We start from the raw sequence: 57,671 nt of genomic DNA, 5'->3' as shown, positions 1-57,671 counted from the left end.
GCTGTTGCTGACACAACTGGCCTGCCACCACTACAGCACGTTCATCTTGTTTACGTTGCATCCAAAACAGATAACAAATGCTGCTGATCACCAACAGCAATAACACTGAGCCCATGTACTTCTCCTGCTTGTCTGGGCAGATAATGCTGATTCTAACTCGTTTTTACAAGGGCTGGTTGCGGCTTTTGCTTGTGTTAAACTACGCTGCTTAATCTGAGGTGCTTATGTCAAAAGCGGTTGAATGCCTGTTAAATGAGCTGGAAGCTGAGTTACGCCAACAACAATTATGGCGCACATCGCCACCTGATAAGGCTGCTATGGCCAGCACACTGCCTTTTTGTTACGACACGCTGGCGTTGGAGCAGTGGCTGCAATTTATTTTTATACCGCGCATGCAGGCGTTGCTAGATACCAATACGCCGTTGCCGCAAGCCGTTAATATTTTGCCCATGGCAGAGCTTGCTTTTCAGCATAACGCTAGCGCAATGGCAGCCATACTGGACATTATTCGCCGCATTGATAATACCTTGTCGGGGGTGCAATGACCGCTGCGCTGCCATTTGTGCTGACTACGCCCCTGAGTATTATTTATCAGGATCAGTATATCGTGGCGGTTGATAAACCCAGTGGCATGCTGGTGCATCGCTCGTTTTTGGATAAACACGAAACGGTGTTTGTAATGCAAACCCTAAGAGATCAGCTTGGGCAGCATGTGTTCCCGGTGCATCGGTTAGACCGGCCTACATCTGGGGTGTTGTTATTCGCATTATCCAGCGAGGTGGCTCACCTGTTATGCAAACAGCAAGAGCAACAGCTGTGGCGTAAACATTATCTGGCAGTAGTGCGCGGCTTCATGCTTAGCGGTGGTGAGCTTGACTATCCACTAAAAGAACAGCTGGACGATATTGCCGATAAGTTCAGTAGAGATGACAAAGCGCCGCAGCAAGCAGTAACCCGTTATCAGCCCTTGCAACAGGTAGAACTACCTATACCGGTAAGTAAATATCCGGCAGCACGGTATGCTTTAGTCGCGCTGCAGCCGCTGACCGGCCGCAAACATCAGCTACGCCGCCATTTGGCGCATTTACGCCATCCAATTGTAGGCGATACCAGCCATGGTGATGGTAAACACAATGCATTGTTTAAACAGCATTTTAATTGCAAGCGTTTGTTATTAATTGCCAAACAGTTGCAGTTGCCGCATCCGGTGAGCGGCGAACTTTTAACGCTTAGCGCCGGTCTGAATGAGCTTGAACTGTTGTTCAGCCAATTTGGCTGGCCGATAGATGAAGCATATTATCAGCAACAATTTGCTGAGCTTTTTATGGAGGAAAAATGGCAAAAATCGCCCTGATTGTCGGCAGTGTATATGGCGCGGCCCAATATGTCGCTGAAGAGGCTCAGCCGCTGTTAACCGGCCTGGGACATGAGGTTAAGTTATTTGAAGAAGCTAAATTGGATGATGTGCTTAGCTTTAATGCTGATATCTGGTTGGTGCTAAGCTCTACCACGGGGCAGGGCGATATTCCGGATAATCTGCTGCCATTTTATCTTGATGTACAAAACCGCTTTCCGTTACTTACCGGCAAACACTTTGCCGTGATCGCCTTGGGTGACAGCAGTTACGACACTTTCTGCGGTGCCGCCGAGCAGCTACGCGAGTTACTGCTGGAAATTCAGGGCACAGAACTTGCGCCTATGCTGCGCATTGATGCCGGCGAAACACTGGAGCCGGAAACTATTGCTTTACCCTGGCTTAAACAGCAGTTTGCAACATAGCGCTGCAGCCTGTTTGCAGCATGTATGCTGACGCTTAAAGTTGCTCGCGTAGCTTTAGCAACTGCTTTCTACGCGCAGCGCTGACTTTGGGGTAATGCATTTTCAGGTTCTGTAGCGTCTCGACGACAATTTGCGAGATGATTAGCCTGGCGTTTTTCTTGTCATCAGCCGGCACAATAAACCAGGGCGATAGCGCTGTACTTGTAGTGCTGAGGCAGGCTTCATAAGCGCGCATATAGTCATTCCAGTGGCCGCGCTCTTTTACATCGGCAATGCTGAACTTCCAGTTTTTCTCCGGCTCGTCTATGCGCGCCAAAAACCGTTCGCGCTGCTCATCTTTTGACAGATGCAAAAAAAATTTAAGCACCTGGGTTCTGTTGCTGCTTAAATGCGCCTCAAGATCGATTATTGATTTAAAACGCTCGTCCCAGATAGCATGGCCAGCTATGGCATCATCAGAAAAGCCTTGCGATTTGAGTAACTCAGGGTGTACCCGCACTATCAGTACTTCTTCGTAGTAAGAGCGGTTAAAGATACCAATCTGTCCCCGCTGTGGCAGGCGTTTGCCGGTACGCCAGAGGAAGTCGTGCTGTAGCTCTTCAGTGCTGGGTTGTTTAAAGCTAAACACCTGACAGCCTTGTGGATTGACACCCGACATCACATGACGGATGGCGCTGTCTTTACCTGCGGTATCCATGCCCTGAAAAATTAATAATAAAGCGTGTTTATTCGACGCGTAGTGAAGTCGCTGCAGCTCACTTAGCTCGTCAACCTGCTGCTGTAACATCTTCTTGTAGGTTTTCTTAGAATCATAAGCCGGCTCAACCTTAGTTGGGCGCTGCGACAGGTCGACACTCTGGGCCGGTAGCACACGGTAATCATCCGGCTTAATTTTCATGATATTTCCTTTTTGGTGCGCACAGCGCGCCCGGGGATGTCAGTATTGACTGTGGTACCAAGCATAGACGCTGTTAGCGACAAGGCCAGTTATAGCTTGGTGCTCCCTACTGAAAAGCTAACAGTATTTGTCCAACTTGTTGTAAGCCTGTGCGCCCGCGGCTTTTAATGCCGGATCGTTTTGTGCTGCCAGTTTGTCTACCCACATGGCGGTGGCGCCGCATACCGCTATTGGCATTACAAATAAGTTAAACAGCGGGATCATGCAGGCAATATTTACTGTAACGCCAAAGGCAAAGCTGTTGGCAGGCTGGGCGCGCAGTTGGGCCCGCATAGTGCGAAAGTCAATTTTATTGTTGTCGTACGGGTAATCAACATACTGAATAGCCAGCAGCCAGCTGGTAAATAAAAACCACAGTATCGGTCCGATAACCGGCAGAAATAAAAACAGCACAAATAAAATAATGGCGCGAGGCAAGGCATACAGCAGTTTTTGCCACTCGCGACCGAGCATGCGCGGTATATCTTTAACAAAGGCCGCCATTGTGGTGTTGGCAATAACCCGGCCTGATAAATGCGCTTCTACTTTTTCACTGAGTAAGCCGTTAAAAGGCGCAGCGATGAAGTTCGCGACCATGGTAAAACTGTACGCTAAGCCGATAACCAACGTCATTACGCCCAATGGGATAAGTAAATACTCCAGCCAGTGTAGCCAGGCGGGTAAATACTGTTGTACTGCGCTGACCATAGCGTTGACCTGTTGCAGCAAAACATAGAATGCGAAGGAAAACAGCAGCAGATTGATTAATAACGGCACCAGCACAAAACGCTTTAAACCTTTGGTCTGGATCAAATTTAAGCCACGAAAAAAATAGTACATTAGCGCTCAGAGAGGTTAAGGTTGAACTTGAACGCAGTATAAAGGCTTTTATCCTGCGTTTAAGCCAACAAGCTGGCTTTTTTCGTAACAGAATATAATGTTGTAACACGGCTGGTTTCAATTGCCGTTTGATTTTGTGCTAGAATGCGCGCACTTTTTGGCGGCTGCCTTGCTGCAGTAAGCCCCGTTTTTAACATGTCAGGTAAGGGTAAGTTATGGCGATATTAGGTTCTGCGCTGGTGTTTGGGTTAACTACGCTGTGTTTGCTGGCAGGGTTAACTTGTCTGATTTCAGCGCTATTGGTGCCAGCAGCAGAGGGCGCTGAGAAACAATTTGAAAAACGTCTGGAATACGGCATGTTTGCTGCTGTGGGTTTAGTTAGCTTTGCAGTGATGCTGTATATCGGCTAGTTGCAACATAGCATGATACAGTTACAACATTAAAAAACGGCAGCCTGAGCTGCCGTTTTGCTATCTGCTAAAGATTACTCTACGCTGCGCAGCAGGGCATTAATGCCCACTTTTGCGCGGGTTTGCGCATCCACTTTCTTCACAATAATGGCCGCGTATAAACTGTGGCTGCCATCTTTTGACGGGATAGAGCCCGGCACCACAACCGCACCTGCCGGAACGCGGCCGTAGCTGATTTCACCGGTTTCACGATCGTAAATGCGCGTGCTCTGGCTGATATAAACGCCCATTGACAGTACTGCACCTTCTTCAACAATAACGCCTTCAACCACTTCAGAGCGGGCACCGATAAAGCAGTTGTCTTCAATAATGGTTGGGTTAGCCTGCAATGGCTCTAATACGCCGCCAATACCAACACCACCGGACAAATGCACGTTCTTACCAATTTGTGCACAGCTGCCCACCGTGGCCCAGGTGTCTACCATAGTACCTTCACCGACATAAGCACCAATGTTAACGTAAGATGGCATTAGCACCACGTTTTTGGCGATGTAGCTGCCACGGCGTACCGCAGCCGGTGGCACCACGCGCACACCATCGGCACGGAATTGCGCGTCGTCGTAACTGGCATATTTCATGGGTACTTTATCGAAAAAGCGGTTTTCAGCACCGTCCATAACAATGTTGTCGTTAATGCGAAATGACAGTAACACGGCTTTTTTCAGCCATTGATGCACAACCCATTCACCGGCAATTTTTTCGGCTACCCTGGCGCTGCCGTTATCCAGCATGCTGATGGCGGTGCTGACGGCGTGCTTCACTTCTGCCGTTACCGTGCTTGGGGTTATGTCGGTACGTTGTTCAAATGCTTGTTCTATAATGCTTTTTAACTCTGACATTGTCGTTGTTAGCCTTCTGTTTGCTGTGATAGTTGCTCAATCAGGGCACGCTTTAGTGCGCTTTGCTGCTCACTGGACAGCGCCTGATCATCGCTATTGGAAATCATAAAAAAATCTTCTGCCCGCTCGCCAATGGTGGTGATTTTCGCCGCGTGTATGTTGACATCACAGCGCTGAAATACCTCACCTATATTGGCCAATAAACCGGGGGTGTCTAGTGCGGCCAGCTCTATCATGGTGCGTTTAGCGGTATTGCCGGGTAAAAATACCACCTTGGGCGGCACATTAAACTGGCGCATCTGCCGTGACAACCTGGTTTTTTGCCGCGACAAATCCGGCTTGCCAGCAATAAATAACTCTAGCGCCCGTTTAATACTTTGTTGGCGTGAGGGTGAGTTAACGGCTTCACCGTTTTGCTCCAGCACCACAAAGGTATCCATGGCATAACCGTCTTTATTGGTCATGATCTGGGCATCAAAAATTGTTACTTTTTTGCTGTCCAGCGCCGCGACTAAGCGGGCAAATAATTTCGGCTGGTCTTTGGTATAAATAAATACCTGGGTACCGCCGCGGATCGGCGCTTTACTGATTAACACCAATGGTTCGTCCGGGTTTTTATGCCGCAAAATATGCTCGCAGTGCCAGGCAATTTGCCGCGCGCTATAACGGGCAAAGTAATCGGCTTTTATCCTGCTCCATAAATGCAGTATTTCGCTTTCGCTAAAAGTTTGCTTTAGCAGTAGCGGCATGGCTTCGCTTTGGTTTTCGCGGATTAGATCGCGCAGGTCCATCGGTTTTTCCAGCCCGCGGCGAAACGCTTTTTGCGTCGCTAAAAACAGCTCGCGCAACAATGAGCCTTTCCAGTCGTTCCATAAGTTGTCGTTGGTGGCACGGATATCAGCCAGCGTTAAACAATACAGGTAGTTAAGTCGGGTTTCGTCACGTACTTTTTCGGCAAACTCAGCGACTATTGCCGGGTCATGGATATCACGGCGCTGCGCAGTAACAGACATCAATAAATGATGCTCTACCAGCCAGGCAATCAGTTTGCTGTCAAAATCACTGAGCTTATGCAACTTGGCAAATTCGCGCACATCCATGGCACCAAGCTCGGAGTGATCGCCGCCGCGGCCTTTGGCAATATCGTGAAAAATGCCGGCCAAATATAGCAGCTCTGGTTTTTCCATTTTCTTGACGATATCACTACACAGCGGAAATTCGCTTTCGTGCTCGCTTAGCGTGTACTTATACAGGTTTTTTAATAAGCGGTGGGTATGCTCATCGACGGTGTAGGCATGAAATAAATCGAACTGCATTTGGCCGACAATATTACGCCACTGCGGCAGGTAAGCCGCCAGCACACCATAGCGGTGCATTAGTGTAATGGCTTTATCCATACCGCGTGGATGGCGGATAATGGCTAAAAACAGCTGGCGGCAGGCTTCATAGTCCTGTAAATCACCCATTAAACGCCGGCGTACCTGGCGGACAAGCCGCATAGTAGAAGAGTGCACGCCGGTAATGTTCGAGTTGTTAGCAATATGCCAAAACAGCCGTAGCAGGTTGTCGCGCCTGGCAAACACCGCATTATCGCGGGCAACAATTAAATGGCCTTGTAGCTCAAAATAATCATCTAAGATCAGCGTCTTAACTTTATCTTTATGGTTTAGTATGCTGCCGTCAAAGTGCTGCAGCAGCATTTCGTTTAATTCAGCAACGCGCTGTACGGTGCGGAAAAACCGTTTCATCATCCGCTCTACCGAGGCTTTGCCATCGGCGCCAAATCCCAGCCGCTCTGCTACTGCGGGCTGGTAGTCAAACAGAATGCGGTTTTCGTTACGGCCGGCTTCTAAATGTAGCGCAAAGCGCATTTGCCAAAGGTATGCCTCACACTCCATCAGTTCCTGATATTCATCTTCAGTCAGGTATTGATAAGCCACTAGCTCGCGCATGGTGCGGGTTTGGAAATGCCGCTTCGCTACCCAGCCGATGGTTTGAATGTCGCGCAGGCCACCCGGATTGGCTTTTAAGTTCGGCTCCAGGTTGTAAGCGGTACCGTGATACTGGGCATGCCGCTGCTGTTGTTCGTGACGCTTGGCCTGAAAAAACGCCTGGCTGGTCCAGAAGCTGTCTTTGCTAACGTCGAGTTGTAATTGTTCAAACAGCGGTTTATTGCCGGTAAGCAGACGCATCTCCAACAGGTTGGTGGCGATGGTGATGTCTTCTTTGCCCAGCTTAATAGATTCTTTAAGTGTGCGCACGCTGTGGCCAACTTCAAGGCGCAGATCCCACAGCACGGTAATAAACTGGCCAACGGCGTCTTGCTGAGCTGCAGAGAGTCGGCCATCTGTCAGCAGCAGCAAATCAATGTCAGAGCAGGGGTGCAGCTCGCCCCGGCCATAGCCACCTACCGCTATCAGGCTGACATCTTTACTTTTGTGCAAATCAAACTTGTGCCACAGCTGTACCAGCACATCGTCGATAAAATGCGCCCGGGCCTTAACCAGACTATTCACCGGATGCTGCGAAAAGCTGCGGCCAAGCCAGTCATGAAATTCAGCAAAATGCTTTTTATAACTGTCCAGGCTGTAATTGTCCGGAAGCGCTTTGCTATACATTACCGCCTGGCTCATTAAGGTACTCCTGTAAGGCGTTTATTCTGCTGTTAATATTCGATCTATTGTATCGTCGCTGCGCAGGGTTAAAATTTCACAGCCGGTGTCAGTTACTAAAATAGTGTGTTCGAACTGGGCCGATAAACTACGATCTTTAGTGACAACCGTCCAGCCGTCTGCCAATAATTTGCTGTGGCGTGCGCCTGCGTTAATCATCGGCTCGATAGTTAAACACATACCTGTGGTTAAAGTTTCGCCGGTGCCGGGCTTGCCGTAATGCAGCACCTGCGGGTCTTCATGAAACACCGCACCGATACCATGGCCACAATATTCGCGCACTACCGAGTAACTATGTGCTTCGGCATGTTGTTGAATAACATGACCAATATCACCTAAGCGCACGCCATTTTTTACTTTTTTCAGCGCCAGATACATGCACTCTTGCGTCACCCGAATAAGCCGCTCAGCCAGGATGCTGGGCTTGCCAACGACAAACATTCTTGAGGTATCGCCGTGGTAACCGTCTTTAATTACCGTGATATCAATATTAATGATATCGCCGTCTTTCAGCTTTTTATCGGCAGGTATGCCATGGCAAATTACCTGATTAACTGAGGTGCAGATCGACTTAGGGAAACCGTGGTAATTCAAGGGTGCTGGTATCGCTTGTTGTTCATTAACAATGAAGTTGTGACAGATGGTGTTAAGCTCGTCGGTGGTGACACCGGCTTTTACATAAGGCTCAATCATCTCCAGCACCTGTGCAGCCAAGCGGCCTGCCACACGCATTTTTTCAATTTCGGCCGGGGTTTTGATAGTCGCTGTCATGCTGTCTCTCTGTTTTTTTGGGTAACACCAGGCTATGGCATTACTGCTGTAAAAATACACATTAGATTGTGTTTGTAAGGTGTCTATGGTATAAAGCGCGCCGCAAATTAGCAAATTGCTTTAGTGCATATTGCAGAACCTTTTGTTCTTTAATATGGCTAATAGCATCGCAGTTTGCCTAACGTAAACAAAACACACATGTATCGACACATATTCCGGGGTGCTTTTTGTGCTACTGAACCACAGTAGGCTTAAGGTCGGCATATGGGATACATGGAGGCTTAACCCCTTATACAGGAAAATAAATCATGGCAAAAGTTTCTATGCGCGACATGCTCCAGGCGGGCGTGCACTTCGGTCACCAAACCCGTTACTGGAACCCAAAAATGAAGCCATTCATTTTTGGTGCGCGTAACAAGGTACATATCATCAACCTGGAACAAACTGTTCCTATGATGAACGATGCACTGGCATTCATTCAGCAAGTAGCAGCGAAAAAGGGCAAAATCCTGTTCGTTGGTACTAAGCGTGCGGCTTCTGAAGCAATTAAAGAAGCGGCAAGCAAAGTGGACCAGTTCTACGTAAACCACCGCTGGTTAGGCGGCATGCTGACTAACTGGAAAACAGTGCGTCAGTCAATCAAGCGTTTAAAAGATCTGGAAGCACAGAGCCAGGACGGTACTTTCGACAAGCTGACTAAGAAAGAAGCTTTAGACCGTACCCGTGAAATGGACAAGCTGGAAAAGAGCTTAGGCGGTATTAAAGATATGGGCGGCTTGCCAGACGTGCTGTTCGTAATCGACGCTGACCATGAGCATATTGCTATCAAAGAAGCCAACAACTTGGGTATTCCGGTTGTATCTATCGTTGATACTAACTCTGATCCAAAAGGCGTTGACTATGTAATTCCAGGTAACGATGACGCGATCCGCGCCATTCAGTTATACCTGGCTGCTGTTGGTCAGGCTATCCTGGAAGGTCGTGACAAAAACATCGAAGTACAGGCAGAAGCCGAAGCCTTCGTTGTTGAAGCAGAGTAATTTCTCTGTCATTAGCGCAGGTTAAACTTGCGTTAAACAGTGCAAAATTGCGACAGGGGCCAAGGCCCCTGTTTGTCTAACCAGAATTAATACGAGGAAGCTCTCATGGCTGTAACTGCCGCTTTAGTAAAAGAACTTCGCGAGCGCACTGGCGCTGGCATGATGGATTGTAAAAAAGCATTGGAAGAGACTGCAGGTGATATCGAAGCTGCAATCGACGCCATGCGTAAAAGTGGTCTGGCCAAAGCTGCCAAGAAAGCAGGCCGTATTGCCGCTGAAGGTACTATTTTAACTCGCGTAGCTAACGGTTTAGGTTTAGCTATTGAGTTTAACTGTGAAACAGACTTCGTAGCACGTGATGCCAGCTTCCTGGCTTTTGCTAACGCAGTTGCTGACTTAGCTCATGCTAACAAGCTGTTCACTGCAGAAGCTATTTTAGCTGCTGACTTAAACGGCACTTCAGTTGAAGACACCCGGGCAACTTTAGTTGCTAAAATCGGTGAAAACATCAACGTACGTCGTGCAGCAGTGGTTGAAGGCGCCGTAATCGGTTCTTACGTGCACTCAGGCCGTATCGGTGTATTAGCGGTGCTGGAAGGCGGTAACGAAGATATCGCTAAAGATGTTGCTATGCACGTTGCTGCTAATAACCCAGGCTTCTTAACGCCAGACGACGTGCCTGCTGATGTCGTAGAGCGTGAGCGCGTTATTCAAATTGATATCGCGGTTAACTCTGGTAAGCCACAAGAAATCGCTGAAAAAATGGTTGCTGGCCGTATGAGCAAGTTTACCGGCGAAGTAAGCTTAACGGGTCAGCCATTTGTGAAAGATCCATCAGTATCTGTTGGTGATTTCCTGAAGCAACACAGCGCTAAAGCCGTATCTTTCATCCGTTTAGAAGTAGGTGAAGGTATCGAGAAGAAAGAAGAAGACTTCGCTGCTGAAGTTGCCGCGCAAATCGCCGCAGCTAAAAAGTAATTTATTCTTCTGCCTTTGGGCAAAACCCGCTAAAATAACCGCGACTTTGAGTCTGAAAAGGCTTAAATCGCGGTTTTTTTTACCCGCAATTATCTAAATTCACCCCGGCACGATGAGGAAGTCATGAGCATAAATCCAAAACCCACCTACCGCAGGATCTTATTAAAACTCAGTGGCGAAGCGCTAATGGGCGACGAAGGCTTTGGCATCGACCCCAAAGTGCTGGACCGGATGGCACAGGAAATTAAAGAGCTGGTAGAGCTAGGTGTACAGGTTGGCATTGTGATTGGCGGCGGTAATATCTTCCGTGGTGAAGGTTTGGCCAAAGCCGGTATGAACCGGGTAGTGGGCGACCATATGGGTATGCTGGCTACGGTAATGAATGGCCTGGCAATGCGTGATGCGCTGCACCGCGCCTATGTTAACGCCCGTATGATGAGTGCTATTCCACTAAATGGCGTGTGTGACAACTACAGCTGGGCTGAAGCCATCAGCTTGTTAAAATCGGGTCGGGTAGTGATTTTCTCTGCCGGTACCGGCAACCCGTTTTTTACTACCGACTCTGCTGCCTGTCTGCGCGGCATTGAAATCGAAGCTGATGCGGTATTAAAAGCCACTAAGGTTGATGGTGTGTTTTCTGCCGATCCGGTAAAAGACCCAACCGCCACTTTATACAGCCAGCTTACCTATAATGAAGTGCTGGATAAAGAGCTTAAAGTGATGGATCTTGCCGCCTTTACCCTGGCAAGAGACCATAACTTGCAAATTCGGGTGTTTAATATGAATACACCTGGTGCGTTGAAGCGGGTGATCATGGGCGAGCAGGAAGGCACAGTCATCGACCACGCAGAAAATTTACAGTAAACTAGCCGACCTTGGTGCGGCTGTATTGCAGCCAGGCAATGAACAAAAAGGATATCGATCGTGATTAACGACATTATTACAGACAGCAAAGTGCGGATGGAAAAAAGCGTCGACGCACTTAAAGTACAATTAACTAAGGTGCGCACCGGTCGTGCCCACCCAAGCCTGTTAGATGGCATTTCTGTCTCTTACTACGGCACTGATACGCCACTGCGTCAGGTTGCTAACGTGTCTATCGACGATGCTCGTACTTTAGCTATTACCGTATTTGACAAAAGCATGGCTGCGGCGGTAGAAAAAGCCATTATGGCATCAGATTTAGGTTTAAACCCAATGTCTGCCGGTACCGTTATTCGTGTGCCTTTGCCAGCGTTAACCGAAGAGCGACGTAAAAGCCTGGTAAAGCTGGTGCGTGGCGAAGCAGAAAATGGCCGCGTTGCCGTGCGTAATATACGCCGTGATGCCAATGCGGATTTAAAAGCATTGCAAAAAGATAAAGCTATCAGTGAAGATGATGAGCGCCGTGCGGTGGAAGAAATTCAAAAAATTACTGACAGTTTCGTGAAAAAAATTGACGAAGTGCTGGCAGACAAAGAAAAGGAACTGATGGAAGTTTAATACAAACTTCTGTTAGGTTAGTAGCGTCGTGACGCTTTGGCTTTACGGCGCTTTTTTCTATTTTGCAGTAATGTTTTAGTAGTACAGAAATCAGCTTCAGACTGATGCAAAGGGTTAAGGACAGGTCACACCTATGACTGCACAGACGCAGCTCAAACCGCAAAGTTTGCCACAACACGTGGCAATAATAATGGATGGCAATGGCCGTTGGGCGCAGCGGCAGGGTAAGCCGCGGGTTTGGGGGCACAAAAAAGGCGTTGAAGCCGTGCGCCGCAGCGTTAGTCTTTGCCGCGAGCTGGGTATACCCTCGTTAACATTGTTTGCCTTTAGCAGTGAAAACTGGCGTCGGCCAGAAGATGAAGTTTCTACACTAATGCAGTTATTTTTAATGGTACTGCAAACGGAAGTGAAAACCTTACACAAACATAATGTACGCTTAAGGGTAGTCGGTGATCTGTCTGCGTTTAGCGATAAACTAAAAGCTAATATTGCTAAAGCAGAGCAACTTACCGCCAATAACACGGCGTTAACGTTGAATATTGCCGCCAATTATGGCGGCCGTTGGGATATTGCCAACGCTGCCCAAATGCTGGCCAGGCAAGTACAGGCTGGTGAGTTGTCACCTGAGCAGATAACCGAAACCCTGTTGGCACAGCATATTCAGATGCACGACCAACCTGAGCTGGATTTGTTGATCCGCACCGGTGGCGATTTACGCATCAGTAATTTTTTGCTGTGGCAGGCGGCATATGCAGAATTTTGGTTTACCGACACGCTATGGCCGGATTTTGATCAGCAAGTGTTTTCGGATGCTATAGCCGCTTTTGTCAACCGTGAGCGTCGTTTTGGTTGTACTGGCGAACAAGTACGACAATTGGCGGCGCTTGCTAAAGGATAATGAGATTGTTTAAACAACGGGTAATTACCGCGCTGCTCTTGGCGCCATTGGCTTTGGCTGCTGTATTTTACTTACCGCTGCCGGGTTTCGCTATGTTTATATCGGCGGCTTTTTTGCTCGGAGCCTGGGAGTGGAGTGGCTTTTGTGGTTTAGCCAGCAAGTCTATGCGTTGGGTCTATGTGGCACTGACAGCAGTGTTATTTGCATTACTTTATTGGCAACTGCCGGTTACACCCCAGTTTCCGATAGAGAGTAATATTTTACTTAGCAGCTTGTTGCTACTTGGTATTGTTTGGTGGTTATGTGCTGTCGCGCTGGTGCTTAGTTTTCCGCGTAGCCAACGTTTATGGGCAAAGCGTGACTGGCTAAAAGCATTGATGGGTTGGCTAACATTAATACCGGCCTGGGTAGCGGTATTGTTTATTCGTAACACCGACTATGCTGCTTCAAACTATACCGGTGCCTGGCTGATTTTTTGTTTGTTGGCATTGGTGTGGGCTGCTGACATTGGTGGTTATATTGTCGGCAAGCCGTTTGGCAAACATAAACTGCTGCCTAAAGTTAGCCCCGGCAAAACAGTCGAAGGTATGCTGGGCGGGCTGACACTGGTAGCCATAGTGGTTACTCTGGTCGCGGCACTAAAAGGCTGGCCGGCGCAAACCGGTATTTGGTATATCGCTGCATTGATCTTGACCGTGTTGTCGGTATTTGGCGATCTGACCGAAAGTATGTTTAAACGCGTAGCGGGTAAAAAAGACAGTGGTGCTTTTTTGCCCGGCCATGGCGGTATTTTAGATCGCATTGACAGCCTGACAGCAACAGCACCGCTGTACGCCGTACTTATCGCCATTTTCGGTGGTTTTTATTGATGCGTCAGGTTGTTATTCTTGGTTCAACCGGTTCTATTGGTGTAAGCACTTTGTCAGTGCTGGCCCAACATCGCCTGCAGTTTGGCGTGTTGGCTCTGACTGCTGCCAGTCAGGTGGATAAACTGCTGGCACAATGTCTGGAGTTTAAACCGCGTTATGCTGCGATGTTCGATGTCAAAGCTGCGGCTGAACTTAGCTTTCAGTTAAAACAAGCGGGTAGTTGTACCCAAGTGCTTAGCGGCCATGATGCGTTGTGTCAGCTGGCGGCACACCCTGATGCTGATATTGTGATGGCAGCTATAGTAGGTGCAGCTGGCTTGCTGCCAACACTGGCTGCGGTAGAACAGGGCAAAACTGTACTGCTGGCTAACAAAGAAGCGCTGGTGATGACCGGTGAGCTTTTTATCAATAAGGTAAAGCAACATGGTGCGACCTTATTGCCGATTGATAGCGAGCACAATGCTATTTTTCAATGCTTACCTGCTGCCTTGCAACAACACACTCATGACCAGGATCTTGCCGATTTTGGCATTAGTAAATTATTGCTGACCGGAAGTGGTGGGCCGTTTCTCGCTACGCCGTTAAGTGAATTTGCTAATATTACCCCAGCGCAAGCCGTGGCCCATCCAAACTGGAGTATGGGACAAAAAATCTCAGTCGACAGCGCCACTATGATGAACAAGGGCCTGGAATTTATAGAAGCGCGTTGGTTATTCAATTGTGCTGCTAACGATATTGAGGTGGTGATCCACCCGCAAAGTATTATTCACTCTATGGTGCAGTATACTGATGGCTCGATACTGGCGCAGTTAGGGCAACCTGATATGCGCACCCCTATTGCTTATGCGCTGGCGTTTCCCAAGCGTATTTCAAGCCCGGTAGCGCCGCTAAGTTTTAAACAACTGCGTGATTTTACCTTTACTGAACCCAGTCCAGAGCGCTATCCCAATTTATATCTGGCAATAGAAGCATGCCGGGCCGGGCAAGGCGCTACTACAGCACTTAACGCGGCGAATGAAGAAGCTGTTTCGGCTTTTCTGGCTGGACGGATCCGCTTTACTGACATTGCCCGGGTAAATAGCGATTGCCTGGCGCAATTTGTTGGTTTTCGAGCCAGTGTTCTGGATGATATAGTGGCGCTGGACCAACAAGCGCGACTAAGCGCTCAAGTTACCTTAAGGAAGTTATCCTGATGTCGGGTGTGATCTGGAATTTACTGTCATTTATCGTTGCCCTGGGTGTGCTGATAACAGTGCATGAGTTCGGTCATTTCTGGGTTGCCCGCAAAAACGGTGTCTTGGTAAAACGTTTTTCTATTGGCTTTGGTACAGCATTACTACGCTGGCGTGATAAACAAGGTACTGAATTTGTTATTGCTGCCATTCCGCTTGGCGGTTATGTGCGGATGTTAGATGAGCGGGTAGATCCGGTGCTGCCGCAGTTTAAAGATCTGGCGTTTAATCATAAAACCGTATGGCAACGGATGGCGATTATTGCCGCCGGTCCGGCAGCAAATTTTATTTTTGCCGTGTTTGCATTGTGGTTGATGTACATGCTTGGCGTGCAAACTATGCGCCCTGTTGTGGCCAATGTGGCACCACAATCTATCGCTGGGCAGGCTGGTTTTAAGCCAAATCAACAGATTATGGCGGTAAACCAGCATACCGCTACTGACATCAGTAGTGTGAATTTATTGCTGGTTGAACAGATTGGCCGCAGTAGTATTGCACTGCAGTTACGGGATATGCAAAGCAGTGAATTAACTACGCTAACACTTGATACCACAGACTGGCAGTTTGACCCCGAGAAACAAAGTGTATTTGAAAGCTTGGGCCTGCAACTTGCCAGGCCTCAGCTGTACACTAAAATAGCGCAGGTGGCACCAGGGTCAGCCGCAGAGCGCGATGGCCTGCAAGGCGGTGATACCTTGCTGCGTATCAATGATGAAGACATTAACGACTGGAGCCAGCTGCAACGTCTGGTGTCTAACGCGCCAGACCAGCCTCTGCAATTTACCCTGCAACGTGACGACAAAACATTACAACTAACCGTAACACCGTCGCGCCAGGTTGCTGATGACGGTTTCAGCCAGGGAGTGTTGGGTGTCACACCGACAGTCGGTGAATGGCCGGAAGGTGTGTTATACACGCGTCAGTATGGTGTGTTCGACGCTGTAGGCGCCGGGTTATCGCATACCTGGCAGTTGACCCGCTTAAGTATCGCCATGATTGGAAAGTTGCTTAGCGGTGATGTGTCGGTGAAGCATCTAAGCGGGCCAATTTCCATTGCACAGGGTGCAGGAACCACAGCCAGTATAGGTTTGGTGGCTTTTCTGTCGTTTTTGGCGCTGATAAGTGTTAACTTAGCCGTGATAAATTTGCTGCCCTTACCCGTGCTTGATGGCGGCCACCTAATGTATATGTTGGTGGAACTAATACGCGGTAAACCTGTCTCTGAAAAGACGCAGGAAACAGGTTTTCGCTTTGGAGCGTTAATCCTGCTGATGTTGATGGGAATTGCGCTGCTCAACGATATTTCTCGTTTGTAAATAACTAATCATAAGTAGTTCAAATAATGACAATTAAACGATTAGTAGCTGCGATGTTGCTTGCTACAAGCAGTAACTCGGTGCTCGCTGAAGAATCATTTACGGTTCAGGATATTCAGGTGGAAGGCCTGCAACGTGTCGCTTTGGGCGCTGCGCTGAACAATTTACCTTTTACCGTTGGCGATACGGTAACCGACTACAGTTTGTCGCGCAGTATCCGCGCGCTTTATTCTGCCGGTCATTTTGACGATATTAAAGTGTTTCGTGACGGTAACACGGTAGTTTTCCGCGTACGTGAGCGGCCGACTATTAATGCCATTGAATTTGATGGCAATAAAGACATAAAAGAAGAGCAGTTACTGGAAAGTTTGTCCGGAAATAAGGTTGAAGTAGGTGAGCCGCTGGACAAAACGGTATTAAAAAGTATTGAAAACGGCCTGACAGAGTTTTACCACGGTGTTGGTAAATATCAGGCAGAGGTTGACGTAGAGGTGACTTACCTGCCGCGCAACAGAGTAAACCTGAAGGTTAAGTTTGAAGAAGGCGATGCTGCTTCGGTACGGCAAATTAATATTGTCGGCAATAAGCTGTTTTCTGATGAGGAGTTGCTAAACAATATTGAGTCAATGCAAGACTTACCGTGGTGGCGTTTTATGTCATCTGATCGTTACCAAAAGCAGACATTGCAAGGCGACATTGAAAAAATAAACAGTTATTACCTGGACCGCGGTTATTTGCGTTTTAACATTGACTCGTCACAGGTGTCGGTAAGCCCGGATAAAGAGTCTGTGTATGTTACGCTTAATGTCACCGAAGGCGAGAAATACACGATTAAAGGCGTAAAGTTTGTTGGTGACCTGATTGGTCAGGACGACTTTATTAATCAGGTATTGCCGCTTAAAGATGGCCAGCTATATAACGGCGCGCTGGTGACCTACACCGAAGAGAGCATCTCTAAATTATTGGCGCGCTTTGGTTATGCCAACTCTAAAGTGCGTACCATCCCGAAAATTAATGACGATACTAAAGACGTTGAATTAACCATTAGTGTTGAACCTGGTAAGCGCGTTTATGTACGTCGTATTGCCGTATCTGGCAATGCCAACACCAAAGATGAAGTTGTGCGCCGTGAATTACGGCAAATGGAAGGTGCCTGGCTGTCAAATGATGCGCTTGAGTTATCTAAGCAACGTATACAGCGTTTACCTTATATAGAGTCAGTAGACTTTGAAACACTGCCTGTTGCAGGTATTGATGATCTGGTTGATGTGGGCTTTAAGGTTAAAGAGCAGCCATCAGGTAGCTTCAATGCCGGTATTTCTTACGGCAATTACATGGGCTTGCAATTTCAGGTTGGTGTACAGCAAGAGAACTTTTTTGGCTCAGGTAACAGCGCTGGTATCAATCTCAGTACCAACAAGTACCAAAAATCAATAAGTTTAAGCTATACCGACCCTTACTTTACCTTAGACGGTGTGAGTTTAGGCGGCCAGATATTCTACTCTGATCTGGATTACAGCAGTGCGTCATCTAACCTTGAAGCTTACAACTACACCCGTTATGGTGCAGGGGCCAGTATTGGCTATCCGGTTAACGAGTATAACCGGTTAAACTTTGGCGCAAACTACGTAGTTAACAAGATCAATTCTATTCAGGAATATGACCAGTTACGCCATTTCCGTGCCGTATTGCTAGACGCGCAGAACCCGGATGGTGGGTATAAGTTTACTAACTACGAGCTGTCGGCAGGCTGGGTGCGTAGCACATTAAACCGTGGTTTGTTTCCAACGGCAGGGCATTACCTTGGTGCGACACTTAAGGCGACTACACCTAACTCTGATTTAAAATACTACAAGGTGATGTTTGAAGCCCGCAACTATATCCCGCTAAGCAACGATCACAGCTGGTCGTTCCTGAGTAAGGTTGAACTGGGCTATGGCAACGGCTATGGCAGTGATGATGGCTATGACTTTACTTTGCCATTTACCGAAAACTTCAACGCCGGTGGTAGTAACCTGCGTGGCTTTGAAAGCCGTATTATCGGTCCACGTGCGATATTTCGCAGTGCCGATTCCGTTCCGGGTTTACCAGGCAGTGGGCAACCTGGTTTTCCAACCGGGCCAGAAGACGATCGCTATCAGGTATCACAACGCTCTATCGGCGGAAATGCGATGGCGGTCGCGACGTTAGAGCTTATTACACCCACGCCGTTTTTAAGCGATGATTACCGCAATTCAGTACGTACCAGTATTTTCGTCGATGCCGGTAATGTCTGGGATACAGAATTTGATCTAAACCGTTACGCAACCTTGACACAAATTGAAAATGGTCAAAGACAACCAGGCCTGATTGATTACGCTGACCCGGGCTTGATTCGGGCTACAGCTGGTGTATCTTTGCAGTGGATTTCGCCGATGGGCCCGCTTACCTTCAGCTTGGCGAAAATTATCAAAAAGCAAGAAGGTGATTTGCAGGAAAACTTCAGTTTTAATATTGGTACAACTTTCTAGATTAGAAAAATAGGGAACATAAGATGTTAAATACAAAAGTAGTAAAATGTGCACTGTTGTTTGTCGCTGGTTTTATGTTAGCGGGTAATGCTGCAGCGAAGGAAATGAAAATTGCGTATGTTGATGTGCAAGCTGTAGCGGCGAAGATCCCTCAGTCAGCTGCACTACAGGAAACTATTCGTAGTGAATTTGCTCAGCGCGTAGAAACGGTAAATAAGCTGGAAAAAGATATTAACTTTAACATTGAAAAATTACGCCGCGATGGCCCTACAATGAGTACAGAGCAGCAAGATAGCTTAAAAAACACCTTAAATACACAGCGCCAGCAGTATGAGCAGCTTGCCCGGCCGCTGGATGAGGAAATTCGTAACCGTCAGGCTGAAGAGCGTAATAAAATTTTGGCACTGATTAAAACCGCGATTGATGTTGTGGCAGAGCGTGAAAAGTTCGATATGGTGCTAAATTCTGGCGCGGCGGTATATGCAAAACCAGAATATGACATTTCTGAAGCTGTTGCCGCTCAGGTCAGCAAAGCAAAATAATGGTGTCGTATACCTTAGGTGAGCTGGCTGAGCAACTTGATGCTCAGCTACAAGGCGATGCTGCTTGCAGCATCGTTGCTATTGCAACGTTAGAGCATGCTGTCGCAGGTCAGATTAGCTTTTTATCTAACAGCAAATATCGTCGATTTTTAAGTCAAACCTCAGCTTCTGCAGTATTAATAACCGCACAAGATGTGCCTTTTCTGGCGCCTGGCGTTAGCGGTTTAATTGTTAAAGACCCTTATGTAGCTTTTGCCCGTGTAGCGCAGTGGTTAGATACAACACCGGCTGCAGCCGTAGATATTCATCCGACAGCTGTCATCGATGCATCAGCAATAGTAGGCCAGGGCGTGGCTGTGGCTGCTAATGCGGTTATTGCCGCCGGCGCTGTGCTGGGTGATAACGTGCAGATAGGCGCGGGTAGTTTTGTCGGTGAGCATGCCCGTATTGGTAATAACAGTAAGCTGTGGGCCAATACTACGGTATATCATAAAGTGCAGTTGGGTGAGCGCTGTATTGTGCACAGTGGTGCGGTAATTGGTGCTGATGGCTTCGGTTTTGCCAATGAGGGCGGACACTGGATTAAAATTCCACAAACCGGCAGTGTTGTTATTGGTGATGAGTGTGAAATTGGTGCCGGCACTACCATAGACCGCGGTGCCATTGCCGATACCATTGTGGGCAATAATGTCATTCTTGATAACCAATGTCAGATTGCTCATAACGTGCACATTGGCAACCATACTGCTATTGCTGGCTGTACTGTTATTGCCGGTAGTACTAAAATTGGGAGTTATTGCATCATTGGCGGCGCCGTTTGTATTAATGGCCACATCGAAATTTGTGACGGGGTCAATATCACTGGTATGGCCATGATAACCAAGTCAATTACAGAAAAAGGCGTATACTCGTCGGGGATCCCTGCGACAACTAATGCCGATTGGCGTAAGAACACAGCTAAGTTGCGCCAAATAGATCAATTATATCAGCGGGTAAAGCAGCTGGAGCAGCGGCTTGCTACTGTGCAGGGTGCACCGCATGTTGAACATCAGACAGAGGACTAGCTTTGGCTAATCAATTAAACAGCCTGCAAATTCAGGAAATTATGGCGTTATTGCCACATCGTTACCCGTTTCTTCTTATTGATAAAGTACTGGATTTTACGCCGGGTGAAAGCCTCACAGCACTAAAAAACGTGACTATAAATGAGCCCATTTTTACCGGCCACTTTCCTGGCATGCCTATTTTTCCGGGTGTTTTGATCCTTGAGGCCTTAGCACAGGCGACTGGCATCCTGGGTTTTAAAACCGTGGCAGAGCGCTCAGAAAACGAGTTGTATTTATTTGCCGCTATCGACGACGCCCGCTTTAAAAAGCCCGTGGTACCGGGCGACACCATGATATTAGACGTAAAGTTTTTAAAAGAGCGCCGCAACATGTGGAAGTTTTACGGCGAAGCAAAAGTTGAAGGCCAGATTGTCTGCTCGGCGGAGCTGATGTGTGCCAGAAGAGAGCTATAACGTGATCCATGCTACTGCAGTAATTGAAGCAAGCGCCAAGCTTGGTAACAATGTGAAAATAGGCCCGTTCTGTTATGTCGGCCACAATGTGGTGTTGGGCGATGACTGTGTACTGGAGTCGCATGTTGCTATCAAAGGCCCCAGCACTATTGGTAAAGGCAATCATTTTTTCCAGTTCGCCAGCATAGGTGAAGCCTGCCAGGATAAGAAGTATCAAGGCGAAGCAACCGAGTTAATCGTCGGTGATTACAACGTGTTTCGCGAAGGTTGCTCAGTGCATCGCGGAACAGTGCAAGATCAGGGTAAAACCATCATTGGCAGCCACAACCTGTTTATGAACAGCACCCATGTTGCGCATGACTGCGTCATTGGCAGCCACACCATTTTTGCCAGTGGCGCTCAAGCCGCGGGGCATGTGCATATTGGCGATTGGGCCATTTTAGGTGGTATGACCGGCGTGCACCAATTTGTGCACATCGGCGCGCATAGCTTTTGCGGTGGTGGGTCTATTGTTTTAAAAGATGTGCCGCCGTATTTGATGGTGCACGGAGCGCCTTGTATACCAGCGGGTATTAACACCGAAGGCTTAAAACGTCGAGGTTACAGCAGTGAAGCGCTGTTAGAAATCCGCCGTGCTTATAAAGAAGTATACCGCAAAGGCCAGACGGTGGCTGAAGCCTTAGCTGCGCTGGCAGATAAAGCCGCAGAAGTGCCCGAGCTTAAGCTGTTTACCGACTTTATCGCCAACGCCAGCAGAGGCATAGTGCGCTGATGCCTGTGAAGCAACCGCTTAAAATTGCCATTATCGCCGGGGAACACTCCGGCGATATTTTAGGTGCTGACCTGATCACCGCGCTTAAAGCAGTACATCCCGATGCTGTATTTTATGGCATCGGCGGCCCGCGCATGCAGGCGCTGGGTTTTACCGCCTTGTTTGACATGGAAGAACTGGCGGTAATGGGTATAGTCGAGGTACTGGGCCGCTTGCCGCGCTTACTTCAGGTAAAACGCCAGATACTTGCTGCCTTGCTAGCCGATAAGCCTGATGTATTTGTTGGTATAGATGCGCCGGATTTTAACCTGCCGGTAGAGTTAAAGTTAAAGCAGGCGGGCATTAAGACAGTACACTACGTTAGCCCGTCAGTTTGGGCCTGGCGCCATAAGCGCATCTTTAAAATCGCTGCAGCCACTAACATGGTGCTGTCGCTATTGCCGTTTGAAAAAGCCTTTTATGATAAATATCAGGTGCCCTGCACCTTTGTTGGCCACACCATGGCAGATACTATGCCACTGGATGTCGACAAAGCCACAGCTAAAACAGCGTTGGGGCTAGACTCTGCCAGACCGGTGCTGGCGCTGATGCCCGGCAGCCGCACTAACGAAATTAAACTGTTGGCTGGTGACTTTTTGCAGGCCGCTTTGTTGCTGCAGCAACAATTGCCCGAGCTGCAATTTGTAACCAATATGGTTACGGAGCAAAAAGCTTTACAGTTTAATGCCATTAAACAACAGATAGCGCCAGATCTTAACATCACGCAGTTTACCGGCCAGGCCCGGCAGGTATTGTTAGCCGCTGACGCCACCTTTATTACTTCTGGTACCGCAACATTAGAAGCCATGCTGGCTAAGTGCTTAATGGTGGTGGCCTACCGGGCGAACTGGCTCACCTATCAGATAGGTAAGCGGTTGGTTAAACTGGCACATTTTAGCCTGCCAAACTTACTTGCCGGCCGTGGCATGGTGCCAGAATTATTGCAGCATGATGTCACGCCTCTGGCGTTGGTTAACGCTATGCTGCCGCAATTAACGGCCTCGCGTGATACCTTATTGGCTGAGTACCGTAGCTTGCACCAGAGCATTAAATGCGACGCCAGCGCCAGGGCAGCCCAGGCTATATTAAAGGTAGTAAAAGATGATGTTGTATCCGCGTCCTGATGTAAAACTTATTTGTGGCGTTGATGAGGTAGGCCGAGGCCCGCTAATTGGTGCTGTGGTTACTGCAGCGGTGATCCTCGACCCGACAAAGCCAATTTCCGGCCTGACCGATTCAAAGAAACTTAGTGAAAAACGCCGTGCAGAGCTTTCAGAGCTAATCAAACAGCAGGCGCTATGTTGGGCGCTTGGCCGTGCTGAGCCGCACGAGATTGACCAGTTAAATATCTTGCAGGCCACCATGCTGGCAATGCGCCGTGCGGTCGCTGCGCTGACAATCCGGCCAGAATGGGTGCTGGTTGATGGCAACCGTACCTCCGACTTTGGTATCCCAGCCAGCGCTGTGGTAAAAGGCGATGCCTTGGTGCCGGAGATCAGTGCCGCGTCTATTATTGCCAAGGTAGCGCGGGATAGCGAAATGCATGCTCTGCATCTGGCACATCCGCAGTATGGCTTTGCTGACCATAAAGGCTACCCAACTGCAGCGCATATGGCAGCGATAGCGCGCCATGGCATTTTACCAGAGCATAGACGCAGCTTTAAACCGGTGCGGCTGGTATTGGAGCAACAAGTTTAATGAGTAGCCCGGCTTTTATTCATCTGCGTGTACACAGCGATTTCTCTATGGTCGATGGCGTTGCTAAGGTAAAACCGATTGTAAAAGCGGCGCAACAGCAAAATATGCCTGCTTTGGCCTTGACTGATCAGATGAACTTTTGTGGCTTGGTACGGTTTTACAGCGCTGCGCATGATGCGGGTATCAAGCCGATTATTGGCGTCGACTGCTATGTCTTGCACCCGTTATTTGGCAACGAAACTGGCCGTATTCTGCTACTTGCTGCCAATAATACTGGCTACCAAAACCTGTGCAATCTTATTTCCAAGGCGTACTTACGCGGCCATGTCGACGGTAAACCGCAAATTGAACATGACTGGCTGGCAGAGTTTGCCGACGGCGTAATTGTGCTGTCAGCCGGTAAAGACGGCTTACTGGGTAAAGCGCTGCTCAAGCAAAATGAGCAAACTGTGGTGCAACTGCTGCAATTTTATCAGCAGCATTTTCCACAGCGCTTTTATCTGGAACTGACACGTACCGGCCGTGCCGACGAAGAATTGTATATCCAGCATGCTGTAATGTTAGCCGAGCAACACGGTCTGCCGGTAGTTGCGACTAATGAAGTCGTATTTTTAAAACCCGGCGATTTCGCTGCACATGAAATTCGGGTGGCCATTCACGACGGTTACACTCTGGATGACAAACGCCGGCCAAAAAATTACTCAGAGCAGCAGTACTTAAAATCAGCTGAAGAAATGCAACAGGTGTTTGCCGACTTGCCCGAAGCGCTACAAAATTCGGTAGAAATTGCCAAACGCTGCAATGTCACCATTCGCCTCGGCGAATACTTTTTGCCGGCTTTTCCTACCGGTGGTATGACTGACGCTGATTTTCTGGTAATGAAGTCACGCGAAGGCCTGGAAGATCGTTTACTGCAACTGTTTCCTGATGCGAGTGTGCGTGAGGTAAAACGCCAGCCCTATGACGAGCGGTTGCAAATAGAGCTGGATGTTATTAACCAAATGGGGTTTCCGGGCTACTTTTTGGTGGTTATGGAATTTATTCAGTGGAGCAAAGACAACGATATTCCGGTGGGGCCAGGACGCGGATCGGGTGCGGGCTCACTGGTGGCTTATGCACTGAAGATAACCGATTTAGACCCGTTGGAATTTGACCTGCTGTTTGAGCGCTTCTTAAACCCTGAGCGGGTATCGATGCCAGATTTTGACGTCGACTTCTGTATGGACCGGCGCGATGAGGTTATCGAGCACGTAGCCGATATGTATGGCCGCGAAGCGGTATCGCAAATCATCACTTTTGGTACCATGGCTGCCAAGGCCGTTATCCGCGATGTGGGGCGGGTGCTGGGCCATCCCTACGGTTTTGTCGACCGGATATCAAAGCTGGTGCCGCCAACACCGGGCATGACACTGGAACAGGCGTTTAAAGAAGAACCACGCTTACCGGAACTGTATGAACAAGATCAAGATGTCAAAGATCTGATTGATATGGCGCGCCAGTTAGAGGGCGTAACCCGTAACGCTGGCAAGCATGCTGGTGGTGTGGTGATAGCACCAACTAAAATTACCGATTTCTCCCCGTTGTATTGCGATGATGAGGGCAACAATCCGGTTACCCAGTTTGATAAAAACGACGTTGAATACGCCGGTTTGGTAAAGTTTGACTTTCTTGGTTTGCGTACATTGACCATATTGCAGTGGGCAGTGAATATGGCTAACGAGCGGCTAAGCCGCGAAGGCAAGCCGCTGGTAGATGTGAACAACATACCGCTTACCGACCGCAAAAGTTATGATGTGCTGATGAAAGCTGATACCACTGCGGTGTTTCAGCTCGAATCTCGCGGCATGAAAGATCTGATCCGCCGCCTGCAACCTGACTGTTTTGAAGATATGATTGCGCTTGTGGCCTTGTTTCGCCCAGGCCCCTTGCAATCGGGCATGGTAGATAACTTTATCGACCGAAAACGAGGCCGTGAGGCCATATCTTACCCTGACGCAACCTGGCAGCATGAATCATTAAAGCCGATCCTGGAACCAACCTACGGCATTATCCTGTACCAGGAACAGGTAATGCAGATTGCTCAGGTGCTATCGGGCTATTCACTGGGTGGTGCTGACTTACTGCGCCGTGCTATGGGTAAGAAAAAGCCCGAAGAGATGGCCAAACAACGTGATACCTTTCAGGAAGGTGCGGCGCAAAACGGTATCGACCCTGATCTGGCAATTAAAATCTTTGACCTGGTAGAAAAATTTGCCGGTTACGGTTTTAACAAATCTCACTCTGCAGCTTACGCGCTGGTGTCGTATCAAACGCTGTGGATGAAGGCGCACTATCCGGCTGAGTTTATGGCTGCGGTAATGTCGGCCGATATGGACAACACCGACAAAATAGTGACACTGGTTGACGAGTGCGAGCGCATGAAGCTGGTGTTGATACCGCCGGATGTTAATACCGGGTTGTACAAATTTACCGTGAATCGCCAGGGCCATATTGTTTATGGTATCGGCGCAATTAAAGGTGTGGGTGAAAGCCCTATAGAAGCCATTATTGAAGCGCGCCAACAGCATGGCCAGTTTAATGATCTTTTTGATTTTTGTGCCAAAGTAGATTTAAAACGCTTAAATCGGCGGGTGATGGAAAAGCTGATTTTGTCCGGAGCCATGGACCGCTTAGGCCCACATCGTGCCGCCTTGATGGCCAGCTTAGGAGAGGCGATGAAAGCGGCCGAGCAACATGCCAAAGCACAGGCTGTGGGGCAGGACGATTTATTTGGCTTACTAAGCCCCGAGCCAGATGCTGCAAACACTGCGTTTAAACACGTTGAGCCCTGGCCAGATGAAGTGTGGCTGGACGGCGAACGTGAAACGCTGGGTTTATACCTTACCGGGCACCCGATAAATCGCTATCTGGCTGAGATCCCGCGTTATGTTAACTGCCGGCTGGTCGATTTACAGCCAACCCGGAAAGATCAAAGTGTTACCGTCGCTGGTTTAGTAGTATCGGTAAGGGTAATGATAAATAAAAAAGGCCGGCGCTGGGCTATTGTCACGTTGGATGATAAATCAGCGCGGCTTGATGTACGGTTTTTTCCCGACATGCTGGAAAACTTCGAGCAACTGTTACAAAAAGACCATATTTTGGTGATAACGGGACAGGTCAGCTTTGATGATTTTAATGGCGGCCTTACAATGACCGGCCGCGATGTTAATGAGATCACTGCAGTAAGGGAAAAGTCTCTGCGATCTCTGAATATCACTGTACAATCGCTGCAAATAGACCACAATTACCTGCAAAGATTACAGCAGGTGCTCAGCGAGTTTAACGCCGGTACTGTGCCGGTGAAACTACGCTATCAACGCCAGGAAGGCGAAGTCACGTTACAATTTGGAACGCAGTGGTGGGTAACGCCTGCCGATGCTCTGTTGCATCAGTTAAAGCAACTGGCGACAATAGAACTGGAATTTAATTAATTAGGTAGTGACAGTCGATGATGCTGAATTATTTAGAGTTTGAGCAACCAATTGCTGAACTTGAAGCAAAAATAGACGAATTGCGTAATGTCAGCCGTAATGGCGACTACGATCTGAGCCTGGAAGAAGAGATCAACAAACTAAAAGAAAAAAGCCAGGTTTTAACTAAGAAAATTTTTGCTGAGCTGGGTGCCTGGCAAGTGGCGCAGTTGGCGCGTCATCCGCTGCGGCCTTACACACAGGATTATCTGCAGTATATGTTTACTGACTTTGATGAGTTGTGTGGCGATCGTACTTTTGCCAATGATCAGGCAATTGTTGGTGGTACCGCCCGGCTGGGCGATACGCCGGTCATGGTAATTGGTCATCAGAAAGGCCGTGACACCCGTGAAAAAATAAAACGCAATTTTGGCATGCCACGCCCGGAAGGCTATCGCAAAGCACTGCGATTGATGGAAATGGCAGAGCGTTTCAACTTACCCATTGTTACCTTTATCGACACACCTGGTGCTTATCCGGGGATTGGTGCTGAAGAGCGCGGCCAGTCTGAAGCCATTGCCCGCAATTTAAAAGTAATGGCGGGGTTAAAAGTGCCGATTATTTGCACTGTTATTGGTGAAGGTGGCTCGGGCGGGGCGCTGGCTATTGGTGTCGGTGACAAGGTCAATATGCTGCAATACAGTACCTATTCGGTTATATCCCCAGAAGGCTGTGCGTCTATTTTATGGAAAAGTGCCGAGAAGGCCCCTCTGGCAGCCGAAGCTATGGGCATTACAGCTGAGCGTATTAAAGAGCTTAAACTGATTGACGAAGTGGTTGCTGAGCCTCTGGGCGGTGCGCACCGGTCGCCTGAGCAGATGGCGCAAACATTAAAGCAGGCGCTGCTGAAGGATCTGCAAAAGTTACAAAAACTTAGCTGCAAGGAATTGCTAGACAGCCGCTATAAGCGTTTAATGTCTTACGGCTATTGCTAGACGTTCGTCGCAACTAAAAACCAGTGCCACTGCACTGGTTTTTTATTTTATGCTAGCCTGTTTGCTGTAAATTAACGCCAGAACACACTATGTCCAAACTCAATCCGCATTGGTTGTTGCAACAGCTTGCACTAACGCCAGACCAGCAAGTGGTTTTAGCCCTAAGTGGTGGCCTCGATTCAATGGTGTTGCTGCATTTGCTTGCTTTGGCACGTGCTGAGCAGCCCTTTGCACTGCAAGCGGTGTATATTCATCATGGCATCAGCCAGCATGCGTCGGCATGGGGCGAGTTTTGCGCACAGCAATGTGCTGCACGACAGGTGGCATTTTCGCAGCGCAATGTAAGCTTGAAAGGTAAAGATAATCTGGAATTTAAAGCCCGTAACGCACGTTATGGCGCCTTGGCCGAGTTTATTGTTTCTGCCCGGCATGTGCTGTTAACGGCGCATCATGGCGATGATCAATTTGAAAGTTTACTGCTGGCGTTAAAGCGCGGTACCGGTGCAGCGGGCATGGGCGGGATGAAGCCCGCCCGGTCCTTTGCTGCCGGCCAACTGTTAAGACCACTACTTGGAGTTAGCCGGCAACAGTTACAGCAATACGCTGCAACGCATCAGCTTAGCTGGGTAGAAGATGACAGCAACGCCGATATGCGTTTTGAACGCAACTTTATCCGCAGCCAGGTAACGCCACTGTTAAGTCAACGCTGGCCGCACTTTATCAGCAGTGTTGGTCGTAGCCTGGAAAATATCCAACAGTTGCAGCAACTGCTGGATGATTACAGCACAACAGATTTCCAGCGCTGCATTGCCGGTGACACTTTGCTGCTGCCTGAGCTGCTCAAATTAACCCAGGCGCAGCAAAACTACATTGTCCGCCGTTGGCTAAAACATTGGCAACTCAACCCGTCTTTACAGTGGCTGCAAGTATTGCAACGCGAGGTTATAGCAGCGCGCGAAGACGCCAGTCCGGCGTTACAGCTGGAGCACTATCAGCTGCGTCGTTTTGCTGACGCTCTGTATGTGCTAACAACACAACAGTGTCAGCCGGTTAAGCAACATTTAGTCTGGCATAAAGAAGCAGAAGTTATTTTGGCGCAGCAGGGGGGGGTCTTACATTTTGCTACTGAAGCAACAGCACAAGCCTTGCCGCTAAGCGATGGTAAGGTAGAAGTGGTGTTTGGCCAGCTCAGTTTACGCTTTAAACCTTATAATTCAGCACACAGCAAACCTTTAAAGCAGTGGTTTAAACTGTGGCGGGTGCCGCCGTGGCAGCGTTTGCGTATACCGCTGCTGCTGGTAGACGGGCAGTTGCTGTTGGTTGCGGGCTATAGCTCTGCAGTAGCCCCGGCCCATGCCAGCTACTGGGTTAGCTGGCAGAGCTGATTTAACGCCTCAAGCCACCCGCACTGTGCTTTTACCGGCATTTTTAGCCTGATACAAGGCTGAATCTGCTGCGTTAAACAATAGCATTGTATCCTGCTCTGGTCTTAACACTGCCAGACCTGCGCTGGCACTGACCTGGTATTCCTGGCAGATATGATGCTGGTTTATGGCTTTAACCACCCGCCGGGCAACCAGCTCAGCGCTATTGGCTTCCTGGCCTACCAGTAACACAGCAAATTCATCACCGCCAAAGCGGAACAGTTGATCAGAAGCCCGCAAGGTATCACGCATATTATTGGCCACGGCCAGTAACACCTCGTCACCTGCCGCATGGCCGGCGTTATCATTCACTTGCTTAAAATTGTCCAGATCCAACAGTAGCAGTGCTAAGTTGCTATTGTTACGTTTGGCCAGTTGAATGGCGCTGTTAATAGCATCGTCAAAATAACGCCGGTTGCCCAGGCCAGTCAGGGTGTCACGCATTGCCAACTGTTGCAGCCGCACCACCACCAGGGCGTTGCGTAGCGCAAATAACCACTCACTTTCCAGTAACAGCAGTTCACGCTGGATAAGCGGAGTAAAAGCGTACTCGCTGTGATAGGTCAGCTCTGCCAGGCATTGTTGGTTTAACACCAGCACTGAACGGTATTCAAACTCTGCATTCTGGGAACCGCTGGCTGAAAAAGTGCCGACAGAGGTTTTCAATTGCATTGATGATAACGGCAAAATCTTGCCTGCTGCCATGGACACAATATTTAACTGTTGCTGCAGGTCTAATGTAGTTTGCAGCTGGCTTACCAGGCTTTGCTCCTGACACTGCGGCAAGTCTTGCCAGTGTTGCAGCTTGGTTAGAGCAGCGTAGCTTGGCGCGGTGTTTAACGCGACGTCTTGAACTAACAGGTATTCCATAGTGACAATCCGCTATTTGCTTTATTTGGATATAGCAAATAGCGGGCCATAAATTATAACTAAACAAATACAATAACTTAAGCTGGATCGAATGGTGTTTTACTGACGGCGTCAAGCTATTGGCGGATTATTCGGCAAGAAATTGCAGAATAGTATCCATCTGGTTGTTGGCATCCTCAAAGCCCAGTTGGAGCAGTCGGCGAGTATATTGTTGCTCAAACAACAAATAACTGGCCAGGCTGGAATCGGAATGTTGGCGAATACCGGTCAAACGCAGCAGGGTGCGCACTGGCATAGGTAATTGTAAAAAGTGCTCACTGGCAAGCTGTCCCAAATTTTGGCTGGGATTAATGAGTAAGCTTTGCACCTGTTTTAGATCGGATGGCACATTATGTTTTTGCATCAAAGCTATGGTGCTGTTGACGCGCTGCATCCGTTCTAAATCAGAATTTAACGTATCAGCAAACACGGTATCGAGTAAATGACCGGCAATAGTTGCCAGGTCTGGATGGTGCAGCATGCGCTGGCTAAGCTCATTTTTACGCGGGTCAGCCAGGCCGATGATCAAAATTTTGTCGGCACCCAAATGAATGGGGGCGCTTAGCGGAGCCAACTGATTAAGCGAACCATCGCCAAAATATTGCTGATGAATACGTACAGACGGAAAAACTAGCGGAATAGCTGCAGACGCCATCAAGTGATGCACACCAAGCAGCGTTCGCTGGCCGCAGCGTTTAGCACGGCGCCATTCAGCTGCATTGTCTGATTGGAAAAACGTAATAGAGTCACCATTGCTGTAGCACGATGCCGTGACTGATACACTGGATAAGTAGCCACCAACGATATTTCGGTCGATGCGTTTCAAATCCAGTACCTTGGTTAATAGCTGGCGCAGTGGTTTATTATCGAACAAACTTACTGCGGTTTTGTTAGCGTAATCTGCCTGAAAAGCGCTGAATATGCCGCGCATGATCTGCCGGAACACCCGCAGATAATCCGAATAGTACACCTGATCAGTATGAAAATTACGCCAGATCCACTCCACCTTTTTTACACCCAGATGAAAACACGAGGCATAGCAGGCCAGGGCTGTGCCGTTAATAGCTCCTGCAGAAGTGCCACAAATGATCTGAAACGGCAGTTTGCTGCTGCGCGGATACTGCTGCGCTATGGCTTTGAGCACTCCCACCTGATAGGCGGCTCTGGCACCGCCACCGGTAAGCATTAGTGCCGTTTTTCGGGTTTTATTTAGGTCTTGGTCTGACATGATAAGGTTGAACTTTTTTCCTTTTACAGGCTCACTGCTATGTATATTGCTGGATTTACTAAAGAATGCAATGCTTTCTCGCCATATTGCTGGCGCCCGACACAGAGGTTGTTATGACAGAGCAAAAAACAGGCGACAGCCAGACTTTTTTCTACCTGGGTATTTTCGCGGTAATTGTCGCTATTCTGGCCGCGCTATGGTTGTTGCTGACAAAAGAACAAAGCCCGTTGACAGTGCCCGTTGCTATACCGCCGGCAACAATGCCGGTAGCACAGCCAGAGCCAGAAGCCGTTATTGAGCCCGAGCCTGTCGCTGCGCCGCAGCCAAATGCGGAACCGTTAGTTAAGCCTGCAGCTGAAACGGAGCCAGTAACTGTACCTGAACCCCCTTTGCCGGCACTGGACGATTCAGATACGGAAGTAACACAGCGCTTGTTGGCGCTGAACTGGCGGCCCGGGCTGGCTAATTTGTTTGTCTCTGAAGACATGTTACGCAATCTGGTGGTGCAAGCTGATAATATTGCACAGGGCCAACTCGCGAGCGGACACCCGTTACTGCAGCCGCTGCAACAACGCTTCAGTGTGCCTGCCGGGCAGCCACTATTGCTGGCTGAAGAGAGCTTTGCGCGTTATCAGCCATACGTACAATTGCTGGAAAGTGTGCCACCGCAGCAAATGATTGCCTTGTTCAACCGTTACGAGCCTTTAATGCAACAAGCGTTCTCTGAGCTGGGGTATCCTGATGACTTATTTAAAAACCGCCTGTTGCAAGCCATAGATGTGCTGTTAGCCACACCTGAGCTACAGTATCCTTTGCAACTTGAGCGGCCGTCGGTAATGTATCAATTTGCCGATCCACAGCTAGAGCAACTGCCTGCAGCGCAAAAACTAATGTTGCGCTTGGGCCCTGATAACCAAAAACGGATTAAAGCGCTACTTAAAGACTATAAAAAGGCTTTGCAAGGTTAAATTGCAGCTGGCGTGCTCTTGCAACAGCACCTGCTTTTTAGCATAATGCGCGCCTGCTGAGGTTTTAGCAGTACAATGGTAACCCCATTGGTCCTCTCGCAATACTAGTAGGCGAACCTGGTCAGGTCCGGAAGGAAGCAGCCACAGTTTATGACGTATGTGCCGGGATGTGGCTGGTGGGGTTGCCACCCAAGTCCCGTTTTCGTAAATAGTCCTGTTTTACAATCTCCAGTGCGTCCAATACCAACGTAGTGTCTAACTGATGTTGTTCCAGTAGCAAAATCAGGTCAACCGCCAGTTGCATAGATGGCGGTGCCTGCGATAGTTGTGGCTTAATTTCCTGTTTACTCATTGCTGTCAAGAAATTGCCTGGCCCGGGTTACTGCCTCTTTTACTTTCATCTGCATCTCAAAACGTTCGCTTTGCGGCAGGTAAAATGCCATATCTACTTCATAACGAATATAGCGTGGTGGCAGTAAATTCAGCGAGATACAGCATAAGTCTGCCAGATACTCCTCATCTTTTTCAGTATCCAGTCCCAGTTCAACAATATGATCCAGCGTCAGTTTTTCGTAATAGTTATGAATGTCATCATCCAGTTTCATGCTCTGCTCCGCGTTGGCTGTTGCTGTGGCAAGCATAATCAGCTTTTGCGTAAAACTCCACCGAAAGATTGAGTTGCTTGCGACGGCTGTTACAATGCGGGCAAAACTCCAAAGTGAAGAATTAGCATGCAAAAAAATACTACACCCTGTTATTACGGTGATTACCTGCAACTGGATAAGATTTTGACGGCGCAAGCACCAGAGAGCGCAAAATATGCCAATGAAGCCCACGATGAAACGCTGTTTATTATTGTGCATCAGGTATACGAGCTGTGGTTTAAGCAAATCCTGCATGAACTGGAAGCGGTATTACAGGTTTTTGCCGGCGAAGAGGTAAAAGATGAGCAGCTTACCGGCATAGTGCATAAATTAAAGCGGGTTATTACTATCCAGCAATTGCTGAATCAGCAGATTGGTGTGATGGAAACCATGACAGCACAAGACTTTATGTCGTTCCGTGACTATTTAGTACCAGCGTCAGGTTTTCAGAGTATTCAGTTTAAAATGCTGGAAATTGGCCTGGGTTTAAAAAGTGAATTTCGCATCGATTTTGATAAAAACTCGTTTTACAGCCGGTTAAACGAAAAGGACCGCAATTTTCTGCAGCAGCTTGAGCATCAACCCAGTTTGTTTGAGCGCATTGAAAAATGGCTTGAACGCATGCCGTTTCTCGAGTTAGACGGCTTTAGTTTCTGGCAAATGTACCAGCAGGCAACAGCAGCGATGTTAGCCGAAGATAAAAGCACTGTGCAGAGCATTGTACAAATTGCCGAACACGAGCGCGAGGCGCAACTGGCTGAGATTGAACGCACCGCCGAGAAGTTTGCCGCCTTGCTGGATAAAGACAAATACCAGCAATTACAGCAAAGTGGTACTTTCCGTTTAAGTCAACGCGCGATGTTAAGCGCACTATTTATCAGCCTGTATCAGGAAGAGCCGGTATTTAACCTCCCGTTTCAGTTATTAACGTGTTTAACCGAAATTGATGAGCTATTCACTATTTGGCGCTATAAACACGCCATGATGGTACAACGGATGCTTGGAACCAAGATTGGCACTGGCGGTTCATCCGGCCATGATTATTTAAAACGCACCACTGAGAAAAACCGCATTTTTACTGACTTGTTTAATATGGCGACTTTTTTATTACCCAAAGCTGACTTGCCGGTTTTGCCACCGCAGATAAAACGCCGTTTAGGTTTCTATTTTGCCGGCGAAATCTGAACCGCAAAGGGTAAAAGCAGCCTTAAATAATTGCAGGTGTAACTGCACCAGCGCCGCGATGTCGCGCTGGTAGCCGCCGCCAATAACAGCCGCAACAGGGATGTTGCGTGCGGCGCAGTGCTGTAACACCATTAAATCGCGCTGATACAGCGCGTTGGTAGAGATATTCAACAGGCCTAGTTCGTCATCGCGGTGAATATCGACTCCGGCGTCAAACAACACCAGATCGGGCTGATGCCATTGCAGCAAGCTGCTCAGGCTCTGTTCCACCGCTTGTAAATACTCACTGTCGCTGCAGTCTTTTGCTAAACCAATATCCCAGTCTGAGGTTTGCTTGCGATAGGGGAAATTTTTCTCGCAGTGTAACGAGCAACTGACAATACGGGGTTCGTCAGCCAGCAACAGTGCAGAGCCATCGCCCTGATGCACATCTAAATCAAACAGCAGGATTTTATCCAGGCCTTGTGCCAGCAGGGTTTTTGCGGCTACCACTAAATCATTAAACAGACAAAAGCCTGAACCCTCTGCATAAAACGCATGATGATAACCGCCACTTAAATGCAGCGCGACACCATGCTGCAGTGCCAATTTCGCCGTTAGCGTAGTACCGCCGACTGAGTATAACGAACGTTGATAAAGCTGTGCTGACCAAGGAAAACCTATGCGGCGCATCGCTTTTTTATCAATGCTGCCATCGGACAAGCTTTGGATATAGGCCCGGCAATGCACCAATGCCAGCGTGTCAGGGGTTATTGCTGTCGGGCTAAAAAAACGCGTGGCAGGGACACCCAGTTGCAGTAGTTTCTGATAAAGGTAGCGGTACTTTTCTATTGGGTAGCGGTGACGCTCTGGCAGCGCCAGGTCGCTATAGCAAGGGTGGTAAACCATAGCAGGCAAGTTGGGTAATGTCACTTTAGCCACGGCGCTCCAGATCCTGTATTTGCTGCTCAACGTCAAACAGTGCTTTGCGGCATCTACCCAGCCGGGCGTGCAAGGCCAACGTACGAGGCACAGCATCAGCTGCGTTATCACGGTTAGCCAGTGCTATCATATCCAGCAAACGTCGTTCAAACTGTTGAATTTCGCTTAACTGTTGATACAACTGCTGGCTACTGGTATTTACTTGCTGTAAGACAGCTTTGGCTTTGGCCACTTTAGCGCCAGGCGTGCGACGTGTTTCTACATTGCGAAACGCTTGTGTTAAAGCGCTGGTTTGATCGCTAAGACGTTGCACTAACCGTTGCCGGGTTTCACCGGTCAGTTTGGTATCGCTCAGATGACGCAGATTACGCTGCGCATCGGCGACATAATCTGCCAGATGTGGCGAGCGGCAGCTAAACAAGCCGCTATCAAACCAGTTTTGTGGTTTACCGGCAGGGGGCTTAGCATCCAGCTGCTCGGCCTGCTGTCTTAGCTGTTGTAACTGGTGTTTAAGCGTGGCCAGCAAATCCATTTAGCTGCTCCAGGCTTGCCAGGCTAACCGCACGGCAATGGCAATCACCACGCAGATAAACACTGGCCGGATAAAACGGCCGCCAAATTTAATTGCCGAATGTGCACCAATCCAGGCGCCCAGCATCAGACATAATCCCATGGCAATGCCCAAAGCAAAATTAACATGGCCTAACGCTATAAAGGCCACCAATGAAAAGCCGTTGCTAACAAAATTCATGCTGCGTGCCACTCCGCAGGTAAGCAGCAGGTTGATGCGGTACAGCGCCATGGTAGACACCATCCAGAAAGCTCCGGCGCCAGGGCCTGCTATGCCATCGTAAAACCCCAGGGTGAATCCTTGCGCGCGTTGTTGCCAGAACAGTTTTTTGTCCTGGATGGGTAGGTCTAGCTTGTCATCCGGTTGCATCCGGCTAAACAAGCTATACAGCGCAGCTAATAAGATAAGTATCGGCAGTATTTTTTCCAACGCTTCTGTACTTAACATGTCCACCACTACTGTGCCGAGCACAGCACCGATGGCAGTGAACAACAAGCTGCGACGCCAATACCAAGGGTTAAACAGTTTCTTACGGTAGTAAGCCAGTGATGCGGTAAGAGAGCCAAATGTTGCAGCCAGTTTGTTTGTGCCAAGTACAACATGGGGTGGTAACCCCGCAGTTAGTAACGCCGGCACTGTAAGCAAACCGCCACCACCGGCTATTGCATCTATAAAGCCAGCGGTAAAAGCCACCACACACAAAATAGCTAACAAGCTGGGATCAGCGGTAAAAACGTCAAACACGGCAAAATCCTGTTATTAATATTCAATATGGCGTGAAAAAGGCGGCAGAGCATTTAACATCGCGCTGCCATATGACTTGCTAACCAGGCGTCGGTCAAGAATAACGATACGGCCCTGATCCTGCTCTTGTCGCAGCAGTCTACCACAGGCTTGCACTAATTTTCGCGACGTTGCCGGTATTGTCAGTTGCAAAAACGCATTACCGCCTTTTTTTGCAACAGCCTCAGCAAGGGCTTCTTCCAATGGTGAAGTAGGTACAGCAAATGGCAACTTAGTGATAACCAAGTTCGTCAATAAGTTACCGGGTAAATCTAAACCTTCAGAAAAACTTTGCGTACCAAATAATATACTTGTCCTGTTATGTTTACAGTTTTCGCCATGCAACTGTAATAAAGCTTGTCGAGATGCTTCACCCTGTACCAATAATGACAGTCCTGTTTTACGCAGTATTTCTGCTACCTGTTGCATTTGCCAGTAGGAGGCAAACAACACCAGGCTGGCTTGATTGTCTGGCAAAAAGCCAGGCAATAAACTGGCGAGTTCTTCGGTATAAGCGTGCTCAGTAGGTTCTGTTTTCATCTTTGGAATAACAATCTGGCCTTTTTCAGCATACGCAAACGGTGAGGCAACCTGTAACGTTGTTACGCCTTCAAAATTGGCTAACCCCAAATCATATTTAATGTACTGAAATGAGTTCAGTGCGGTTAATGTTGCTGAACACAACACCACAGCAAACGCATCATTGAACAATAATTGCTCCAGCTTAGCGCCCACCCCTAATGGGCTGGCATGACCGACAAGTTGCTGCTCGTTATGCAGTTCCACCCAGCGTGCCTGTTGTACATTCTTGTCCTGTGGTATGGCATATAGCTGCCACAGAGCCTGTTGCTGCTCCAGTTTTTGTTGCAGATATCCCAATTCCTGCAATAGATTAAGGCTCTGTTTTAAAGGCAGTTTTTGCTCTGTGATATGCTCTTGTAAATGCTGTTGTACTTTTTCCAGCTGGCTTAATGCTTTCTGGCTTATCTGCGCCAGTGGTTCAGCTTGTTGCTGCACTAACTTGGGCAAAGCCGCGTCAACAAAACGAAAACTACTATTCTCGTTAAACCAGCGCGGTTTAAATTCACTAACGCAGCGTTCTATTGGCTTTAGCAATGCTGCTAATTCATTACAACCGTCAGCAAAACGCAGAATGTCTTTCATTGCACTGGCGCTAAGCACGGCGATAAGTTGTTGCTGCATAATGTTGGCTTTATCAAGCCAGTTACTGTTGTGGCTAAGTTGAGCTTGAGCTGCAAAAAATTCACGGGCGCTTTGCGGTAAATGATGCGCTTCGTCAATGACATATATTGTATCTGCCGGTGCTGGAAGAATGCTGTTGCCACGGGCTAAGTCTGCCAGCAGCAATGCATGGTTAACTACCAGCACATCAGCAGACTCAAGCTCGGCACGAGCCAGATGAAACGGGCAATTAGCATGGCGGCGGTCGGCTTTGCTACAGTGTAGCGGGTCGGCAACTATGCGTTGCCAGAGTGGCTCTGCTAACGGACCTGACAGCGTATCTCTGTCGCCTAACCACTGGCGTTGTTGCCATTTGTCTAACAGTGTTTGCCAGTCAAACTCGGCTGTAGATGCAGTGGCAAACAGCTCAGGATGTTTTTGTTGCTGGCGCAGACGCTCTACGCAAGCATAGCGATGACGGCCCTTTACCAGGCTAAATTCAAACAATAATTCACTGTGTTGTTGAAAAAACGGCAGATCTTTGTGTACCAATTGCTCTTGCAATGCCACTGTTGCGGTGGCAATAACCACCTTTTTTTTCTGCGCCAGCGCGAAGGGGATAACCGCCAACATATAAGCCAGCGATTTACCAGTGCCGGTGCCGGCTTCAATTAAACCGATACGTTCATGTTTGTGATAATTGCCGGCAATTATCTTACTTATTTCCGCCACCAGCTGGTTTTGCCCGGCCCGGGGCTGATAATTTGGCAGCGCCGTTTTAATATTGCTGTGAATGGCGCGGATTTTATTTTTTATCGGCTCGGTTAGCATAACGTTTATGTATTTATATACAGTTGTTTGATTGTATATGTTATTCAGATGTTGAGCGACAATTTTAATTGCAAATTGTTCCGTAAAGCAGTTGACCCTGCAGAAAAGTTGCGTTTATTATCGAAGAGCGACAAATCGGAGGTTTTCCGAGACGAGCAGAGTACCAAACGCTATTAAAGGTTGGTAACTGAGAAAAACAGAATCACTAGCTAAGAGTGATCCAGGGAGAAATACATGTATACGAATAATAAATTAAGCAAAGCAGTGCGGTTGGCCATCGCATTTGGCGCTGCTTCTGCAACTGCGTTTACCGCATCAGTAAATGCGCAGGAAGAAGGCGCTGAAAAAGTTGAACGTATCGAAGTTACCGGTTCACGTATTAAACGTACCGATCTGGAAACTGCAAGCCCGATTTCAGTATTCTCTGCTGAGGATCTGGAAACTGCCGGTTTTGCGACGTTAGAAAAGTTCGTGCAATCTTTACCTGCAGTAAACGGCGCGGCTCAGGGTTCAAACATCAATAACGGCAGTAACGGTAGTGCCACAGTATCACTGCGCGGTCTGGGCGCTGGCCGTACTTTGTTATTAGTAAATGGTCGTCGTACAGCATTTAGCGATCTTAACGCTATTCCTATGTCCTTCGTTGAGCGTGTAGAAGTGCTGCGTGATGGTGCGTCAACTGTATACGGTTCAGACGCGATTGCCGGTGTTGTTAACTTTATTACTAAAACTGACTTCGAAGGTGCTGAATTCGTTGCCCAGTATGACCTGACAGGTCATGGTGACGGTGAAACCACCAAGCTAGCGGCAACTATTGGTACTTCAAGCGAAAAAGGCAACGTGGTACTGTCGCTTGAGTACACTAACCGTAACGAAATCGGCCAGAAAGACCGTGATTTCTCTGCATGCCCGCTTGCCGATGATGGTAACGGTGGTGTTCGGTGTTTCGGTTCTGGTACTAGCGCTATGGGTACCTGGACATCACTGACCCCTGGCTCGGCTTTCACAAGCATGGTTGTTGATCCCGTCACTGGTGAAATCCGTAAATTTAACGGCGCAACTGATGCGTTTAACTTTGCAACTGCCAGTAAAATGGTTACACCTCAAGAGGTGTTTTCTATTAACGCGGCAGCCAGCTACCAGTTAACCGATGATACCCGTGCCTTTATGGAAGGTGGTTTTACTAACCGTCAGTCAGACCAGCGCATGGGTGCAGAGGGTACTTTCTGGGGACAGCGTGTAAGTGCAGATCATCCAAACAACCCTATCGGTGAAGAGCTGGTAATTAACCGTCGTTTGGTAGAGACCGGTGGCCGTGCGTTTACCCAGGATTTCTCTGACTACCGTATGGTACTGGGCCTGGATGGTTATTTAGATAATGGCTGGTCATGGGATGCGTCGTACAACTATACCCGTTTCGTTGATACCCGCATTGATTTTGGCCGCGCTAACCCGAAACGATTTGGTAACCTGACTAACCCGGCATTATGTGCTGCTGATGCGGCATGTCCTGGTTTGTGGAACCCGTTTTCTCCGGGTACATTGACATCGGCAATGATAGACTACGCTTTCCTGCCTAACTCGCCGGTTGTGCGTGGCGGTACTAAGCAGTTGCAGGCGAATTTGTCAGGTGATTTAGGTTCGTTTGAATTACCAGCAGGCCCAATTGCCTGGGCAGCCGGTGTTGAAAAACGCTGGACTGAGTATTTGTTCCAGCCGGATGGTGCGGCACTGATCGGTGAGATTTTCTCTGTAGCTGGCGAGAAAACAGAAGGTTCTTACGATGTACAAGAAGCTTACGTTGAAGTTAGTGTGCCTCTGCTAGCAGATTTGCCGGGTGTCGAGTCGCTGAATTTATCAGCAGCAGTGCGTAGCTCTAACTACGACTTCCTGGATTCAACCTATAACTCTAAGATTGGTCTGGAATATAAGCCATTCGCAGGTTTATTAGTGCGTGCTACCCGCGCCGATGGTTTCCGTGCACCAAGCATCACTGAGTTGTTTGCACCGCAGCAGGAATCTAACCTGTCATACAATGAGCCTTGTACAGGCTATGGCTTACCGGGTGCAACACAAAGCGCTAACGTAAAAGCTAACTGTGCGGCAGATGGCTTGCCAGCTAACTTTACGTTGTCGTCAAACCAGTCTTCTTCTCTGACAGGTGGTAACCCTAACCTGACACCTGAAGAGTCAGAGAGTTTAACTTTTGGTGTGGTATACACGCCTGATTTCATTGAAAACTTCAGCATCGCGTTAGATTATTTCGATATCGAAATCACTAGTGGTATCGGTACTGCCGGTACCAGTAACATCATCAACGGCTGTTATGAAAGTGCTAATTTCAGCAGCCCACTGTGTGCACTGTTAGTTGGTGCAGCAGCAGTTGACCGTGTACCGTACCCAACGTCACCACGTCGTGATGTATTAGGTGCGATGTCAGGTATTCTGGTAACTAACGCTAACCTTTCTACCTTTAATACCTCTGGTGTTGACTTCGACGTTAACTACGCGTTTGATGCCGCAGGTGGCCGTGTTAAATTGCGCTTAGACGGTACTTATGTAAGAGAGTACAACTATGTGCCATTTGCCGGTGCAGATGCAGTTGAGCTAGCAGGCTTCTACGGTGAAGATAACTGGGAAAACACCGTTGCAGCGTTTGCTGATTGGCGTGCCAACTTTACGGCTGGTTACACCGCAGATAACTGGAGCCTGAACTGGACTGCGCGTTATATGTCTGGTACTTATGACGTAGATGTTGATCTGGCAACTAGCACTAACACCAGTGACTATGCTAACTCAGTTATCTATCATGATATACAGGGTAGCTACTTTGTTGACAATTACACCTACACCTTTGGTGTGCGCAACCTGTTTGACAAGCAGCCACCTTATACAACCAACAATAATGATATGAACACAATAAGCCCGTCTTACGATCTGGCAGGTACTTACCTGTATGCCCGTATGGTGGTTAAGTTCTAATCTTGATTGAAGGCAAGATAATTGCCTTATAAAAAAGGAGCCGTAAGGCTCCTTTTTACCATCTGTCACGAGCAGAATTTTTGCGTTTTATTGATACATGACAAAGCGCACTGGTGTAAACACCTCACACAATACCTGCATTACTAATAGTCTCTAGCAATCTGGCCCAGTGAAGATAGGTAAATGACACTACAGCAATTATTTCAACAGGCGCTAACGAGCTACCAACAAAACAGCTATGTTAATGCGGCAGAGTTACTTCAGCAAATTACCAAAGCGGCGCCACGACATCCTGCTGGCTGGCACTTATTAGCACTGACGCTGCGCAAGCAAGGCAAACTTGAAGAGAGTGAGCAATGCTTTAATTTTTGTCTGCAGCTTAACCCGCATGATGCTGATGTGCTTAATAATTTCGCTAACCTGAAACGGCAGCAGAAAAAGACTGTTGAGGCTGAGCAGCTATTCCGTCGTGCCATAAAACTAAAACCTGATTTTGTCGACGCGTGGTATAACCTTGGTTTGTTGTTAAGTGCGATAAAGTGTCATAACGAATCGATTGAATGTCTGCAGCAGGCGCTGCAGCTGCAGCCAACACATAAATCTGCTTTACTGGCATTGGCCGTGGAATACATGCACATCGGGCAGCTGGAAGAGGCGGGCAAATTGCTGGAGTATGCGGTTGGCCAATATCAGAATGACTGTGATGTTAGCCTGTTATATGCACAGCTATTACGTAAGCAAGGTTTTTTTACCAAGGCAATTGAGCTGGCGTTGCCCTGGCAGCAGCAGCTGGCGGCAGTTAAGGAACTTGCATTGTGCTATTGTGCAACTGGGAATGCTGAGAAGGCTAAACAGCTGATTAGCAACCAGCTGGAATTAGCTCCAACCGATCCGTCGCTATTGCATTTAAGTGCTGAGTTAGGTTGGCAAAATGCTGATCCGGACTGGCTTGCCGGCTACCAAAGGGCGCTAAAGCAACAGACAGTATTGCCTTTGGTTTATCTGGAATATGCCAACAAGTTACAAAAAACAGCTGATTTCAGCGGCGCTGAGCAAATTGTTGATGCCGGACTAAGGAACGCTGCTGATAATGGCGGTTTATTATTGCTAAAGGGCTATTTACGCCGAGAAGCTGGTGACTTTGCTGAGTCGTTAGTCTGGTTGACTAAGACTGCGGATTTTGAAGCCGATCCCTCTGAAGCATTGAGCGAACAAGTGGTGAGCTTGTTGGCATTACAGCATATTGGATCTGCAATTGAGCTGGCCCAAAGCCTGTGTCACGCCAAGCCTTTAGATCAGGCACGCTGGGCGCTACTTGCCGCTTGTTATAAGCAATGCCAGGATAGTGATCGATACCGGCAGCTCTATGACTTTGAGCATTTTATCCGTGCATTCACGCTTGAAGCGCCACAGGGATTTACTAATGTTGCTGATTTTAATCAGCAATTGCTAACTAAGCTGCATAGCCTGCATACTAGTAGTCAACATCCTCTGCAACAATCACTTCGCCAGGGTACCCAAACTGAAGACCATTTATTCTATCGGCAGGACCCTTTGCTGCAGCAACTGCAACAGCAAATTACAGCGGTTGTTACACAGTATATTACGGCATTACCTGACGACAGCGCTCACCCATTTTTACGTCGCAAGACAGCAGATTTTCGTTATAGTGGGGCTTGGTCGGTCAGGTTAAGACAGCAGGGGTTTCATCGAAACCATTATCATGGCGATGGCTGGATAAGTGGTTGTTATTACGTCAGTATTCCAGCTGCAGTGAACAAGGCAGGCAGCGGCTGGATTAAGTTTGGTCAGCCGGAATTGGGGCGTCACCTTATTACCCAGCCTGATTATTTAATTAAACCTGAAGCTGGCCTGTTGGTGCTATTTCCGTCAATGATGTGGCATGGCACTGAGCCGTTTAACGATGAGCAATACCGTGTTACCGTGGCTTTTGACATAGTGCCACAATCGCACGAGGACTAATTATGAATGAGAATAAAACCCACTTTTGGGGTAGCTTTAGCAACTCTCAAGCTTCTGATGATAAGTTGCGCCGGCATCCTGAAGCCATTGAGATGTCACGCGCAGAAATGTTCCTGGCTTCCTGCAGCAATATTTTGCGCAATGTTTATGGTTTTACGACAGCGGTGGAAAAGGGTTATGCCACCGATGCTGCGGGTAAGCCGTTACCGTTGTTTACCTATCCGGCGATAGAGTATCTGCAGCAATTTGACCTACGCGACAAACATATTTTTGAATATGGCGCTGGTGGCTCGACACTGTTTTGGCAGCAACGCGCCAAGGCTGTTGTGAGTGTGGAAAACAATCCTGGTTGGTATAACCACCTTAAGCCGCAGTTAGCTACTAACGTAAAGCTGCATTTGGCCGAAGGCAATCAATTTCCCTGGTTTATTGAACAACAAGCATCAGGCTTTGACATTATAGTTATTGACAGCGCTGGCTATCGTTATGACTGTGCCTCGGTCGCAATCAATAAGTTGAATCCTGGTGGTTTAATTATTCTCGATAACGCCGACTGGCATCCGAATACAGCCGCTTTATTGCGTCAGCAGGGCTTATTACAGGTCGATATGACAGGTTTTAAACCGGGTGAGTGTCATACTTCTACCACATCGCTGTTTTTTCACCGAGAGTTCAATTTTAGCGCCAGCGCAGGGCGACAACCGCACTATGGCATGGGCGCTAAACTGATACATTCAGCAGATTGGGACAGGCCTTATGCCAAGCGTTAGCATGCCTGTTTATCCACTCGTGGCAGGAGTAGCAATATCATCAGCGCTAAAAAGCGGGAGTATTAAGCAATGACAGATCAGGGGCTGCTGCTACCCAAAGAAGTTAGATTGCAACAATTACATCAACAATTGCAGCAGTCGGTCGCACAAAAGAATAGTCTTAATGTAGTAGCACTGACTGAGCAAATATTAAATATTACTCCTGCAGATGTTGGTTTACACCAATTATTGGGGGATGCCTTTCCGCTGTTGTCCAAGCGCGATACTGCGCGTGTTGAGCTACAAGCGCTGGTAGAGAAATACCCTTATGCGTATAGCAGTCGTTTAATGCTGGCGCGGTACTTAGAGCTGGAAAAAGATACCGAACAGGCTTTTAAACACTATCTTATTGCAATTAAAACCGCCAACTTACGTGGCTTTTGGTTAAATCAGTTATCAACTGCGCCCTGGGCCAGACCTTTTGTTGCGCATGCTACCGGCTTTACTGAACAGCAGCGTCAGCAGCAAGTGAGGCAATGGTTGGAACCCTTGCAGCAACAGTTTGGTGAGCAGGCCATGCGGCGGGTACGCAAAGCGATGTTAATGTATAGCGGTGAGCTACCGCTGCAAATTGCAGACAGCCGGCAGGCTCCAACATTTTTATATATTCCGGATTTACCGATTGCGCCGGTATTTGACCGCCACCTGCTGCCTTTCGCGGAACAATATGAAGCGGCCTATAGCGACATAAAGGCAGAAATGCTGGCGGTACTGGGTAGTAAAGACAAGTTCAGTCCGTTTCAGCAGGAACAGCATGGTGACTCCTTGACTGCAGGCGGCGACTGGGATGCTTATTTCTTTTATCGTCATGGCAAAACTTATCAACTGCACCATCAGCAATGTCCAGAAGCGTCCGCTGCACTTGCCAGCTTACCGCTAGTACATATCGATGCTCATGCGCCAGAGGTTTGCTTTTCGCTCATGACGCCAGGAGCACATATTTTACCCCACCGGGGCGTGACGAACAGCCGGGCAGTGTTACACCTGGCCTTGCAGGTACCTGAACAATGCCGCCTTAACATTTGTGATATTGTTGAGCTTAAATGGCAGGAAGGTAAAATATTTGCTTTTGACGATACCTATAAGCACGAAGCCTGGAACCGCAGCCAGCACCAGCGGGTGGTATTACTGGCAGATATTTGGAATCCGTACCTTGAAATAGAAGAACACGTTGCAATAACTCAACTTATTGAAAATATTGGTGTTGCTAATAAGTTTACTGCGGGGGTTACGTTATTGGATGGCTAGTTGTAAGCAATTGTATACGTGAGATGCATTGATAGCATACTGTTAAGCAACTGTTCATTTGCAGATTCCCGAAAATATGTTGACCCCGTTCAAAACTTACGTTTATTATCAGGCAGCTCCGTTATGCATATAGTTAACGGAGTCTTTTCCGAGTCAAGCAATTACACTGCGGAAGACAATCAAAGAAGCGTACAAAATACGTACAAATAGAATCACTGTAGAGTGATCCAGGGAGAATTCATTATATGTACACGAATAACAAAATAAGCAAAGCCGTGCGCGTGGCTTTAGCTTTCGGTGTGGCATCAGCTTCTGCTTTAAGTTTTCAGGCTGTTGCAGCAGAAAACGCAGAAGTAGAAAAAGTAGAACGCATCGAAGTTACCGGTTCAAAAATCAAACGTATTGGTGAAATGGCGCCTACGCCAGTTACTGTTATCACTGGCGACGGCCTGGTTGATGCTGGTGTAGTTAACGTTGCAGATTTACTGCACAAATTACCTAACACTCTGGTGGGTATTTCACCAGAAACGTCAAACAGCACCATTTTTGCCAGCGGCTTAAACAACACGGACTTACGTGGTTTAGGTTCCAACCGTACTCTGGTACTGGTAAATGGTCGTCGTTTTGTTTCCGGTGCACCTGGTAGCAGCGCGGTTGACTTAAACAACATTCCGACGGCAATGATTGAGCGGATAGAAATCACTACCGGTGGTGCTTCTGCAGTGTATGGCTCTGACGCTGTTGCTGGTGTGGTAAACATTATTACCAAAACCAGCTATGACGGTGTAAAAATTGATGTATCTACTACCCGGCCAACGCAAAGCGGCGGTGAAGAAGAGTATGCGTCTATCACTTTTGGCTCTGATGTTGGTAAAGCTAACTTTGTGGCTAACCTGAGCTTTGCGAAGCAGGGGCAGATCTCTTATCTGGACCGCGACTATCTGCGTGACGCGCCTATAGCACCGCAAAACCCGGATTTCGACTCTACTGATCCAAATAGCCCGCTACGCACTGTGTGGGGTTATGGTCAGCAGGTATTAGCATCTTACGCCAAAGCCGGCTCTTTTGTTGTAGGCGGCGTGCGTTATACCTTTGATGACAACGGTGCTATGCGTCCACAGCAATTAGGTGAGCCATTACCTCGACTGGTAGGTGGTCGTCAGGACTATTTGGGTGGCGAAGGTTACAACTTTGCTGAAAACTCTTATATGCGTACCCCGCTGGACCGGATAAACTTTGTTACCCATATGAATTACGAGATCAATGATGATCACCGTATGACAATGGAGCTTAACTTGTCTCGTTCAGAAGCTTACGGCGAAAGCTCTCCGGCTTTCCTGTTCTTTAACTTACAAGGTGACAATGCCTTAATACCTCAGGCTACTCGTGACCTGATAAACACCACTGCAGCCAAACGTGTTGGTTTGGGCTACCTGGCATCTGATTTTGGCAACCGTCAGTACAGTCAGGATCGTACCTTAGCGCGTATTGCACTGGGTTTTGAAGGTGTGCTGTCTGATATGTGGTCATATGATGTGTATGCCTCTACCGGCCGTGTACAAGCTGACACCCAGTGGTTTGGTGAGATGTTTGAAGAGCGTTTTTATGACGCGGTTGATGCTATTCAGGATGCTGACGGCAACGTAGTATGTCGTGATGAAATTGCCCGTGCTAACGGCTGTTTACCGCTGAACATTTATGGCCGTGGTATTTATGACCAGGCAGCGTATGATTGGGTATCAACTGATGCAATCCGTCGTGCTTCTATTACGCAATCTGTTGTTGGCGCTACCGTAAGCGGTGATCTGATGGAATTACCAGCAGGTTATGTGGCAGCGGCATTCAGCGCAGAATACCGTAAAGAAATGTCAGACACCCTGCCAGATCCAGCGATGCGCGCAGGCTTGTTGTTTAACAACCAGTCACAGCCATTAAAGGGTAGCTTCGATGTATCTGAAGTGTCTGCGGAAATTTCAATTCCATTATTAGCCGATGTTGCATTTGCTAAAATGGTTACTCTGGAAACGGCGTTCCGCTACATGGATTACTCTTCGTCAGGCACAGACAACGCCTGGAAAGTAGGTATTAACTGGGAAGTAACTGACGATCTGCGTGTGCGTTTAAACCGCTCTAAGTCAGTACGCGCACCTAACATTGGCGAACTGTTTAACCCACCAGGCCAGACCTTCCGCTCAATCACAGACCTGTGTGCTGTAAGCCAACGTGGTGGTTTGAGCCCGCAGTACAGAGATAGTATTCTGGCCAACTGTGCGGCGCAAGGCGTGCCGGTTGACTTTGAACCGTCAGAAGACTGGAAGCGTTCAACCCGTCCGGGCTTTATTATCGGTAACACTGATCTGAAAAACGAAGTGGCTAACGACATTACTATTGGTTTTGTCTACACGCCGTCTTTTGTAGAAGGCTTAGGTATTACAGTTGACTACTGGAGCTTTGAAGTTGAAGATGCAATCAACAGCTTCCTTGGTAACGATGTGGTTAAATACTGCTACCAGTCTTCTTCACTGGACAACCCATACTGCCCATTGTTAGAACGTGATCCAACCACGTTTGAAATTACCAACTTCTTTGAGAAGCCGGTTAACTCGGCCACTCAGGATGTATCTGGTGTAGATATTGAGACGTCATACCGTTTTGATAGCAGCCTGGGTAATTTCAACTTCCGTTTGATCAGTACTTACATGAGCAAGTATGAAGAGAACCCAACAGGTTTCGATGAAGACTTGATTGACGATTTAGGTGAAATTGAACAGCCTAAGTGGAAGCACCGCTTTACTACAGAGTATACCTATGAAGATTTCTCTGCCGTATTGTCGATGACTCACCGTTCGTCAACAGTTACCAGCAATGACTGGGCACCAAACCAGAACAACTATAACGATATTCCGTCATACACTACGTTTGACTTAACGACTCGTTATAACGTTAATGATGACTTACAGGTACGTTTTGGCGTGTTAAATATGTTTGACCGTAACCCACCACGTATCCCTAGTGCATACAATAACGGTTATGCGTTTGACGTAATTGGTCAGCGTATTACTGCTGGCGTAAGCTACAGTTTCTAAACGATTAAGTTGTAACCTTTGAAAAGCCGGCATAGCGCCGGCTTTTTTATTGCCTTGAACTTGCGTATAGCTAGAATATTTCCTAACGTCTAAGCGGTATAAACTTTTACCCGGTGTTGAAATAGCCAGTTAGCTGCGCCGGTCTTATCAAAGGCAACAAAACCCAATTACTTTAAGGATGACACAATGAAACATTCACAAATAACAATGACAGTTGGCGCTTTGGTAGTCGGCGCATTGTCAGCAGTAACCACCAGTGCTAACGCCAACCCGTTTACTGCGGTAGAGCTGGCGTCGGGTTACGAGATGGTGGCTGGCGAAGGTAAATGTGGTGAAGGCAAATGTGGTGAAGATAAAGCCAAAAAAGCCAAAGAAAAAATGAAAGAGGGCAAATGTGGTGAAGGTAAATGCGGCGAAGATAAAATGAAGGAAAAAGCCGACAAAATGAAAGACAAAGCCAAAGAAGGTAAGTGCGGCGAAGGTAAATGTGGTAGCGACAAAGCCAAAGAAAAAATGAGCGACAAAGCCAAGGACGCCAAAGAAAAAGCTAAAGAAGGCAAATGTGGCGAGGGCAAGTGTGGTGAAGGTAAATGTGGCGGTAGTGTATAACATTCTTTGGTTAGGGCCTGCATCAGCAGGCCTGTTATTTTCAGGAATTGAGCAATGATAGTGCCTTCAACAACGCCGTTGACAGGGGCAGGCTTAGGCCTGCGCCGCGAAATGCTGGCCGATATTCTCAACGCTAAACCGGCACAAATTGATTTTTTTGAAGTCGCGCCGGAAAACTGGATCCCGTTTGGCGGCAAATTACAAAAGCAGTTTCGCCAACTTAGCGAGCAGCATCGCTTTATTTGTCACGGCTTGTCATTGTCAATCGGTAGCCCGGAGCCACTGGATGTAGTTTTTGTGCGACAGGTAAAGCAGTTTTTGCGTCAGCACAATATCAGCTTATACAGCGAGCATTTAAGTTATTGCTCGGGCGCCGGCCATTTGTACGACTTATTGCCGATACCCTTTACCGAAGAAGCCGTGCATTATGTAGCAGCTCGGGTAAGGCAGGTACAGGATATACTGGAGCAGCCGTTGGTGCTGGAAAATGTTTCCTACTATGCTGCGCCCGGCCAGCAGATGTCAGAACAAGACTTTACCCTCGCGGTGCTGCAGGAAGCTGATTGCCAGCTACTACTGGATGTAAACAATATTTATGTCAACTCGGTAAATCATCGTTATGATGCACTGCAGTTTTTACGCGCTATGCCAAGCGAGCGTATAGCGTATTACCATATCGCCGGCCACTTCAATGAGGCAGACGATTTGTTGGTTGATACACATGGCACGGCGGTAATAGACCCGGTGTGGCAGTTGCTGGGGCAGGCCTATCAGTGGCACGGTGTTAAACCTACACTGCTAGAGCGCGACTTTAATATTCCGCACCTAAACGTGCTGTGCGAAGAGTTAAATAAAATCAAAGTTTTGCAGCAAAGTAGTAATGATAACCTGGCATTGAGGGCGTAAACCTATGCAGTTTCAGCAGGTACAACAAGCCTTTATCGCCCACATTAAAGATCCGCAACATCAACCGGCACCTCAGGGTATTGAAACGCGGCGTTTGGCGATTTATCGCGAGCTGTTTTTTAATAATATACAGGGGTTTGTCAGCACAGCGTTTCCGGTTTTAAAGTCACTGTATAGCGATATCGGCTGGCAACGATTGGTGAGACAGTTTTTTATCAATTATCAGTGCCGTAGCCCGTATTTTTTGCATATTGCAGAACACTTTTTGCATTATCTGCAACAGGATTATCGGCCTCAGGAGGACGATCCGGTTTTTTTGCTGGAGTTGGCGCACTATGAATGGGCTGAGCTGTATCTGGCAACTAAACAGTTAACACAAACTGAAACGGTGCTAAGCCGTGATCAGGTTACACGGCAACCATTGCAGTTATCGCAGCTTTGTATGTTGCTGGCGTATCCGTACCTGGTGCATCAAATAAGTATCGATTATCAACCTGCTACACCAAGCAATGTACAGTGCTATTTGCTGTATCGTAACAGTGCAGAAGAGGTGAAATTTGTGCTGATTAATCAACTGACTGCCGCATTACTGCACAGTTTGCAACAAGCGCCTGGCAGCACGCTGTCGCAGTTGGTGGCGCACTTGCTGCCGGCGTTGCCACAATTTAATGCCACTGTGCTAGAGCAGGGCGCACAAGTTATACTGCAAGACTTTGCCGCAAAAGGTGTGCTGGTGTCTTTTCAAGCAGAGCAAAATTCATTACCATAAGCGCCCGCTAATTTCAGATGACAAAGAGTAGTACAATGGCAGACGAGAAGTTTAAAGAGTCGTTTAACCTGTGGCAGTTTTTTGCACTGGTTGCTGTATTCGTATCTTTATTGTGCCTGGCGCCTATTGTGCGCTGGTTTCAGATTTTGGCATAGTATTGACACAGGTTTGCAGGCCGCCTGAGGGCGGCTTTTTTGTCCCGTAACGGGCCGCAGATAAAAGGTTTAACATAATGGATAAACAGGCATTAGCTACTGAATTAAAACAGGTTATTAAAGCCGTAGCGGATTACCCAAAACCGGGTATAGTGTTTCGGGATGTTACCAGTCTGATGCAGGACGGTGCGGCCTTTAAAAAGGTGATTGACGCTTTTGCTACAGCTTACGCCGATAAAGGCATTGATAAAGTGGTGGGTACTGAGTCGCGCGGTTTTATATTTGGTGCGCCGCTTGCGTATGCGCTTGGCCTGCCATTTGTGCCGGTGCGCAAACCAGGCAAACTGCCACGCGAGCGTATTGCCCAGAGCTATCAGCTAGAATATGGCGAAGACACCCTGGAAATTCATCGCGATGCGATAACACCGGGCGACAAAGTGTTGCTGATAGATGATTTACTGGCCACTGGCGGCACTATCGACGCTACGGTTAAGTTAGTGCGCCAGCTAGGTGGCGTGGTAGAAGATGCAGCCTTTGTCATTGCTTTACCCGATCTTGGTGGTGTAGCCAGATTGCAGCAAGCCGGATTAAATCTATTGAGTCTGGTTGAGTATAACGGCGATTAAGTTTAGTCTGTCACAGACTTAAACAACCAAGATAATAGCAGCCGATATGAGTTATCAGGTATTAGCCCGCAAATGGCGCCCGCAGCACTTTTCCCAGTTAGTGGGGCAAGAGCATGTAAAAAGCGCTCTTGGCAATGCGCTGAGTAATAACCGGCTGCATCATGCCTACTTGTTTACCGGCACCCGTGGTGTCGGTAAAACTACCATAGCGCGTATTTTCGCGAAAAGTTTAAATTGTGAGCAAGGTATTACCGCTACGCCTTGCGGGCAGTGCTCTGCCTGTACTGAAATTGATGCTGGTAATTTTGTTGATTTGCTGGAAATAGATGCTGCTTCGCGTACTAAAGTAGAAGATACCCGCGATTTACTGGACAACGTGCAGTATGCGCCTAGCCGTGGCCGCTTTAAGGTGTACCTGATAGATGAAGTGCACATGCTGTCCCGGCACAGTTTTAACGCTTTGCTTAAAACGCTGGAAGAGCCACCACCGCATGTTAAGTTTTTACTGGCCACTACAGATCCGCAAAAGTTACCGGTAACGGTGCTATCCCGTTGTTTGCAGTTTAATTTGTTGGCGTTAAGCCCACTGCAAATTGAGCAGCATCTGGCGTATGTGTTAACACAAGAGCAAATTCCGTTTGTGCCAGGCGCACTAACACTGTTGGCCAAAGCTGCCAAAGGTAGTTTGCGTGACTCACTCAGCCTTACTGATCAAGCTATCGCGCAAAGCAATGCCAATATCAGTGAAGATACCGTACGTGCGATGCTGGGGTTGCTTGAGCAAAGTTGGGCCCAGTTATTGCTGCAGGCTGTCTTGGCGCAAGACGCCGCCGTGCTGCAAAACGCCCTGGCAGATTTAGTGCAGCAACAAAGTAACTTTAGTCAGGTGTTGGATGACATGTTGTCATTGTTACATCTGACGGCGCTTAGCCAGTTTAGCCAAACTGCCGCCAGCTTTAGTGAGCTACAGCCGTTTGTGTTGCAATTGGCAGAAACCTTAGCGCCAGCCCAGGTACAGCTGTATTATCAACTGCTAATTAGCGGCAAAAAAGAGCTGCCCTACGCGCCAGACCCGTTAACTGGCTTGCAAATGGCATTGCTGCGGGCCATGGCGTTTGCACCTGAGACCCAGCAGCCTGCCGCTGCGCAGCCGCGCGCCAATGTCGCTGCGGCAAAAATGCCGGCGCCTGTTGTGGTAAATGCGCCCGTGCAACACGTTGAATCGTCACGTCAACCAGCGGTTACAGTGCCGTCTGAACAACCTGCATCAGATATTGCTGCTAATACGGTTACGGGTATAACGGTCACAGACAGTGCCGCGACAGATAGTACTTCAGCATTGCCGTTGTCTGAATTACAGCAACCGGCCGCGCCTGCTGCCGATGCGGCTGCGTTGCCAACGCAGATGGCAACTGAGCAAGTGGAACCCACAACAGGTATCGATCCGGTTACTGCACGTATTATGGCCAGGCGTGGTGTACAGGTTAGCAGTGCCGCAACGCCAAAAAAGACTGAGCGCCAACAGGCGCCGGCAGAAGTTAGTAGCCGCGCGGCTGAAGTTGCTCAACCCACGTTAGTACACCGCCATGCGGCACAGGCTGTCGCCGTTGTGGCAACCTTGTCTGAGGCTGCGCAGCCGTCGCCAGTAGCTGAAGTTGATGTTAGCCGTTCTTATTCGATTGAAGAGGACGGCGATATTATCCAGCCACAGTATGACATAGCAGCTACTGAGGCGTTGTGGCAGCAGTACAGTGAAGAGGTGCCGGAGCAGGTGTTTGCAGCGCAAAGCCCTGCAGCTGAATTAACCCCCTTTGATGGCAGCATTACTGAAGAAAATTTTTCTGTGCGCTTTGCGGCGCAAGTTGACGCCTGGGCCGCCAGAGTCGAAACACTGGATACCGGTGGCTTAAGCCGATTATTTTTGCTCAATGCCGCTATGCAGCTTGACGGCAATAAACTGATTTTGACCGTCGCGCAAAGTCAGCAACATCTGGATAGCGGAAACTTTCGTACTAAGTTGCAGCAGATCCTGGAGCAGAGCTTTAACCAGCCGTTGCAAATTGATATCAGCTATCAGGCAGAAGTTGCGCAAAGCCCGTTGTCAATCCAACAACATATAGTGCAGCAGCGTTTTGACTATGTGCGTAATTTACTGCAACAGGATGAAAATGTGCTGCAATTGCAGCAATTGTTTAATGCGCAATTGTTAAGCGACACTATCAAGGTTAACTGAGCGCCGCTTGTATTTTGGCGTTGAAGTTATTATCTTGTCGCCACTAACCCGCTTGTACCAAGGTATGGGCACCACAGCTTAATTTCAGACAGAGAGTACTATTATGTTTAAAGGCGGTATGGGCAATATCATGAAGCAGGCGCAAGCTATGCAGGACAAAATGCAGAAGATGCAGGCCGAAATTGCCACTATGGAAGTCACAGGCGAAGCCGGTGCCGGCCTGGTAAAAGTCACCATGCTGGGTAACCACAATGTGCGTCGTGTCAGTATTGATGACAGCCTGATGCAGGATGATAAAGACATGCTGGAAGATTTAATCGCTGCGGCCATTAATGATGCTGTGCGCCGTGTTGATGAAACCAGCAAAGAAAAAATGGCCGCGGTTACTGGTGGCCTTCAATTGCCACCTGGTATGAAAATGCCATTCTGATGAACCGACATACGCCACTGTTGCAGCAGTTGATTGACGCGCTGCGCATTTTGCCCGGAGTGGGGCCAAAATCAGCGCAGCGTATGGCATTTGCATTGTTAGAGCGCAACCGTGACGCCGGCTTAAAACTTGGCGCGGCGTTAACGGCTGCTATGACGCATGTCGGTCACTGCCAACAGTGTCGTACCTTTTGTGAAACCGATTTATGCCGTATTTGCAGCGATCCTAAGCGCGCAGCCGCTGGGTTGCTGTGTGTTGTAGGCTCGGCGGCAGACCAACTTGCCATAGAACAAACCGGCCAGTTCAATGGCCTCTACTTTGTGTTGCAAGGTTACTTGTCACCATTAGATGGCATAGGCCCGCATGATTTGGGCTTAGATAAACTGCAGCAGCAGCTGCAAGGCGGATTAGTAAAAGAGTTAATTTTAGCTACTAATCCGACCGTTGAAGGTGATGCTACCGCTTTTTATATCGCCGAGCTGTGCCATAAATTTCAGGTAAGTGTGTCGCGCATTGCTCAGGGCATACCGGTTGGCGGTGAGCTGGAATTTGTTGATGGCACCACCTTGTCGCATGCTTTTAGTGGCCGTAAGGCATTTTAAGCGCAATAGCCCTGCTTGAAATCCGGTTAATACTCCCCATATTAGTGGACAGTGTCTGGCTGTAATTGCAGCCAATATGTTTAATTGTCTAACTTTGATGTTCGAGGATAACCACAATGAGTGATACCACAGCCACTTCCGCTGGACAAAAGCAAACCCATGGCTTTCAGGCAGAAGTCAAGCAGCTGCTGCAGCTGATGATCCATTCACTGTACTCTAATAAAGAAATTTTCCTGCGTGAGCTGGTATCAAATGCCTCAGATGCCGCCGATAAACTGCGCTTTCTGGCGTTGTCTGACGGCAGCCTGTATGGCGACGATGGCGACTTACGTGTACGTATCAGCCTGGATGAAACCGCCCGCACCCTTACCATCAGTGATAATGGTATTGGTATGACGCAGGATGAAGTCATTAGTCATCTGGGTACCATTGCTAAATCGGGTACTAAAGAGTTTTTTTCGCAGTTATCCGGCGATCAAAGCAAAGATTCTAAATTAATCGGTCAGTTCGGTGTGGGCTTCTACTCGGCTTTTATTGTGGCTGACAAGGTTACAGTACGCACCCGTAAAGCCGGCGCGGCTGCCACTGATGCGATAGAGTGGGAGTCAGCAGGTGAGGGCGACTACAGCATTACACCCATTAGCAAAGACACCCGTGGCACTGAGATTATTCTGCACTTACGTGAAGGCGAAGACGAGTTTTTAAGCCGCTGGAAGGTTGAAAGCATTGTTACCAAGTATTCTGATCACATCAGCATACCGGTAGAGCTATGGCAGGAAGAACAACCAGAACGCGACGGTGCTGAGGGCGAAAAAATTGCTGCAGTGCCCGGGCACTGGCAAGCGGTAAACAAAGCCACTGCGCTGTGGACCCGCGACAAGTCAGACATTAAAGATGACGAGTACCAGGAGTTTTACAAGCATATCTCGCACGACTGGAGTGAGCCGTCAAGCTGGAGCCACAACAAGGTTGAAGGCAATAACAACTACACCAGTTTGTTGTATGTGCCTAAAAAAGCGCCATTTGATATGTGGAACCGCGAAGCGCGCCATGGCTTGAAGTTGTATGTTCAGCGTGTATTTATTATGGATGACGCTGAGCAGTTTATGCCCAGTTACCTGCGCTTTATTAAAGGTGTGCTGGACTCAAGCGACTTACCGCTGAACGTCTCACGTGAAATTTTGCAAGATACTAAGGTTACCCAGGCACTGCGTAAAGGCTGCACCAGCCGGGCGATAAAAATGCTCGAGAAGCTAAGCAAAGACGCTGAGCAGTATCAGGCATTCTGGAATGAGTTTGGCCAGGTACTCAAAGAGGGGCCGGCTGAGGACATGGCCAACAAAGAGCAGATTGCTGCCTTGCTGCGTTTTGCCTCAAGCCATAATGATGATGCGACACAAAACGTAGCACTGGCCGATTATATTGGCCGGATGAAAGAAGGCCAGGACGAGATTTACTATATCGTTGCTGACAGTTACGTTGCCGCTAAGCATAGCCCGCATTTGGAAGTGTTGCGTAAGAAAGGCCTGGAAGTGTTGTTGTTATCTGACCGTATCGATGAATGGTTAGTACAACATTTAACAGAGTTTGACGGCAAGAAGCTGCGCTCAGTGGCTAAAGGCGGCTTAGACTTATCCAAACTGGATGATGAAGAGACGAAAAAAGCCCAGCAAGAAACTGAAAAAGCCTTTGCTGATGTGCTGGCACGCTTTAAAACAGCCTTAGGCGAGCAGGTAAAAGACGTTAAAGTTAGCCATCGTTTAACACAAAGCCCGGCTTGTGTGGTAACGGATGAGTTTGATATGAGCACACAGATGATCAAACTGATGGAATCGGTTGGGCAAAAGGTGCCGGAAGTCAAACCGATTTTTGAGCTAAACCCGGAACATCAGTTAGTAAAACGTGTGGTTGACGAGCAGGATGAAGACCGCTTTAAACAGTGGGCTGAAGTACTGCTGGATCAGGCATTACTGGCCGAGCGCGGCAATTTAAAAGATCCTGCTAGTTTTGTATCACGTTTGAATTCGCTGTTGTTATCACTGGCGAAATAAACTCCTACCAAACCTGCCCAGCGCTAGTGCCGGGCAGGTTAGTTTAGTGGTTATTTACTACAACTTTAGTCGAATCTTCCTGCTGTTTTTAACTCTGTTAACCTGTTGTTTTTCAGGTTTAACCCTTATAACTTAAGCCAATGCTGTCTTTATTTAGTTATCTGACTATAGGCCAGTGAAATAGCCCGACCAGTCGCCTTAGGCAGACAAATTTCTTGTCTCAGACGGTACATTATGTAAAGATCCAGCCTTTAGTATTAATGGATCAATCCCAAAACATGAGGGTGTTGCTATGCGCATAATTTTGTTGGGTGCCCCAGGTGCCGGAAAAGGCACTCAGGCTCAGTTTTTAATGAGTAAATATGGCATTCCACAAATTTCTACCGGCGATATGCTGCGGGCAGCCATTAAAGCCGGTACTGAGCTGGGTTTGGCGGCAAAGCAGGTAATGGATGCCGGCCAACTGGTGTCAGATGATATTATTATCGGGCTGGTTAAAGAGCGCATTGCCGAGCCAGATTGCAGCAAAGGTTTCTTGCTGGACGGTTTTCCGCGCACTATTCCGCAAGCTGATGCCATGAAAGAAAAAGGCATAGTAATTGATCATGTGATTGAGTTTGACGTGGCGGATGAAGTCATCGTTGAGCGTATGAGCGGTCGGCGGGTACATCCGGCATCGGGCCGTGTTTATCATATTCGCTATAATCCGCCAAAAACTGAAGGTAAAGATGATGTTAGCGGCGAAGAGTTGGTGATCCGTCCTGATGACGTAGCAGAAACCGTACGCAAACGTTTGGCTATTTACCATGAACAAACTGAGCCGTTAGTAGGCTACTACCGCGCAGAAGCTAAAGCGGGTAATACGCGTTACCATCATATTGACGGTACT

The 57,671-nt window shown here is 48.1% G+C and carries 51 protein-coding genes, 1 other RNA gene and 1 pseudogene (2 of these 53 cut by a window edge); 39 read left to right on the top strand and 14 right to left on the bottom strand.

The window, feature by feature from the left end:
- On the bottom strand, positions 1–115 hold the start of the coding sequence (locus tag ACYVIC_RS19165) for a DUF3301 domain-containing protein (RefSeq protein ID WP_460862515.1). The gene continues 185 nt to the left of window position 1, outside the view; 115 of the gene's 300 nt are visible here — the first part of the coding sequence; its start codon is at positions 113–115; the stop codon falls past the left edge of the window.
- Positions 116–224: 109 nt separating this feature from the next.
- Here ACYVIC_RS19165 and ACYVIC_RS19160 point away from each other — a divergent pair, with 109 nt between their 5' ends.
- From ACYVIC_RS19160 to ACYVIC_RS19150, 3 genes are read left to right on the top strand one after another with little or no spacing between them, the layout of a single operon-like run.
- Entirely contained in the window at positions 225–545 is a 321-nt protein-coding gene (locus tag ACYVIC_RS19160; protein ID WP_460862513.1) for a YqcC family protein, read from the top strand.
- Positions 542–1,354, top strand: a complete 813-nt coding sequence (truC, locus tag ACYVIC_RS19155) for a tRNA pseudouridine(65) synthase TruC (protein WP_460862511.1) — start codon at positions 542–544, stop codon at positions 1,352–1,354. Before ACYVIC_RS19160 ends, truC begins: the two co-directional genes overlap by 4 nt.
- Positions 1,336–1,779, top strand: coding sequence for a flavodoxin (locus ACYVIC_RS19150; protein ID WP_460862509.1), 444 nt, complete (start codon positions 1,336–1,338; stop codon positions 1,777–1,779). Before truC ends, ACYVIC_RS19150 begins: the two co-directional genes overlap by 19 nt.
- A 34-nt stretch (positions 1,780–1,813) precedes the next feature.
- Here the strand turns inward: ACYVIC_RS19150 and ACYVIC_RS19145 are convergent, their stop codons facing one another.
- The gene (locus tag ACYVIC_RS19145) at positions 1,814–2,677 is read right to left on the bottom strand and encodes an ADP-polyphosphate phosphotransferase (RefSeq protein WP_460862508.1); all 864 of its coding nucleotides are present in this window, start codon (positions 2,675–2,677) and stop codon (positions 1,814–1,816) included.
- 117 nt (positions 2,678–2,794) lie between these two features.
- Positions 2,795–3,556 carry a sulfate transporter CysZ gene (gene cysZ / locus ACYVIC_RS19140; protein ID WP_460862506.1) on the bottom strand — a complete coding sequence of 254 codons (762 nt, stop codon included), beginning with the start codon at positions 3,554–3,556 and terminating at the stop codon, positions 2,795–2,797.
- A 215-nt stretch (positions 3,557–3,771) separates the two neighbouring features.
- On the opposite strand from cysZ, the gene ACYVIC_RS19135 reads away from it, so the two are divergent.
- Positions 3,772–3,966: a hypothetical protein gene (locus tag ACYVIC_RS19135; protein ID WP_460862504.1), complete on the top strand. Its 195-nt coding sequence runs from the start codon at positions 3,772–3,774 to the stop codon at positions 3,964–3,966.
- Between the two features lie 74 nt (positions 3,967–4,040).
- On the opposite strand, the gene dapD is transcribed toward ACYVIC_RS19135, so the two are convergent.
- Genes dapD through map form a run of 3 tightly spaced genes read right to left on the bottom strand, consistent with a single transcriptional unit; the run spans position 4,041 to position 8,308 of the window.
- Positions 4,041–4,865: a 2,3,4,5-tetrahydropyridine-2,6-dicarboxylate N-succinyltransferase gene (gene dapD / locus ACYVIC_RS19130; RefSeq protein ID WP_460862502.1), complete on the bottom strand. Its 825-nt coding sequence runs from the start codon at positions 4,863–4,865 to the stop codon at positions 4,041–4,043.
- Between the two features lie 8 nt (positions 4,866–4,873).
- Entirely contained in the window at positions 4,874–7,498 is a 2,625-nt protein-coding gene (glnD, locus tag ACYVIC_RS19125) for a bifunctional uridylyltransferase/uridylyl-removing protein GlnD (RefSeq protein WP_460862500.1), read from the bottom strand.
- 21 nt (positions 7,499–7,519) lie between these two features.
- The gene (map, locus tag ACYVIC_RS19120) at positions 7,520–8,308 is read right to left on the bottom strand and encodes a type I methionyl aminopeptidase (protein ID WP_460862499.1); all 789 of its coding nucleotides are present in this window, start codon (positions 8,306–8,308) and stop codon (positions 7,520–7,522) included.
- Positions 8,309–8,616: 308 nt separating this feature from the next.
- On the opposite strand from map, the gene rpsB reads away from it, so the two are divergent.
- The 18 genes from rpsB (at position 8,617) to tilS (ending at position 29,032) form a co-directional block, all read left to right on the top strand.
- Entirely contained in the window at positions 8,617–9,348 is a 732-nt protein-coding gene (gene rpsB / locus ACYVIC_RS19115; RefSeq protein ID WP_460862497.1) for a 30S ribosomal protein S2, read from the top strand.
- A gap of 105 nt (positions 9,349–9,453) precedes the next feature.
- Positions 9,454–10,326, top strand: a complete 873-nt coding sequence (gene tsf / locus ACYVIC_RS19110; RefSeq protein WP_460862495.1) for a translation elongation factor Ts — start codon at positions 9,454–9,456, stop codon at positions 10,324–10,326.
- Between the two features lie 123 nt (positions 10,327–10,449).
- The gene (pyrH, locus tag ACYVIC_RS19105) at positions 10,450–11,190 is read left to right on the top strand and encodes a UMP kinase (RefSeq protein WP_460862493.1); all 741 of its coding nucleotides are present in this window, start codon (positions 10,450–10,452) and stop codon (positions 11,188–11,190) included.
- Positions 11,191–11,250: 60 nt separating this feature from the next.
- Complete coding sequence (gene frr, locus ACYVIC_RS19100; RefSeq protein WP_445766647.1) at positions 11,251–11,808, top strand: ribosome recycling factor; 558 nt, start codon at positions 11,251–11,253, stop codon at positions 11,806–11,808.
- A 133-nt stretch (positions 11,809–11,941) separates the two neighbouring features.
- On the top strand, positions 11,942–12,706 hold the full coding sequence (uppS, locus tag ACYVIC_RS19095) for a polyprenyl diphosphate synthase (RefSeq protein ID WP_460862492.1): 765 nt from the start codon (positions 11,942–11,944) through the stop codon (positions 12,704–12,706).
- Positions 12,706–13,575, top strand: a complete 870-nt coding sequence (locus tag ACYVIC_RS19090; RefSeq protein WP_460862491.1) for a phosphatidate cytidylyltransferase — start codon at positions 12,706–12,708, stop codon at positions 13,573–13,575. Before uppS ends, ACYVIC_RS19090 begins: the two co-directional genes overlap by 1 nt.
- Positions 13,575–14,768, top strand: coding sequence for a 1-deoxy-D-xylulose-5-phosphate reductoisomerase (gene ispC / locus ACYVIC_RS19085; protein ID WP_460862664.1), 1,194 nt, complete (start codon positions 13,575–13,577; stop codon positions 14,766–14,768). Before ACYVIC_RS19090 ends, ispC begins: the two co-directional genes overlap by 1 nt.
- Positions 14,768–16,123 (top strand): sigma E protease regulator RseP, encoded by a 1,356-nt coding sequence (gene rseP, locus ACYVIC_RS19080; RefSeq protein WP_460862489.1) that lies wholly within the window; start codon positions 14,768–14,770, stop codon positions 16,121–16,123. Before ispC ends, rseP begins: the two co-directional genes overlap by 1 nt.
- A 26-nt stretch (positions 16,124–16,149) precedes the next feature.
- Positions 16,150–18,633 (top strand): outer membrane protein assembly factor BamA, encoded by a 2,484-nt coding sequence (bamA, locus tag ACYVIC_RS19075; RefSeq protein ID WP_460862488.1) that lies wholly within the window; start codon positions 16,150–16,152, stop codon positions 18,631–18,633.
- Positions 18,634–18,656: 23 nt separating this feature from the next.
- Entirely contained in the window at positions 18,657–19,175 is a 519-nt protein-coding gene (locus tag ACYVIC_RS19070; RefSeq protein ID WP_460862486.1) for an OmpH/Skp family outer membrane protein, read from the top strand.
- Complete coding sequence (lpxD, locus tag ACYVIC_RS19065; protein ID WP_460862484.1) at positions 19,175–20,239, top strand: UDP-3-O-(3-hydroxymyristoyl)glucosamine N-acyltransferase; 1,065 nt, start codon at positions 19,175–19,177, stop codon at positions 20,237–20,239. Before ACYVIC_RS19070 ends, lpxD begins: the two co-directional genes overlap by 1 nt.
- Before the next feature lie 2 nt (positions 20,240–20,241).
- The gene (fabZ, locus tag ACYVIC_RS19060) at positions 20,242–20,694 is read left to right on the top strand and encodes a 3-hydroxyacyl-ACP dehydratase FabZ (protein WP_460862482.1); all 453 of its coding nucleotides are present in this window, start codon (positions 20,242–20,244) and stop codon (positions 20,692–20,694) included.
- Positions 20,675–21,466, top strand: a complete 792-nt coding sequence (gene lpxA / locus ACYVIC_RS19055; RefSeq protein WP_460862480.1) for an acyl-ACP--UDP-N-acetylglucosamine O-acyltransferase — start codon at positions 20,675–20,677, stop codon at positions 21,464–21,466. Before fabZ ends, lpxA begins: the two co-directional genes overlap by 20 nt.
- On the top strand, positions 21,466–22,629 hold the full coding sequence (lpxB, locus tag ACYVIC_RS19050) for a lipid-A-disaccharide synthase (RefSeq protein ID WP_460862478.1): 1,164 nt from the start codon (positions 21,466–21,468) through the stop codon (positions 22,627–22,629). The genes lpxA and lpxB overlap by 1 nt, the downstream gene beginning before the upstream one ends.
- Positions 22,607–23,203 (top strand): ribonuclease HII, encoded by a 597-nt coding sequence (rnhB, locus tag ACYVIC_RS19045; protein WP_460862476.1) that lies wholly within the window; start codon positions 22,607–22,609, stop codon positions 23,201–23,203. The genes lpxB and rnhB overlap by 23 nt, the downstream gene beginning before the upstream one ends.
- Positions 23,203–26,673, top strand: coding sequence for a DNA polymerase III subunit alpha (gene dnaE / locus ACYVIC_RS19040; protein ID WP_460862475.1), 3,471 nt, complete (start codon positions 23,203–23,205; stop codon positions 26,671–26,673). Before rnhB ends, dnaE begins: the two co-directional genes overlap by 1 nt.
- A gap of 17 nt (positions 26,674–26,690) precedes the next feature.
- On the top strand, positions 26,691–27,647 hold the full coding sequence (gene accA, locus ACYVIC_RS19035; protein WP_460862474.1) for an acetyl-CoA carboxylase carboxyl transferase subunit alpha: 957 nt from the start codon (positions 26,691–26,693) through the stop codon (positions 27,645–27,647).
- An 89-nt stretch (positions 27,648–27,736) separates the two neighbouring features.
- Entirely contained in the window at positions 27,737–29,032 is a 1,296-nt protein-coding gene (gene tilS / locus ACYVIC_RS19030) for a tRNA lysidine(34) synthetase TilS (RefSeq protein ID WP_460862472.1), read from the top strand.
- A 9-nt stretch (positions 29,033–29,041) separates the two neighbouring features.
- Here tilS and ACYVIC_RS19025 read toward each other — a convergent pair whose 3' ends face one another.
- Both ACYVIC_RS19025 and ACYVIC_RS19020 read right to left on the bottom strand, forming a co-directional pair.
- Complete coding sequence (locus ACYVIC_RS19025; protein WP_460862470.1) at positions 29,042–29,941, bottom strand: GGDEF domain-containing protein; 900 nt, start codon at positions 29,939–29,941, stop codon at positions 29,042–29,044.
- Positions 29,942–30,068: 127 nt separating this feature from the next.
- Positions 30,069–31,208: a patatin-like phospholipase family protein gene (locus tag ACYVIC_RS19020; protein WP_460862469.1), complete on the bottom strand. Its 1,140-nt coding sequence runs from the start codon at positions 31,206–31,208 to the stop codon at positions 30,069–30,071.
- A gap of 113 nt (positions 31,209–31,321) precedes the next feature.
- Between ACYVIC_RS19020 and ACYVIC_RS19015 the strand changes: the two genes are divergently transcribed.
- Entirely contained in the window at positions 31,322–32,176 is an 855-nt protein-coding gene (locus ACYVIC_RS19015) for a DUF3014 domain-containing protein (protein WP_460862468.1), read from the top strand.
- Between the two features lie 85 nt (positions 32,177–32,261).
- An RNA gene (gene ffs, locus ACYVIC_RS19010) (signal recognition particle sRNA small type) lies at positions 32,262–32,358 on the top strand.
- Between the two features lie 29 nt (positions 32,359–32,387).
- On the opposite strand, the pseudogene ACYVIC_RS19005 reads toward ffs, so the two are convergent.
- Positions 32,388–32,528: pseudogene (locus tag ACYVIC_RS19005) on the bottom strand (DUF2496 domain-containing protein); the annotation flags it as partial.
- Complete coding sequence (locus ACYVIC_RS19000; protein WP_460862466.1) at positions 32,521–32,781, bottom strand: late competence development ComFB family protein; 261 nt, start codon at positions 32,779–32,781, stop codon at positions 32,521–32,523. The pseudogene ACYVIC_RS19005 and the gene ACYVIC_RS19000, both read right to left, overlap by 8 nt.
- Positions 32,782–32,907: 126 nt before the next feature.
- On the opposite strand from ACYVIC_RS19000, the gene ACYVIC_RS18995 reads away from it, so the two are divergent.
- Positions 32,908–34,005, top strand: a complete 1,098-nt coding sequence (locus ACYVIC_RS18995; protein ID WP_460862465.1) for a tryptophan 2,3-dioxygenase family protein — start codon at positions 32,908–32,910, stop codon at positions 34,003–34,005.
- Here ACYVIC_RS18995 and ACYVIC_RS18990 read toward each other — a convergent pair.
- The 4 genes from ACYVIC_RS18990 to dinG are packed head-to-tail and all read right to left on the bottom strand — an operon-like array spanning position 33,976 to position 38,293.
- The gene (locus ACYVIC_RS18990) at positions 33,976–34,926 is read right to left on the bottom strand and encodes a histone deacetylase family protein (protein WP_460862463.1); all 951 of its coding nucleotides are present in this window, start codon (positions 34,924–34,926) and stop codon (positions 33,976–33,978) included. The two genes, ACYVIC_RS18995 and ACYVIC_RS18990, sit on opposite strands and share 30 nt — an antisense overlap.
- Positions 34,919–35,458, bottom strand: a complete 540-nt coding sequence (gene priC / locus ACYVIC_RS18985; protein WP_460862462.1) for a primosomal replication protein PriC — start codon at positions 35,456–35,458, stop codon at positions 34,919–34,921. The genes ACYVIC_RS18990 and priC overlap by 8 nt, the downstream gene beginning before the upstream one ends.
- Positions 35,459–36,241, bottom strand: a complete 783-nt coding sequence (locus tag ACYVIC_RS18980; protein ID WP_460862461.1) for a sulfite exporter TauE/SafE family protein — start codon at positions 36,239–36,241, stop codon at positions 35,459–35,461.
- Between the two features lie 15 nt (positions 36,242–36,256).
- The gene (dinG, locus tag ACYVIC_RS18975; RefSeq protein WP_460862460.1) at positions 36,257–38,293 is read right to left on the bottom strand and encodes an ATP-dependent DNA helicase DinG; all 2,037 of its coding nucleotides are present in this window, start codon (positions 38,291–38,293) and stop codon (positions 36,257–36,259) included.
- 234 nt (positions 38,294–38,527) lie between these two features.
- Between dinG and ACYVIC_RS18970 the strand changes: the two genes are divergently transcribed.
- From ACYVIC_RS18970 to adk, 14 genes are all read left to right on the top strand, one after another.
- Entirely contained in the window at positions 38,528–41,275 is a 2,748-nt protein-coding gene (locus ACYVIC_RS18970) for a TonB-dependent receptor domain-containing protein (RefSeq protein ID WP_460862458.1), read from the top strand.
- Positions 41,276–41,458: 183 nt separating this feature from the next.
- Positions 41,459–43,258: a putative 2OG-Fe(II) oxygenase gene (locus ACYVIC_RS18965; RefSeq protein ID WP_460862457.1), complete on the top strand. Its 1,800-nt coding sequence runs from the start codon at positions 41,459–41,461 to the stop codon at positions 43,256–43,258.
- A gap of 2 nt (positions 43,259–43,260) precedes the next feature.
- Positions 43,261–44,028: an O-methyltransferase gene (locus ACYVIC_RS18960; RefSeq protein ID WP_460862455.1), complete on the top strand. Its 768-nt coding sequence runs from the start codon at positions 43,261–43,263 to the stop codon at positions 44,026–44,028.
- A gap of 69 nt (positions 44,029–44,097) precedes the next feature.
- Positions 44,098–45,315, top strand: coding sequence for an aspartyl/asparaginyl beta-hydroxylase domain-containing protein (locus tag ACYVIC_RS18955; protein ID WP_460862454.1), 1,218 nt, complete (start codon positions 44,098–44,100; stop codon positions 45,313–45,315).
- A gap of 245 nt (positions 45,316–45,560) precedes the next feature.
- Positions 45,561–48,401: a TonB-dependent receptor domain-containing protein gene (locus ACYVIC_RS18950; RefSeq protein WP_460862452.1), complete on the top strand. Its 2,841-nt coding sequence runs from the start codon at positions 45,561–45,563 to the stop codon at positions 48,399–48,401.
- Positions 48,402–48,587: 186 nt separating this feature from the next.
- The gene (locus ACYVIC_RS18945; protein WP_460862451.1) at positions 48,588–49,010 is read left to right on the top strand and encodes an HvfA family oxazolone/thioamide-modified RiPP metallophore; all 423 of its coding nucleotides are present in this window, start codon (positions 48,588–48,590) and stop codon (positions 49,008–49,010) included.
- A gap of 54 nt (positions 49,011–49,064) precedes the next feature.
- Positions 49,065–49,916 (top strand): HvfB family MNIO-type RiPP peptide maturase, encoded by an 852-nt coding sequence (locus ACYVIC_RS18940; RefSeq protein ID WP_460862449.1) that lies wholly within the window; start codon positions 49,065–49,067, stop codon positions 49,914–49,916.
- 4 nt (positions 49,917–49,920) lie between these two features.
- Positions 49,921–50,685, top strand: a complete 765-nt coding sequence (locus ACYVIC_RS18935; RefSeq protein WP_460862448.1) for an HvfC family RiPP maturation protein — start codon at positions 49,921–49,923, stop codon at positions 50,683–50,685.
- A 232-nt stretch (positions 50,686–50,917) separates the two neighbouring features.
- A complete protein-coding gene (apt, locus tag ACYVIC_RS18930) occupies positions 50,918–51,466 on the top strand; it encodes an adenine phosphoribosyltransferase (RefSeq protein WP_460862447.1) in 549 nt (182 codons plus the stop codon).
- A 46-nt stretch (positions 51,467–51,512) separates the two neighbouring features.
- Positions 51,513–53,699: a DNA polymerase III subunit gamma/tau gene (gene dnaX, locus ACYVIC_RS18925; RefSeq protein ID WP_460862446.1), complete on the top strand. Its 2,187-nt coding sequence runs from the start codon at positions 51,513–51,515 to the stop codon at positions 53,697–53,699.
- Between the two features lie 103 nt (positions 53,700–53,802).
- On the top strand, positions 53,803–54,129 hold the full coding sequence (locus tag ACYVIC_RS18920; protein ID WP_335736495.1) for a YbaB/EbfC family nucleoid-associated protein: 327 nt from the start codon (positions 53,803–53,805) through the stop codon (positions 54,127–54,129).
- Positions 54,129–54,731 (top strand): recombination mediator RecR, encoded by a 603-nt coding sequence (recR, locus tag ACYVIC_RS18915; RefSeq protein ID WP_460862444.1) that lies wholly within the window; start codon positions 54,129–54,131, stop codon positions 54,729–54,731. Before ACYVIC_RS18920 ends, recR begins: the two co-directional genes overlap by 1 nt.
- Positions 54,732–54,847: 116 nt before the next feature.
- On the top strand, positions 54,848–56,782 hold the full coding sequence (gene htpG / locus ACYVIC_RS18910; protein ID WP_460862442.1) for a molecular chaperone HtpG: 1,935 nt from the start codon (positions 54,848–54,850) through the stop codon (positions 56,780–56,782).
- 292 nt (positions 56,783–57,074) lie between these two features.
- On the top strand, positions 57,075–57,671 hold the 5' portion of the coding sequence (gene adk / locus ACYVIC_RS18905) for an adenylate kinase (RefSeq protein ID WP_460862440.1). It continues 48 nt past the right edge of the window; the window shows 597 of its 645 coding nt (coding positions 1–597); it begins with the start codon at positions 57,075–57,077; the stop codon falls past the right edge of the window.

The organism is Rheinheimera gaetbuli (assembly GCF_054781935.1).
This window is presented reverse-complemented; position numbering and strand designations above follow the sequence as displayed.

What these genes read in the sequence shown, in the direction of transcription:
- ACYVIC_RS19135 (WP_460862504.1), top strand. Translation starts at nt 3,772, where the DNA reads ATGGCGATATTAGGTTCTGCGCTGGTGTTTGGGTTAACTACGCTGTGT.
- ACYVIC_RS19000 (WP_460862466.1), bottom strand. Translation starts at nt 32,781, where the DNA reads ATGAAACTGGATGATGACATTCATAACTATTACGAAAAACTGACGCTG.
- truC (WP_460862511.1), top strand. Translation starts at nt 542, where the DNA reads ATGACCGCTGCGCTGCCATTTGTGCTGACTACGCCCCTGAGTATTATT.
- uppS (WP_460862492.1), top strand. Translation starts at nt 11,942, where the DNA reads ATGACTGCACAGACGCAGCTCAAACCGCAAAGTTTGCCACAACACGTG.
- tsf (WP_460862495.1), top strand. Translation starts at nt 9,454, where the DNA reads ATGGCTGTAACTGCCGCTTTAGTAAAAGAACTTCGCGAGCGCACTGGC.
- ACYVIC_RS18960 (WP_460862455.1), top strand. Translation starts at nt 43,261, where the DNA reads ATGAATGAGAATAAAACCCACTTTTGGGGTAGCTTTAGCAACTCTCAA.
- dapD (WP_460862502.1), bottom strand. Translation starts at nt 4,865, where the DNA reads ATGTCAGAGTTAAAAAGCATTATAGAACAAGCATTTGAACAACGTACC.
- cysZ (WP_460862506.1), bottom strand. Translation starts at nt 3,556, where the DNA reads ATGTACTATTTTTTTCGTGGCTTAAATTTGATCCAGACCAAAGGTTTA.
- ACYVIC_RS18955 (WP_460862454.1), top strand. Translation starts at nt 44,098, where the DNA reads ATGACAGATCAGGGGCTGCTGCTACCCAAAGAAGTTAGATTGCAACAA.
- lpxD (WP_460862484.1), top strand. Translation starts at nt 19,175, where the DNA reads ATGGTGTCGTATACCTTAGGTGAGCTGGCTGAGCAACTTGATGCTCAG.
- map (WP_460862499.1), bottom strand. Translation starts at nt 8,308, where the DNA reads ATGACAGCGACTATCAAAACCCCGGCCGAAATTGAAAAAATGCGTGTG.
- recR (WP_460862444.1), top strand. Translation starts at nt 54,129, where the DNA reads ATGAACCGACATACGCCACTGTTGCAGCAGTTGATTGACGCGCTGCGC.
- ACYVIC_RS19020 (WP_460862469.1), bottom strand. Translation starts at nt 31,208, where the DNA reads ATGTCAGACCAAGACCTAAATAAAACCCGAAAAACGGCACTAATGCTT.
- ACYVIC_RS18970 (WP_460862458.1), top strand. Translation starts at nt 38,528, where the DNA reads ATGTATACGAATAATAAATTAAGCAAAGCAGTGCGGTTGGCCATCGCA.
- ACYVIC_RS19015 (WP_460862468.1), top strand. Translation starts at nt 31,322, where the DNA reads ATGACAGAGCAAAAAACAGGCGACAGCCAGACTTTTTTCTACCTGGGT.
- ACYVIC_RS19090 (WP_460862491.1), top strand. Translation starts at nt 12,706, where the DNA reads ATGAGATTGTTTAAACAACGGGTAATTACCGCGCTGCTCTTGGCGCCA.
- ACYVIC_RS19150 (WP_460862509.1), top strand. Translation starts at nt 1,336, where the DNA reads ATGGCAAAAATCGCCCTGATTGTCGGCAGTGTATATGGCGCGGCCCAA.
- ACYVIC_RS18935 (WP_460862448.1), top strand. Translation starts at nt 49,921, where the DNA reads ATGCAGTTTCAGCAGGTACAACAAGCCTTTATCGCCCACATTAAAGAT.
- lpxB (WP_460862478.1), top strand. Translation starts at nt 21,466, where the DNA reads ATGCCTGTGAAGCAACCGCTTAAAATTGCCATTATCGCCGGGGAACAC.
- dnaX (WP_460862446.1), top strand. Translation starts at nt 51,513, where the DNA reads ATGAGTTATCAGGTATTAGCCCGCAAATGGCGCCCGCAGCACTTTTCC.
- ACYVIC_RS18965 (WP_460862457.1), top strand. Translation starts at nt 41,459, where the DNA reads ATGACACTACAGCAATTATTTCAACAGGCGCTAACGAGCTACCAACAA.
- bamA (WP_460862488.1), top strand. Translation starts at nt 16,150, where the DNA reads ATGACAATTAAACGATTAGTAGCTGCGATGTTGCTTGCTACAAGCAGT.
- ACYVIC_RS18950 (WP_460862452.1), top strand. Translation starts at nt 45,561, where the DNA reads ATGTACACGAATAACAAAATAAGCAAAGCCGTGCGCGTGGCTTTAGCT.
- pyrH (WP_460862493.1), top strand. Translation starts at nt 10,450, where the DNA reads ATGAGCATAAATCCAAAACCCACCTACCGCAGGATCTTATTAAAACTC.
- htpG (WP_460862442.1), top strand. Translation starts at nt 54,848, where the DNA reads ATGAGTGATACCACAGCCACTTCCGCTGGACAAAAGCAAACCCATGGC.
- priC (WP_460862462.1), bottom strand. Translation starts at nt 35,458, where the DNA reads ATGGATTTGCTGGCCACGCTTAAACACCAGTTACAACAGCTAAGACAG.
- ACYVIC_RS19160 (WP_460862513.1), top strand. Translation starts at nt 225, where the DNA reads ATGTCAAAAGCGGTTGAATGCCTGTTAAATGAGCTGGAAGCTGAGTTA.
- ACYVIC_RS18945 (WP_460862451.1), top strand. Translation starts at nt 48,588, where the DNA reads ATGAAACATTCACAAATAACAATGACAGTTGGCGCTTTGGTAGTCGGC.
- apt (WP_460862447.1), top strand. Translation starts at nt 50,918, where the DNA reads ATGGATAAACAGGCATTAGCTACTGAATTAAAACAGGTTATTAAAGCC.
- tilS (WP_460862472.1), top strand. Translation starts at nt 27,737, where the DNA reads ATGTCCAAACTCAATCCGCATTGGTTGTTGCAACAGCTTGCACTAACG.
- ACYVIC_RS19145 (WP_460862508.1), bottom strand. Translation starts at nt 2,677, where the DNA reads ATGAAAATTAAGCCGGATGATTACCGTGTGCTACCGGCCCAGAGTGTC.
- accA (WP_460862474.1), top strand. Translation starts at nt 26,691, where the DNA reads ATGATGCTGAATTATTTAGAGTTTGAGCAACCAATTGCTGAACTTGAA.
- ACYVIC_RS18940 (WP_460862449.1), top strand. Translation starts at nt 49,065, where the DNA reads ATGATAGTGCCTTCAACAACGCCGTTGACAGGGGCAGGCTTAGGCCTG.
- glnD (WP_460862500.1), bottom strand. Translation starts at nt 7,498, where the DNA reads ATGAGCCAGGCGGTAATGTATAGCAAAGCGCTTCCGGACAATTACAGC.
- rpsB (WP_460862497.1), top strand. Translation starts at nt 8,617, where the DNA reads ATGGCAAAAGTTTCTATGCGCGACATGCTCCAGGCGGGCGTGCACTTC.
- ACYVIC_RS19070 (WP_460862486.1), top strand. Translation starts at nt 18,657, where the DNA reads ATGTTAAATACAAAAGTAGTAAAATGTGCACTGTTGTTTGTCGCTGGT.
- ispC (WP_460862664.1), top strand. Translation starts at nt 13,575, where the DNA reads ATGCGTCAGGTTGTTATTCTTGGTTCAACCGGTTCTATTGGTGTAAGC.
- ACYVIC_RS18995 (WP_460862465.1), top strand. Translation starts at nt 32,908, where the DNA reads ATGCAAAAAAATACTACACCCTGTTATTACGGTGATTACCTGCAACTG.
- rnhB (WP_460862476.1), top strand. Translation starts at nt 22,607, where the DNA reads ATGATGTTGTATCCGCGTCCTGATGTAAAACTTATTTGTGGCGTTGAT.
- ACYVIC_RS19025 (WP_460862470.1), bottom strand. Translation starts at nt 29,941, where the DNA reads ATGGAATACCTGTTAGTTCAAGACGTCGCGTTAAACACCGCGCCAAGC.
- dnaE (WP_460862475.1), top strand. Translation starts at nt 23,203, where the DNA reads ATGAGTAGCCCGGCTTTTATTCATCTGCGTGTACACAGCGATTTCTCT.
- dinG (WP_460862460.1), bottom strand. Translation starts at nt 38,293, where the DNA reads ATGCTAACCGAGCCGATAAAAAATAAAATCCGCGCCATTCACAGCAAT.
- rseP (WP_460862489.1), top strand. Translation starts at nt 14,768, where the DNA reads ATGTCGGGTGTGATCTGGAATTTACTGTCATTTATCGTTGCCCTGGGT.
- ACYVIC_RS18920 (WP_335736495.1), top strand. Translation starts at nt 53,803, where the DNA reads ATGTTTAAAGGCGGTATGGGCAATATCATGAAGCAGGCGCAAGCTATG.